The sequence below is a fragment of the Acetobacter estunensis genome (assembly GCF_011516945.1).
GTDB lineage: Bacteria > Pseudomonadota > Alphaproteobacteria > Acetobacterales > Acetobacteraceae > Acetobacter > Acetobacter estunensis.
On the sequence record NZ_WOTH01000001.1, the window covers coordinates 115,344 to 173,014 of the forward strand.

The following is a 57,671-nucleotide window of genomic DNA, read 5'->3' on the forward strand; positions in this document are numbered from 1 at the left end:
CTCGGCGCCCGTCAGCCAGCCCACAACCTGAATGCCGCCCGAGTTGAACAGCATGAAGAGCAGGAGGAAGGCGACGACACCGTAGCTGCCGATGGTGCCGGCGGCTGGGTGCATGGAAAAGCACAGACCCAGCCCCACCAGACTCAGCACGGCACCCGGTCCCATGATGAGCATCAGGCGGCGACGCCCGACGCGGTCCACAACCATGCAGCCGATGAACGTCATGATGCAGTACACAACCGCCAGACCGAGGCTGGCCATGAGCGACCACTCCGGACCGAAGCCCGCATCCGTGAGGAAGGTGGGGGTGTAGTAGATCATCATCTCAAGCCCGCCGGCCTGCGTGAAGAACGCCACACCAAGTGCTGCCACAACGGCCGGGCGCACCCACGCATGCCGCAGCCCTTTCCATCCCTTTTCGGAGGGATCGTTCCCCTTGTTGAGATTGCGGTGAATCTCGTGGGCTTCTTTCTGGAGGCTTTTGCGGTTGGTGCGGATACGGCTGAGCTGTTCGACCGCTTCATGCAGGCCTTCGTTGCGGGCCGTCCAGCGCGGACTCTTGGGTAGAAAGAACATGACGATAAAGACGAAGGCCGCGGGCAGGGCGGCGGCGGCTACCATCGGACGCCACCCCAGCGAATCCTTCATCGCAAGACCGGCTATGTTGGCAAGCAGAATACCGATGCCGATCGCCACGTTGAACATCGTCACCAGATTGCCGCGACGCGCGGGTGGGGCCAGTTCGGAAATGTAGGTCGGCACCACCTGTGTCGAGCCGCCGACGGCAAGCCCAAGGAAGAGGCGGGCAATGATCAGGGTGGTCACGTCCGGCGCAAGAGCGCAGGCAATGGCGCCAACGACGAAAACGGCCGTCACGAAGATGACGGTCGCGCGGCGGCCAAACTTTTCGGACGACCAGCCAAAGCCGATCGAACCTACGGCCGCACCGGCAAGAATGGAGGATGCCACCCATTCCTGTTGAGTGATCGTGAGATGGAAATCGCGGGTGATGAGCAGAAGAGCACCGGAGATGATGCCTGTATCGTAACCGTAGAGGCCGCCACAAATGGCGGCCACGACGGCTGCGATCCACAAGGTCCTGCTGGCAGTAGGAGATATTTCCGCAGCGTCCACGGCGGCTGCGACAATGCGTGGCAGGGGGGGCTTTGTCTTCAAGTTGGCTGATCCTCCATTCTGTTGGCGGGGCGGTCGTTTTTCCGGATGACCCGGAGACGCGCGTCTTCAGGCAGAAAGTTTCCGGGGTGGTGGAACCACGCCCTGTTGCCAGCCTGTAGGGCCGACAGAGGTGGAAAGAGGGTTAGGAAACGCCCCCGGATGATGCCTGAACACGCTCTCTTCTATCACATGTTCATATTTTCGTGAACATGAAAGTTCCACGCAGAAATACGTGTCGATGGACTCTCTGAAAAAGCGGTTGGATGTTGAGACGTTCCGGGTCGTTCGATGCGGTTTTTATCTCCTGAATCCTTCGTGTATTCAGGTGGTGTAGCTCTGTTTTGTCTGACTGTTCTCGTGTCGTGAGCCATTGTTATTGTCGAACCGAGGATAAAATAGTGTGTGCCATAGTCTGTGATTCCAGACACGTAACGACACACATTTCGCGAAGTTGCCTCTCCCACATTTTTGCGTTCACCCCCGGCACGAAAAAACCCGCGTTCCGAAGAGCGCGGGTTTCTGAAACTCAGGATGTAAGGAATAAAGGGCCTACCAGACGCCATAGCCTCCGTAGCCGCCATAGACGGGGGCGACAGGCGCTACCGGATAAGCCGGGACGACATAAGTCGGGGGCGGCGGTGGTGGGGGCGGGGCATACACCATTGCGGGCGGCGGAGAATTGGCGATGGCCATACCCGCGAGCGTGCCTACGGCGAGTCCTCCGATAATACCGCCTGCAACGAGGCCGCCTTCACCGCGTGAATGGTGATGCCGCCATTCGCCCGGTCCCGGGCCACCCCAGCGGGGGCCGCCGCCCCAGCCGGGACCGCCCGGCCCCCCACGCCACGGCTGAGCATGAGCCGTGGCGGGAAGGGCGGCGGTGCCGGCCAGAGCGCCCAGAAGGGCGGGAAGGATGAGAAGGGTGCGAAGATGTCTGTTCATGTCTGTCTGCCTCGGATCAGGTCAAAGGACCGTGTCCTGTTCATGGCGACATGAAAGGCCTGATTCGTGGCGAATTCCGGGCGCTTTCGGTGAAAACGCCGTCATCTTCCGGCCATGCGCCCGCTCCCGGAAGAGCGGGACAACGCGCTTACAACTCGGATGCCGCTTTTTCCACGAGCGCCGCATGTTCGGCAGGTTTGACCTTGCGCCAAATCGCCTTGATGAGGCCGTCTGCGCCGATCAGGAACGAACTGCGCTCCATGCCCCAATATGTGCGGCCATACATGGATTTCTCCACCCATGTGCCATAGCGCTCGGCCAGCGCATGGTCCGCGTCGCTCGCCAGAGGAAAGGCAAGATCGTATTTGTCAGCGAAGCGGTCGATCTTCGTCACCGGGTCGGGACTGACGCCAATGACCGTCAGATCGAGCTTTGCTAGTGAAGGCAACGCCTCCTGAATGCCGCAGGCCTGCGTGGTGCAGCCCGGCGTATCCGCCTTGGGATAGAAATAGAGCAGGTAGGGATGACCTGCGAGGTCCGCGCTCGAGACCGTGCGGCCACGGCTTGCGGGAAGGGAAAAGCTCGGGGCCTTGTCGCCCACTTTCAGGGGTTCGGTGCTCATGCCGTCAGCCTGCCCGAGCCGCCGCACGCGCGCAATATCAAGAGTCAGGCTCCACAGATCCGATCAGCCGCACGAACAGGACGCGCACCGTTTCCGCCAATTGCGTCACATCCGTTGCCAGCACGTCGATGCCCGACACGTTCATGCTCCGGCATAGCAGATCGAGCGTTGCGGGCGGCAGGTCTTGGGCAGGGTCGGTGGGCGGCGTGGGACCGCACAATAGGCGCAGCACACTTTGCAGACTGCGCCAGTATTCATCGGCGGTGATCAGCACCTGCGCGTCGTCTCTGGAAATGACTTTCTCGCGCGCCAGCAGATGAAACGCCTGCGCCGTGACGGGCGAACGGGCTTTCGCCGTTCCCGCCACAAGCTGAAGCGTCTGGGCGATGAACTCGACTTCCATCAGGCCGCCTTCCCGACGCTTGATGTCCCATGGACTGGAGGGCGGCAGATCCCGGGCAAGACGGTGACGCATGGCGGCGGCGTCAGCACGCAGTTTTTCTGGCGGGCTGTCGGACCGCAGGGCGAGAGCCGCATCGAGATCGGTCAGCCACGTCTTTTTCAGCCGTGTCCGCGTTCCCCGTTCGCCCACCTGCGTGATGAACCGGGCCCGCGTCAGCGCCATGCGCTCCCACGTCCACGAATCCTCGGCATGATAGCGGCGGAAGGCGGACAGAGGGACCGCCACAGGTCCGGCGGCGCCGGAGGGACGCAGCCGCATGTCCACGGGGTAGAGCGGTCCCTCCGCATCGGGCGCGGTAAGGGCGGCGATGAAAGCGTGTGAGAGGCGCAGGTAATATTGCGAAACGCTCAGGGATTTTCCGCTTTCCTGCGCTGGCGTGCTCTGCATCACGTCTTCGGGATGATCGAAGACCAGCATGAGATCGAGGTCGGAGCCGGCCATCATTTCCCGCGAGCCGGCCTTGCCCAGCGCCGCCACCGCCATGCCGCCGCCCTTTACATGGCCATAGCGGGTGCGATGTGTCTCGAACACGCAGTCCAGAAGAACGCTCATGACGGCATCGGCCATCGCGGTCCGGTCGTGGGCGGCGGTGTCTTCGTCCACTCGCCCTTCCAGACGCGCGACCGAGAGACGAAATTCTTCCGCCCGTACCACCGGACGCAGCCGCATGACCAATGTTTCCAGATCCGGCTTCTCGTCCGCCAGAAGCTGCACCTGCCGGGGCGCAAGAGCGGGGGCGGAGGAGATGTCTTCATCCTCTTCTTCCTGCACTTCCAGCAACCCTTCGAGGGCCGAAGGCGTATCAGCCAGATGACTGGCGAGAAACGGCGAGGCATCGAAGATGGCGGCGATCCGCTCAAGAAGGGACGGATTGCGCTCCAGAAGGGAGAGAAGCTGCACGCCCGCGCGTTGCCGGGAGAGCAACGTGTCGAAATGGCGCAGGCAGGCGAGCGGATCGCGTCGGGCCATGAAGCTTTTCAGCAGAGCCGGCAACAGGCCGCGCAGGAGTGCGTGGGCACGTTCCGAACGCAGGGCGCGGCGGCTGTTGCCAGCCCAATGCTCCATGATGGACGCCGCCGCCACGCAGTCGGTGTCGGGAAAGCCAAGCTCGCCCAGCCGCGCGGGAAGATCGTCCGCACCCAGATCGAGATCGGCTTCCTCGGCGGCGGTCGCGCGGGTGGGGCTGCTGAAATGATGCTCGAAAATACGCCGCGCCGCGCGCATCTGCGGGAGCAGGTCGAGTGCGAAATCTCCACCGCTGGCATAGCCGAGGAAGATGGCCAGCGCGTCGAACCGCTCCACCGTTGTGGGAAGATCGTGCGTCTGCTGATCGGCGCGCATCTGCACGCGATGTTCCACCTCGCGCAGAAGGCGGTAAGCCCGCGCCAGCACCTGCGCATCCTCGCGCGGCATATGGCCCGAGCGGGTGAGGGTGCGCAGCGCGCCCAATGTGGTGCGGTCGCGCAGGCTGGGCGTGCGACCGCCCCAGACAAGCTGCATGGCCTGCGCCACGAACTCGATCTCGCGAATGCCCCCCTCTCCCAGCTTCACGTTGTGGCCGAGCAGCCACTCCATTCCGGCGTCCGGGTCCAGCAGCGTTGTGTCGGGCATGGCGGCCAGCCCGGTGCGACCGGGTTTGCGGTGACGGTCGATCTTGGCCTTCATCGCGTGGATGTCGTCGATCAGCGCGAAATCCAGATGCCGCCGCCAGATGAAGGGATGGATCGCACGCAGGAATTCGCGCCCGAGCGTGAGGTTGCCCGCGACAGGCCGCGCCTTGGTCATGGCGGCGCGTTCCCATGTCTGGCCAAGACTTTCGTAATAGGCGATGGCGGCAGGCAGGGAGACGGCGAGCGGTGTGGCGGAAGGATCGGGGCGCAGGCGCAGATCGGTGCGAAAGACATAGCCGTTGGCGTCATGCGTCTCCATCAAACGCACGAGATCGCCGGTCAGGCGGATGAACATCTGCCGGGCCGTGTCGGGATCATCGTGCAGTTCGGCGTCGAACAGCACCACGAGGTCGATGTCGGAGGAGAAGTTCAGCTCCCGCGCGCCCAGCTTCCCCATCGCCAGCACGACATATCCGCTCTTCCATGTCGGGCGTCCCGGGTCGCGCAACGACAGACGTCCTGCATCATGGGCGGCACGCAGAAGGTGGCGCACGGCGGCGTCCAGCGTCACTTCGGCCAGACGGCTGAGCGTCTGCGTCACGGTTTCCAGTGGCCAGAACCGACCGATATCGGCCAGTGCGCAGGTCAGGGCGACACGGCTCTTGGCATGGCGCATGGCGGCGCAGAGCGAATCGCGGTCCACGGTGGGCGGCAACGCTTCGACGGCGGCCAGCGTCGCCTCGGCAAAGGCGTCCGGTCCTTCTCTCAGCAGGGTGGCGAAATCGGTGGGCGCACGGAGGATCAGGTCCGCCAGATAGGGGCTGTTACCGCCCACACAGGCAAGCAGCGCTGCGACGTCGGGATGATCGGGCAGGGCAGGGTCGAGACCGGCCTCCTGCCAGCGGGGCAGAAAATCGTCGAGGAAGTTGCGTACCGCCGTCGCGTCGGTCGGCGAGGGCCAGCGGGCCTGAGGCCAGTGCGGCTGATGGCGACGCAGCCGCGCGGTGTGTGCAGAGGTTTCGCCATCCTTTGGGCGCATTGTGCCTTTTCCTGTAGAAGCGCCACGGATGCGGTCGGTGGGGGAGAAAAAAGAGGTGCGTCGCGACATGGGCCTGATCGGTGGAGGTCTTGTACAGGGAAGCCAGCGAGTGAGGTCTGAAGGAGAGAACGTGCCAGCAGGGTGGGGTCGATGAGCGGTTCCGGTCAAGACAGGGACGAACATCCCGCGTCCGGAATCGTGGTGTCCCCCCGTCCCCGCCGACGATGGGGGCGCCGGGTTCTGCTTGCGGCCGGCGCGATGGTCGGTGTACCGCTGCTGGCCGGAGGCGGCGTGCTGCTCGCCATGTTGGCGGGGCCGGTGGATGTCACGCCGCTTGTGCATCTGTTCCTGCCCGTCACGGTGGAAGGGGGCGGGCACGGCCAGCCCCCACGCGGACGGCTGGATGTGGGACACGCGCAACTGCGCTGGAACAGCCTGCGGGACGGGCTGACCTCTCCCGTCCTGCTGGAACTGACGGATGTGCGAATACTGGACGCGCAGAACCGGGTTGCGGACAGTCTTGCCTCCGGCGCCATCGCGTTGGACGCCCTGCCGCTTTTCCGTGGCGGTCTGTCGCTGACCGATTTGCGGGTGACGGGCGCGCAGATCGCGCTGCGACGTGACGCGCAGGGCAATATCGATCTCGATCTTCCGGGAGAGGCTTCCGGCAAGGGCGGTGGTTTTCCTCCCATCGGCATCAAACATCTCCGGCGGCTGGTGCTGGCGCAGACGCATATGGTGCTCAGGGACGATGTGACGGGACAGGTCTGGACCGTGGACCCGGTGGATGCGGACCTTACGCCTGTGGTGGTGAAGCGCCGTCACGGGCTTTCGGGCGCTCTCACCCTGGGCATGACGGGAGCCCCCGCCGATTCCGCGACCTCTGTTCTGCCCGTATCGCTGCATCTAAGTGCAAGGGGCGAACTGTCCGCCGATCAGGCGCTGCACTGGCATGTCACGCTCGATCCGGTGACACCCGCAGGCTTTGTCAGCCTCGCGCCCGAACTGAAGAAAGTGCAGGCGCCCATCGGTCTGGATGCGGATGTGATCCTGCAGGCGGGAAAGCGCGCGTGGTACATGATGCCGCGTGAAGCCGTGGCGCATATCGCGCTCGGCACGGGTGAAATCCGGGCGGCCGGTTCCACGCTCTATCCGCAGAATGGGCAGGCCACTCTGCATATGACGCTGGGTGAGCAGACGAAGGCGGGCTGGCCCGCCCACCTGTCGCTCGATTCCTTTGCGGTGCAGTTGCGGCCGCCCCCACAGCCCGTCGTCGTGCCGGTGGCGCAGGAAGGAAGCGTGCAGTCGGCCACAACGTCTTTTGCCGCATCGGCCTCCACGCCATCATCAAACGAAACGCCCCTTCCGCCCCCGGTGCTGACGGCCACAGGCGCTGTTGACTGGCGCGATCTCGCAGTGCCGGGCGCCATGACAGGCACGCTCGACACCGGCCTTTCGGACGTCCCGTTCGACCGGGTGGCGGATTACTGGCCAGCCAAGGCCGCGAAAGGCGCGCGGCGCTGGGTGTCGCGCAACATCACGGCGGGCACGATCGAGAACGTGCATGTCCGGTTGGGCATCGGCCCTGACCGCACGGGAAAATCTCCCGATGTCGTCAGTGTCTCTGGCGGGCTGGACGGCAAGGGAATGGACGTCCACTGGTTGCGCCCCATCGCGCCGATAAAAGGCTTGGACGCGCATCTGGAATTTGTGGATCTCAAGACCATCCGCATCGATTTCGCCCATGGCTATCAGCCCACCACACGCACGCTGGCCAGTGTGGGCACGACGGGCAGCGGACGTCTGGAGGTGCAGCCGGGCAGCATGATCATCAGCGATCTGGACAAGAAGGATCAGATCGGAACCATCGAGATCGGACTGAACGGAGACCTGCGCGACCATTTCGCGCTTCTGTCCGAGCAGCGGCTGCACATTCTCTCGAAGCACCCACTGCCTTTCGATCATCCCCGTGGCTATGGCGCTGTCCACTTCACGCTCAGCCTGCCGCTGATCGCAAGCGTGACGACCGACCAGATGACGCTGAACGGCCATGCCCATCTCACGCATGTGCATCTCGGCAATGTGGCCCTGCAGCGCAACGTCGATGGCGGAACGCTCGATTCCGATGTCACGATGCACGGCATGACCTTTACCGGCGGCGGCGTGTTCAGCCACATTCCTGCGGATGTGAAAGGCATGATCGACTTCGACCGTGTGGCGCCCGGACAGGCGGTCGATCATATCGTGACGCATCTTCACCTCACGCCCGAGACGGTCGCGGCCGCGGGTATTCCGGTGCAGGATCATGTTTCGGGCCGGGCCGAGCTTCAGGTGGACTATTCCGTCATAAAGCAGGCTCATGACCGGCTCGCTCTCGACCTGAATCTCAAACAGGCCGGCATCCATATTCCCCTGTGGAGCAAGGCGCCCGGACAACCCACCACTGTGCATGCCGACCTCCAGCTTGAAGGGGGCAACATCGTGTCCGCTTCCGGCATCCGCGCGCAGGGGCCGGATCTCGATGTCAACGGTGAGGCACATCTGCGTCCGGGGCGCGTGCCGGAACTCGATGTGCCGGCTTTCCGTGTCGGTCGCTCGACCGGTTCGGCCACGCTGTTCCTGCCGAAGCGAACATGGGAGCCGATCACGGTGCGGATCCGCGCCAATGATCTCGACCTCAGCCCGTTAGTGGAAACCAACACAGCCGCTGAGCCTGCTGGGAAAGCCACCACCCTGCATGTTCCCCAGGCGGCCAGCGGCAAGGTGAGCGGGCCACCGCAGCGTCCGTGGGTGATCGATCTGAAGGCGGACCACATTTATTACGGGCGCGACAAGCGTATCGGTGGCGTGGACGCCTATTTCGACCATAACGGCGTGCGCATCGAGCGTATGCGTTTCGCCATGACCGAACCCTCGGTCGCGCAGGTGGACATCGTCCCCGATGGGAACCGTCGCAAGCTGGTGGCAGACATTCCCGATTTCGGCCAACTGCTCGACCGCATGGGCGTGACCGACATGATGGTCGGCGGCCATGCGGTCTTTCACGGTCATTTCGATGACCAGCAGCCCACCGCGCCTTTCAAGGGAGCGCTCAAACTCTCGCCCTTCACCATCCGTCACGCTCCCGGTGCGCTTCTGGTGGCGCGCAGCCTGTCGATCTATGGCTGGCTCAATTCCCGCGATCACTCGGAGTTCGAGGTCCAGCGGTTTGAAATGCCGGTGAAGTTCGCCGATGGCGTCCTGCATATCCGCGACGGTCGCGCCGGTAACGGCGCGCTGGGCGCCACGCTGGAAGGGCCGGTCGATCTGGACAAAGGCACGATGCAGCTCTCGGGCACCATCGTGCCGGCTTTTGCGATCAACGAGATTCCCGGCGAGATTCCCGGCGTCGGGCACCTTCTCGCACCCGAGAAAGGGGGTGGGTTGCTGGCGGTGAAGTTCGCGCTCGACGGACGCATCGACAAACCCGCGTTCTCCGTCGAACCGCTGACGATCTTTCTTCCCGGCATCCTGCGCAACATGTTCTGACGCGGCCTCCCTTTGCCGGGTGGGGAGGGCGTGCCTATATGTCCGTCACAATGAATGTGGCCTGCCCGGGCCACTTGCCAGAGGAAAAGGAGAACGCCATGTCGGGAACGCAGGACGCGACCGCAAAGCAGCTTGTGCCGGTAACGGTGCTGACGGGTTTTCTCGGCGCGGGCAAGACCACGCTGCTCAACCACATCCTCACGGCCGAACACGGCAGGAAATACGCTGTCGTCATCAACGAATTCGGTGAACTCGGCGTGGACAACGACCTCGTGGTCGATGCCGACGAGGAAGTGTTCGAGATGAACAACGGTTGCATCTGCTGCACCGTGCGCGGCGATCTGATCCGCATTCTCGGCAGCCTGATGAAGCGGCGCACGAAGTTCGACGGCATCATCGTGGAGACCACCGGTCTGGCCGATCCGGCTCCCGTGGCGCAGACTTTCTTCGTGGACGAGGATGTGCGCGGCAAGACACGACTGGATGCCGTCGTCACGGTGGTGGACGCCTACAACGTGCTGGCCACGCTTGATGAAAGCCCCGAGGCCGTGCATCAGGTCGCGTTCGCGGATGTCATCATCCTCAACAAGACCGACCTCGTGGACGAGGCGAAGCTTGAGGAGATCGAGAAACGTCTGCGTCAGATCAACGCCCATGTGCGTATTCATCGGGCTGTGCGCGGCGATGTTCCGTTGACGGATGTGCTCGATCAGGGCGGCTTCGATCTTCAGCGCGCGCTGGCCTATGAGCCGGACTTTCTCGAAAACACCGAACATTCTCACGAGGAGGGCGTCACCAGCATTTCCCTCTCCGTGAAGGAACCTCTGGACGAGGGGCGTTTCCATGCGTGGATCAGCGCGCTGCTTCAGGAGCAGGGCGGCGACATCCTGCGCACCAAGGGTATCCTCGATTTCAAGGGGCGTGACGAACGGTTTGCCTTTCAGGCCGTGCACATGATGGCGGATGGGGATTTCATCGGCCCGTGGAAGGCGGGGGAGCCGCGTGAGTCACGACTGGTGCTGATCGGGCGCAACCTCAACCGTCCGCGTTTGCGTCGTGGTCTTGAAAGCTGCCGGGCCTGAATGACGGTTTTTGAAAACACACCGCAAGGAGAGTGGACATGAGCGAGACGGGAGCGGGCTTCCCTTCTGTGGTGGAGAGTCGCGGCGCGGAGTGCACGATCGAAGGGCATGTGACGGCTTGCTGCGCGGCCCGCGACAATCGCAGCTTCGCTTTCGCGACCGGTGAGGGCGATCTGCTGATCGCGCCGCGCGAAACCCTGCGTGACACGGCCACATGGAAGAGCGTGCCCGCGCATGACGGTCCTGTCCTCTGCCTTGCGCCCGATGTGGCAGAAGCGACTTTTCTCACCGGAGGGGAGGACGGCCGCTTGGTTCGTTCCACTCCGGACGGGAAGGTGGAAGAACTGGCGAAGGCGCGCCGCTGGGTCGAGCATGTCGCGAGTTGGAGCGATGGCCGGAAAGGCCAGATTGCCTGTGTCGTGGGCAAGGACGTGCAACTGCGTGAGGCGGACGGCACCACGTTGATCCGCACGCTTGAGCACCCGTCCACCGTTTCGGGCATCGTCTTCGATGCAAAGGGCAAGCGGCTCGCGGCCTCACACTACAATGGCGCGTCCTTGTGGTTCGTTCATTCGAAGGACGGTTCGGCCCGCACGCTGGAGTGGAAGGGCAGCCATATCGGCATTGCCCTGCACCCGGGCGGAGAGGCGCTGGTGACGGCCATGCAGGAGAACGATCTGCATGGATGGCGCCTGCCGGACGGCCACAACATGCGTATGAGTGGCTATCCCACGAAGGTGGCCTCGCTCGCGTTCACGCGCACCGGAAAATGGCTGGCCACCAGTGGCGCGGATTGTGTGGTGATGTGGCCCTTCTTCGGTGGTGGCCCGATGGGCAAGCCTCCTCAGGAGTTGCCGGGTATTCCGGGGGTGTTGTGCACGCGCGTGGCGACCCATCCCACACAGGATGTCGTTGTGGCGGGTTTCGCGGACGGTCGCGTGCTGATGATCGACCACAATTCCGAACGTGTGCTGCCGGTGTGTGGTCCGGGTGGAGGGGCGGTCACGGCGCTGGCTCTCAGCACGGATGGCTGCACGCTGGGATATGGCACCGAGGAAGGTCGTATCGGGCTTGTGGATCTAGCCGCGTCGGCCTGACGGGAGGAGCAGAGGCCAAGTCGTGCCGCCTGCTCACTATCCCTTGTTCGTCAGTAAAAAGAGTGGGGGGAGCGTGGTTCTGGCCTACGCTTCCACCCGTGTCCGAGTGGCTTTTGCTTTTGAGGGTTTTGCCGTGCCCGCTTCCTTGCGGGCCGCGCGCTTTTTCTTCGGGGAGATGGAAGGCACGGGTGTGCTTTCGTGCGATGGCGAAATGCCCGAAACCTGCTCGATCAGATCTTCGTAGCGGTTGAGGTAGTCGTTCATGCACAGCGTGGCTTCGGCCTCAGACCGGGCGGCTTCACGCAGCGCCTTGGCCTGTTTGCGGTTGTCCAGCAGCGTGAGCACGCTCTCGGCAATCCGCTTCGGCTCGATGAAAGGCGTTAGCAGGCCCGTCTGTCCGTCTTCGATAAATTCGCGCACGGGCGCGGTGTCGCTGCCGACAATGGCGCAGCCCATGGCCATGGCTTCCCGCAACGACCATGACGCCACGAACGGATATGTCAGATAGACATGTGCGTCCGAACGTTGGAGCAGGGCGCGGAAGCCATCGTAAGGCACCTTGCCGAGGAAATGGACGCGGTCGAGATCCAGCCGGTCTCCCACTTCGGAGAGCATCCGTTGTTTCCATGTGCCATGCGGCAGACGCGCGCCATAACTCACGCCATCGCCGCCCACCAGCGCGACCTGTGCCTGCGGGCATTTTTCAAGAATGGTCGGCAGCGCGCGCATGAAGACATGGAAACCACGATAGGGCTCCAGATCACGCGCCACATACGTGATGAGACGGTCTTTGGGCGAAATCGTCACATCCCCGAAAGTGCAGGTTGTGCGGGCTGCTTTCGGATTGGGACGACACAGGTCGAGGTCAACGCCTTCGCGGAGGACCGAGATCCGTGTCTGCGCCCAGTCGGGATAGGTGCTGCGTTGGAAGAGCGTTGGCGTCTGTCCCCAGCCGGGATTGTTGAGCGCCTGCAGATTGATGGCGTTCTTCGCCCGGATGCGCGGCAGCATTTCGGGCAGTAGGGGAAATTCAGGGTCGAAGCCCACGTCGTAATTGTCGGTGTGATAGAAAAATTCGAAATAGCCCAGAACGGGCACACCCGGAAACACGTCCTGCATGTTCAGCAGTTCGCCCCAGCCGTGATGCCCAAGGATGATGTCGGGCACGAATCCCAGATTTTTCAGCGTCATGGCGGCCTGCGCCACACCATCCGCGCGACCCAGACCGATGGCGAAATCCCGGATGCCGGGGTGACTGTTCGGTGGCGGTGTATGGGGGGCGCGGTAAATGACGCGCCGCACACCCGAAATGACGTTCTCGTTGTTCTCGCTGATGAAAACGATTTCGTGCTGTCCGGACCGTGCGAGGTGACGGATCAGGTGCAGGTACTGGCCGGGAAAATTCTGGTGAACGAAGAGGAACTTCACGAGGAATGTCCGTTTCCGAAGGAGGTCCGGCTCGGGGCGGCAGAACGCGCGGGCCGGGCGGGGCAGTTCCCCGTCTGGCGGCCGCGATCCCGCGCGGTCGCCTCATCAGAAGAAACATTTGTGGCGGAAGAGGTTGGGGCCAGTTCCGCCATCATGCGCTTTAGCGACGGGCCTTGCGGCCGCCGCGTGCCGTGGTGGTGGAACGCTGGGCCTTGCCGCGCGGTGCCGTCGTCTTGGGAGCGGCCTTCTTCGGTGTCGGAGCCGCAGCGGCTTTCTTGGTTGCGGGTTTTGTCGCAGCAGCGGCCTTGGTGACGACGCGTGGACGCTTTGCAGCGCCGCGGGGGGCGCGGCGCTCCGCTGCTTCCACAAGATCGGTCACTTCGTCGAGCAGTGCGAGATCGTCCCCAAGTTCCTCCTCGAACTCTTCGGCGGCTTCCAGCGCGGCGGCTCCGTCCCGCGAAACGATTGTCACGCGGAAGGCTTCGAGTGGCGCAAGGCTCTCGGCCTCGGCGGTTTCGTCCTCACCGATCGGGCCAATCGTGGTGCCATCCGTAAAGGTGGCTTCCACCTCACACAGATAATCCTCCGCGGCTTTACCCTTCAGGCGCACGCGCAGGCCGAGGATGGGCAGCGCCATGCCACGGCTGCCGCAATACTGACCGCCTTCGGTCCACGGGGAGAGCCAGCCTTTGCCCAGAACGGCCTGATATTCGATATCGGCTGCGGAAATCGGACCCGTGGGCGCAATGCCGAAGCCCTCGATCCACGCGCGGCTGCCCGGCGTGCCCATCCATTCTCCCAGACGCGCGCCGACATCGCCGCGCCGCTGGATATGAGCCGCCACTTCGGGAAGATTGTTCGGATCGAACTGCGCGGAAGCCTGCGCCGCCTGCTGGCCCGGCTGGGCTGCGGCAAGACGCGCGGCCTGCATCGTTGCGTCGGCTGCGGTGGCCGACTGCGCGGTGGCGTCACTCAGGCGCACGACCTGAAGGCGCGGGGCGTCATGCGGGCTGCCCGGCTCCTGATACACCGTGACCAGAACCTGCGCCGGCCCCTGCGTTACGCGGATGAGGGCGGCGTTGTTGCTGCCACCCAGCCAGCCGGTGTCATCGAAGGTGGAAATGGTGAGGCTGCTGTTGGACAGCGGCGGCTGCGTAAGGCGCACGCCCGGCAGGCCGCGGGGGCTGGGAGGTTCCTGCGCGGGGACGTGAAAGACGCAGAATAATCCTTGGTCCAATGTCATCAGGTGACCTGACACCTTGAGATCGGTGATGCGGTTCTGATTGGGAGTCTGGCCACTCTGGGACATAAAGTTCGTTCCGTAAGTTGCGCGCATCGGGGCACGGAGTGCCCGTTTTGCGTTTCATGAAATGCCGGGAAACCGAAAAAAGAAAGACGCTTAAATCTCCTGTTGCTGACAGGTCGCCTGTCATGCGGATTTCGGGACCGGACGCTGACATAGTGTGGTCAATATCACGTTAAGTCGTTGTAACGATACACCGAGGGGCAGGATGTGTCCTCTTCCCGTGCGGCGTATCCGTTCGGCAACAGCCCCCAGATCGAACGCCGCCACAGGCAGCCCCGCGCGCCACGCAACCCCGAGGGCGAGACACCATGTCTCAGGCCAGACGGAGGGAATGAAGCCGTAATCGGCCTGCTGGGCGCGGATCAGGGCTATCGCTTCATGTTCTTGGTAAGCACCGGTGACATGCACATGGCCGGTCGCCATCAGCGCCGCGTCATCAGGCGTATGGCCGACAATCACATATTCCAACGGCAGGTTACGGGCCTGCGCATCGCGCGCGGCAGCCAGAAGCACATCGTAACCCTTCTCACGCCCAATCGCGCCCACCACGCAGACGCGCGCGCGTCCCGGTGTGCGTGGCAGGCCGATCAGCGGAGCGGAGTGTGGCGTAAGAGCCGCGAACTGCGAGAGATCCAGATCGGGACGGTCATCTTCCAGTTCCGCCACGCGAAACGACAGAGGTGGGAAATGTCGTTTCATGCGTTGGGCCGCATCATTGGACGGAACGATGATGCGGCGCGCGTCCGCCAGTTCCCGTCTGGACCGCGCGACGTAAGCGGCCACGGGAAGATCGTCGTCCACATTGCGACCGAGAGCCGTCACGCAGCGTTCGCATTCCGCAATAGGCGGCTCCCCGCAATAGCGTCCTTCGACGCCCATCAGGGCGATGCGCGGACAGAACCAGATATAATCATGAACATACACATCGTAGGGTACGCCAAGTTCGGCGGCGAGTTCCCGCATGGCCATGTGATGACCGCTGGCATGGTGCCATTCCACGTGACTGACGGGATCGGCCATGAGCAGCCGCAGAAGCGTCGGCCCCTCATCGGGCAGACGAAAACGCAGATTGGGATAGGCACCCGGTGCCGGATCGGCTGTCGTCTTCTGTGAATTTTTTGGGTCGTGCGTATCGGGACGGAGTCCTTCAATTCGGCAGCCCCCTTCCACGGGTCGCACGATGATCGGCCGCAAACCTTCCGCCTCCAGTGTGCGGCAGCGCTCACGCACCACACGCTCGACCCCGCCGCCATGATCGTGCGTGACGAGGATGACGGATTTGCGGACCGTCGCCTTCGCGCGCGATTTTCCGCTGGAAGATTCCTTGCGCCAACGCAGCAGATCGAGCCGTCTCCGGGCCGCAAACAGCGGATCACGGTGGAGATGATCCTGTACCAGTCCGTCATAGCCGGGGTGAAGACGATTGAGCAGCGCGAGATTGCGGGCCAGAAGCGAGTCGCGCGCGGCTCCAAAGGACGCGGACCCGACATGCGCGACATAGGCGCCCGGTGCTGCGACGTTGCGCCAGCCGGACTGCCGGGCGCGCAGGCAGAAATCGTTCTCCTCGCCATAGCCTTGGGCAAAGAGGTCGGCGCGGAACAGGCCCGTCTCGTTCAGGCAGTCATGGCGGATGAACAGGCAGAAGCCATGCCCCGTTGGCAGATCGACCGCCATTGTGCCGTTCGCCGCGCGCGCCAGTGTCATCAGGCGGCGCGTCTGCGCCAATGTCGGTATGGTGTTTCCGGCAACTTCCGGAAAAGACAGGATGGTGGCGTCGTTGGAGAGAGGCGTCACCGTGCCGATATTGGGCGCGGAATACGCCACTGTGCGGAGTTCTTCCAGCCATTCGCCTGTCACCAACGTGTCGCTGTTGAGAAGCACGACATCGCGTGGTGCGGTGGGGCGCTTGTTCGTGCGCTCCGGGAGTGTGCCATCCAGCGCGAAGCGCAGGCCGATATTGGCGGACGCCACGAAGCCCTTGTTGACCGGGTTCGTAAGCAACGTGACGCGCCGATCCTGTGCGACATCGGCCAGAAGGGCCTTCATGCCGATTTCCGGTGAGGCGTCGTTGACGATCAGCACACGCGGACTGCCGCGCGAAAACGCGGGCAGGCTATCGAGCAGGCTGTCGAGACAGGCTCGGGTACGCGCGCCGTCGCCATAGACCGGCACGACAATCAGCGTGTCGGTTTGCGGTTTTGGTGGCGTGCGGGGGCTGTGCCGCATGGGGGCGGTCACGGGCACAGGCAGGAAGGGGGGCGGTGCGTCCGTAACGCCCTGTCTGCCGAGTGATGTTTCCCGTGCGTGATGCAAAGCCCAGCGGGCGGCGCGATCTTCCAGTCCGGCGTCGATCGGGCTGCCGGTCAGGTCGCGGCCGGTGGCGTCCACGACCCGCACCGGGCCGTCCGGTAATGCGCTCCATGGCACGGAAATGGCGCGGAACAGGGCCAGCGGGATGTCGGACCGTACGACCGACGCGGGCTCTTCGGCCGAAAACCGCAGAAGCTCCGTGTCCGTTGCAGCGTCCAGTAACCGGACCAGTGGTGGATGGTCAGGAGTGTTCGGATGCCAGATCCAGCCCGTCAGGCCAGTCTCATCCGGCGCGACGGCGCCTTCCACCCTCATGATGGTTTTGGGATGCAGGGGGGAGCCTGTCAGCGCCGCTCCGTCCAGTTGGACCTGTAGAGTGTGTTCGCTCCAGAAGGCGTCGCCGTCTTTCGATAATCGCGCCAGTGCGCCATCCATCCTGCGCAGCGGGAGCATTGTCCCATCGACCGTGGAAAAGGCAAGGCGGCGGCGTGCCTCGCTGGTAGATGCGAGGGCGATCCCCCCGATCCGCACAGCGCCGCTTTCGTCCACCCCGCACCATCCGGACAACCCGGCGGCGGCCGTGATCCGGTCGGCCAGATTCGCCGTATCGGAATCGCAGGCGTGGCGGGACAACGCATGGGCGAGGGCTGTGATGGCTTCATGGGTGCGTCCGGCAACAAGCCGCGCTCCTGCCAGCAGTGTCCAGACCTGCCGGATGTCATGCTGGCGGCTCAGATCTTCCAGCAGCGTGATAGCTCCCGCCACATGACCGCAGGCCTGTCGCGCCATGGCACGGAACAGCGCCGCGGTCGGGCTTTCGGGCGCCATGCGTCCAGCCCGTTCGAACCATCCCAGTGCGCCAGCCGTATCCCCGTTTTTCCAACAGGATTCACCCTGCCGGAATGAGTCCTGAGCCTGTTCGCTCGCCCATTTCTGCCATGCCACCCGATCCTCGGGCGTGATCAGGCCTGCGGGACGCGGGGCGGTGGATCGCACTTCTGCGGAGAGGGCGTCGGCGGCTTCTTTTCTTGCGCGTGGAGAGGCCCTGCTTCGGGCGACCCTAGCCAACGGACGGTGGTGGTGCAGTGGTGGCCTCTGATGCCTCTTCTGGGGCGCCGGCTTCTTCGTTCGTTTTCTTCTCTGCTGCTTCTTTGAGCGTCTGTTCCAATTGGGCACGTTCGATGACGGCCTGCGTGACGCCCTGTGCCTCGGCCTTGCGATACCAGTCGAGGCCCTGTTCGATGTCGGTATGTCTGGCAAGGCCGCGGCTCAGATAACGCCCGATCATGAGCTGGCCGGTCGCATGGCCCCGCTCAGCAGCCTGTCCGAACCAGTGCTGCGCTTTCGTGCGGTCTTCGGGGATGTCGTGACCGCCACCATACATGGCGCCCAGCGCGAACATGCTGCCGACATTGCCCTGCTCGGCCGACAGTTCGAACAGGCGCAGCGCCTCCGTGTGATCGACAGGACCGCCTTCACCCGAGACGAACAACTGGGCAAGATGGTGGCGCGCTTCGGACATGCCTTCGTCCGCGGCTTTCTGGACCCATGCGCGGCCTTCGGGCTTGTTGGCGGGAACGCCCCGTCCTTCCAGAAGCATGCGGCCATACCAGTACTGCGCGTTGACGACGCCTTCGGCGGCTTTGCGCATCCATTTTACGGCTTCCTGCTCGTCGCGATCCGCGCCCACGCCTTCGGCAAGGCAGACGCCGAAATTGAAGGCCGCGATCAGATCGCCGGAATGAGCGGCTTTTTCATAGAGGGTGCGGGTTGCGAGACGATCCTCGACACTTCCGCCACCCATCAGCAGGAGATTGCCCAGATCGGCTGTGCCGCCCGAGTCTCCATGCTCGGAGGCGAAGCGGAACCATTTTGCCGCTTCTTCTTCGTCCGGCATGACGCCAGAGCCGGTCAGATACAGCAGGCCGAGCGCGCGCGCGGCGGTGGCGTGGCCCCGCTCGGCAGCGAAACGATACCATGTGGCGGCTTCCATGTAGTTGGGGGGGAGATCTCCCCCGCGCGCATGGATGTCTCCCAGCATGGCCGCCGCTTCACGGTCTCCCGCCAGTGCGGCCTTGCGCAGCCACGTCTCGCCACGGACCATGTCCTGCTTGATGCCGCGCCCTTCGATATAGGCGAGTCCGTAGCGGGCCTGTGCGGAGCGGATGTTCTGTTCGGCCGCCTTGCCATAGGAGGCGACGGCGGCGTCCAGATCGGCCGGTACGCCCGCACCGCGCTCATAGGCGATGCCCATGAGATAGAGGGCCGAGCCGATATTGGCGTCGGCTGCGATCTTCAGGTGCCCGATGGCCTCTGCCAGCGCCTCATCCGTCTGGGCGGAATGAAGCCCTGCCAGCCCAAGACCGAGATGACCCTGCGCGCAGTTGGCGTCAGCGGCGCGCTGATACCAAACCAGTGCTTCCTCGGTGTTGCGCAGACCCTCGGGCGCTGCGGTGAGGATATAGCCGTAGAGCGCCTGCGCGTCGGCGGAGCCGGCTTCGGCGGCCATGAGCGCCCAGTGCGCGGCACGCGGATAGTTCGGTTCGCCCGTTGCGGCCTTGTTGACGTCGGAGAGATCGAAGGAGTCGTTCTCGACGGCTTCGGGCAGTCCCACCAGATAGAACGTCGCGAGAACGAACTGGGCTTCCACATGACCGGATTCGGCGGCTCGACGTATCCATCGCCCCCCTTCCACGAGGTCGCGCGGCAGGGCCTCGCCATCCAGATAGAGACGCCCGAGCCGGAATTGCGCTTCCGGCATGCCGGTCTTGGCGACGGCGCTGATTTCGCTCAGCGCGCCGCTGTAGTCTTCCTGTTCGAGAAGCTTGAGGCCGTGTTCCAGTCGCGCGGCGGGAGACCGGCGGGCGATGAGGCGCGAAAGCAGACCCATGGAGCGTTCTCCTCGGACACGGCACATGAGCAGACGACCGCGACCACTCCCGTGCCGGATAAGGAGTCTCGTCGCGCTGTGGAGCGATGAGGGCCGTTGTTACGGAGCTACGGCAGACCGCCCCCCGACCGCCACAGTTTCATTTCTTAAACATGAAACCATGGCGGAAAGAAGCGCACTGAAAGGAAGGCAGACCTCAGGGTTCGCGCATGCCATCCGTGACGAGCGGAATGATGCTGTTGAGCATGAACTGCATGACCGTACGCTTGCCCACCTGAATGTCGGCCGTGACCGGCATGCCCGGATGCGGATGGAAGAAGGACGGGACGCCATGCAGCGTGTAGCGATCGATGCGCAGCCGCACCCGGTAATAGGACTGGGACGCGCCAGCCGGATCGCTGCTCTGTGATGCTTCTCCTCCTGCTCCGGAAGACGGTTTTCCACCCTGGCCGGCGAAGGCGTCCGCGCTGATCTCACGCACCGTGGCTTCCGCGCCGCCATACTGAGCGAAGGGGAAGGTCGCGAATTTCAGTGTCGCCTTGTTGCCGAGTTGCACGAAACCGGCATCTCCGCCGCTCAGATGCGCTTCGACTTCAAGCCCGCTGCCCACAGGGACGAGCGTCATCAGTTCGCTACCGGTCGAGATGACCGAACCCACTGACAGCTTGGCGATGTTGAGGACGATGGCGTCCTCACCCGTGCGAAGGGTGGTCATGCTTTTGCGCAGCTTGGCTTTCTGGTAGCTGCTGCGGGATTCGGACAGGTGACGTTCGGCCTCGCTGAGATCGTGATAGATCTGGGCTTTCCACGTCTCCACGTAGTTCTGCCGCTCGGCGGCGAGAGCACGTAGTTTGCTGCGTGAACTGGCGGCCTGCTGCTGGGCGGAAATCTGGGAGCGCTCGGTTTCCATCAGTTCGCTCTGCGCGCCCAGTGTGGAGAGGCGGCTGCCCACCTGATCCTGCTGAAGACGCATGCGCATGCTGTGGACATCGCGTGCGACCTTGGCTTTGGCGGCATACATGGCGGCGTTGGCCTGATAGCCCTGAAGATCGCTTGTCAGAGAGGCGATCTGCTCCTGATAATTGTTCACCTTGGCGTCGAATTCGGCCTTGCGGCGCAGGAAATTCGCGGCCTGCTGCGTCGAGGACGGGTTCTGCGGATCGGGAATGTAGTCGTGCCCTTCCGCTTCGGCGGTCAGACGATCCACTTCCGCGGAATAGCTGTCGTTCAGCTCTTTCATGTTGGCGATGTCTGCATCGCTGATCGTCGGATCGAGATGTGCGAGAACCTGTCCCTTGTGGACGAAATCGCCCTCATGCACATCGATGCTGCGGATGATCGAGGTTTCCAGCGGCTGCACCACAAGCGTCTGCTGTGTCGAGACGATCCGGCCCGGTGTCGAGACGACACGGTTGAGCGGAAAGACCGTCATGACGATGACCGTGGCAAGCGTGAGCGAACCGATCAGCCAGGTGATGTACTCGGCCGAGGGCGTCGGTGGCATGTTGACCAGTGCCGCACTCGGAGAATGGAACTCCAGCAATTCTGGCGGCAGGTCTCCCGGCGCGAACGGGTCATCGGCTTGCGGAAGAAAATCCCGAGGCTTTTTGGTCTCTTCACCCTCGTTTTCGGAAGCCGGAACGATGTCCTGATTGCTCATGGGTCAGTCTCCTTCCGCGATCAGAGGCGCTGCGTCATTGCGGTCGGCGTCGGCATTCTTGCGGCTTTCGGTATGCCGGTTCTGCTGCATCCACAGCGTCCGGTAGATGGCGCAGCGTTCCAGCAGCACTTCATGCGGCCCGATATCGGCCACTTTGCCCTGTTCCATGACGAGGATCTGGTCACAGTTTACCAGCGAGGACAGGCGGTGAGACACGATGACCATCGTGCGCCCCTTGCCGATCCGTTCGAGGTTGGCGTTCACCAGCGCCTCGCTTTCAGGATCAAGGGCGGAGGTCGCCTCGTCGAGAATCATCAGCTTGGGATCCGAGATCACGGCGCGCGCGATGGCCAGACGCTGACGCTGGCCACCGGAAATGTTGGTGGAGCCCTCTTCAATGAAGGTCTCGTAACCGGCGGGCATGCGCTCGATGAACTCTTCCGCGCCAGCCAGACGCGCGGCGCGTACCACATCGTCAATGGTCAGGCCCGGCCGTCCTGCGGTGATGTTGTCACGGATGGTGCCGCGGAAAAGGAAGTTGTCCTGAAGCACCACGCCGAAGGAACGGCGCAGATGGGTCAGGTTGATTTCACGAAGATCCACACCGTCGAGCTTGAGGTAACCGGTGTAGGAACGGCTCACGCCCTGAAGCAGACGGGTGATGGTGGATTTGCCGGAACCGGAACGCCCGACCAGTCCCAGCATGGTGCCCGCCGGCACTTCAAAGCTGACATCGTTGAGCGCCTTGGTGGTCGAGCCGGGGTAGGAGAAGTTCACGTCGATGAACGACAGCGCACCCTTGATGCGCGGGCGCATGCCGGTGGTCAGCGCCTTTGTTTCCGTCGGCTGGTTGAGCACCGAGGCGGCCTCACCCAGCGATGCCGTGACTTCGTTAAGGTCATCCAGAAGGCGGGCGAGATTCGTCAGAGGGGAGGCCACCCGGCCACCGAGCATCATGAACGCCACGAGCGCACCCGCGCCCACCGAGGAGGCGCCTGTCAGCACCAGATAGGCACCGACAAGGATGATGCCGCGGTTGATGAACATTTCCAGCGGCATGCTCAGTGTGGAAGGCCAGTTGGACATGCGGCCCACGGCCAGCTTGGCCCGGATGACATCCGCCGTCCGCACGTCCCATTCCTGCTTGCGGGTGGGTTCCAGCGCCAGCGTCTTGATGGTGCGGATGCCCGCCACCGTTTCATACATCACGGAGGAGCGCTGCATGTCCGCGCGGATCAGCGCGCCGTACTGACGTCCGACCGGCCCCATGAAGACGACGATCAACAGACCGATCAGGCCTGATGTCGCAACTGTCATCCACGCCATCGTAGAACTGAGATAGAACAGGAAAGGCAGGATGACGACGAGGGTGAACAGGTCGAGGAAGGTGGACATCAGGCGGCCCGTCATGAAGTCGCGGACCTTATAGATGGCCATGACGCGACCGATGACGTTACCGGCCTGCTGACGCTCGAAATATTCCAACGGCAGGGCCAGAAGACGGCTGAACAGATGCAGCGATATCCGGGTGTCGATTCGGGTGGTGAGCACCAGCGTCAACTCACGGCGCCCGTAGGACAGCAGCACTTCGTAGAAGGACAGCACCAGCACGATGGCCGTGATCGAAATCAGGGTGGCCATCGAGTGATTGTTCACCACGCGGTCAATGACCTGCATAACGATCAGCGGCGGGAAAATCTGCAGAATACTGAGGGTCATCGAAGCGATGGCGATGTCGCGGAGCGAGCGTTTCTCGCGCAGCACCATCTTGGCGAGCCAGGAAATGTTGATCGGCGCGTCGGCTTCCGACTGGTCGCGGCGGCGCTTGATCAGCAGGATGTCGCCCGTCCACACCTGCATCAGGCGCATTTCATCCACCGGGACCGGTTGCTGCGCCTCATCGCCCAGCGGATCGCGCAGCCAGACGATGTTGTGACCGGCGTCGGCGTTGACCATGATGGCGGCTGAGCCGTCCTTGAGCATCAGCACGATCGGTGGCGAGTTGCTCATCTTGACGAGATAGCGCCACTTGATCCGCATGCCCTTGGCGACCGCGCCCTGCTCGTTGAGCCAGCGCGCCAATGTGGCCGGGGAGGGGCTTGTCTCGTCGGGGTCCGCCGCAAAATCGCGCACGTCGAGTTCGAGACCATGGAAGTGGGCGGCCGCGATGACCGCCTTCAGGCGAATCATGGCGGGAGCGACACGTTCTGAAGCGCCGGAAGATCCGCCCTGCGAATCGCGGGAGTGCCCATCCGGGCCGGGAAGGCCACGCGCGTTATCGACTGGAGCCACAGATCGTCCTCTACAAAAAACTGCCTGCGTCCCCCGTCGAATGGGAACGCTGTCCGGCCTCTACTACACAAATTGCACGCGGTCGCGACCTTCCGGACGATCTTTCTCATGAAGCGAGACAATCTTTTTGCCGGAAGCGCGCCAGAAATACGCTATGTTCACGTTCCTTTACCGCAAGAAGAATGATTTTTGGTTACGCTGTCGCCTCTACCGTGAGGATATCCTGCAACAGGGGATCGGCTTTTAGTGCCTCGCCCGTTTGAGCAACCTGATCGCGTGGCACGACAAGGACTACGCGCTGAAAAAACGGGCAGGTGCCGCGCGCGCGCGCCTGAAACCGCTCCAGCAGCGTCAGGGTGAGGGCCGGTCGCGCCACGCAGCACACGCAAGCCGGCGCATGGCCACCATTTTCGACGGAAAACGCGGTGGAGCGTGGGCGTCCCGCCCTCTCGGTCCGTGCCGGGAAGGGCAGGGTCTGCTGCCATCCTGTTTCCTTCTGGATGTCGGAGAGTGGACAGGTTTCGATCAGCAGGGATATGGCCCGCAGCCGCATTTCCTGGTCGTCCAGATCATCGGGGGCTGTGACGAAAAGAGGCAGGCAGGGCAGGGCGGACTCTCCGGAACGCAGGGTCGAATGTTCCCTCCCTATATCAGAGACTTAGTCCGTGCCGCCATTATCATGACCAAGGGCGTGGGATGTGTGGCGTTCTGGACAGGCTGGGCGGCCTCTGAAATAAGCGCCTTTCTTCTGTCGCAGTCATGCGCAGTTCTCCCAGCAACAGTCGATGGGGCCACCCGATGACCTCGCCCAAAAGCACCCGCCCCCCGCTTCTCGAAGCCCTGCGCGAACAGGTTCTGCTGTGTGACGGCGGCATGGGATCGCGCGTGCAGGCGCTCGATCTCGATACGGAGCGCGACTACTGGGGGCAGGAGAACTGCACCGAGATCCTCAACCTCTCCCGCCCTGAACTGGTCCGCGAAATCCACCGCGGCTATTTCGAAGTCGGCGCGGATATGGTGGAGACCAACAGCTTCGGCGGTTCTCCCATCACGCTGAGCGAGTTCGACCTTCAGGACCGTGCGCGCGAGATCAACCGCATTGCCGCGACCTTGGCGCGAGAGGCGGCGGACGGCTTCGATGACGACCGGCACCGCTACGTGCTTGGCTCTGTCGGGCCGGGCACCAAGCTGCCCTCCCTTGGAAACATCGATTACGACACGCTCGAAGCCGGTCTGGCCGAGCAGGGACGCGGGCTGATTGAGGGGGGGGTGGACGCCATCCTGATCGAGACCTGTCAGGACACGCTCCAGATCAAAGCCGCCGTCAACGGCATGAAGATCGCCCGTGCCGAACTGGGCACCAACACACCTATCTTTGTGCAGGTCACGGTCGAGACCACCGGCACGCTGCTGGTCGGACCCGATATCGCTGCCGCCGCGACCGTGGTGCAAAGCCTCGATGTCGATCTGATGGGGCTGAACTGCGCCACCGGCCCGCAGGAAATGGCCGAGCATATCAAGTGGCTGGCCGAGCACTGGCCGGGCCTGCTCTCTATGCTGCCCAATGCCGGTCTTCCGGAACTGGTCAACGGTCAGACGCACTACCCGCTCAGCCCCGAGGAAATGGCGCTGTGGATGGAGCGGTTCGTCATTGAAGACGGGCTGAACATCATCGGCGGTTGCTGCGGCACATCCACGCCGCATATCGCAGCACTCGACGCCATGCTTCGCAGCCGCGCACCGTCGGGCAAGCATCGTCCCGCACCCTCGCCCCGCACTCCGAACTGGGAGCCGTCAGTCGCCAGCCTCTACAGTCAGGTGCCGTTGCGGCAGGAGAACGCCTATTTCTCCATTGGCGAGCGGTGCAACGCCAACGGGTCCAAGAAATGGCGTGAGCTTCAGGAAGCGCATGACTGGGATGGTTGCGTGGCCATCGGACGTGAGCAGGTGGCGGAAGGCTCCAACTCGCTTGATGTCTGCACGGCGTTCGTCGGGCGTGACGAGAAAGCGGAAATGGATGAGGTCATCCGTCGCTTCACGTCTTCGGTGAATGCGCCGCTTGTGATCGATTCCACGGAAACGCCCGTGATTGAATCGGCGCTGAAGCTGCACGGTGGCAAGCCCATCATCAACTCGATCAATTTCGAGGATGGTGAGGACATCGCGCATGATCGCATGAAGCTCGCCCGCAAGTTCGGCGCGGCGGTCGTGGCGCTGACCATCGATGAAGTGGGCATGGCCAAGACGCCGGAGGACAAGCTCCGCATCGCGTCGCGTCTGGTCGCGTTCGCGTGCGACCAATATGGCCTGCCGCAGTCCGATCTACTGATCGACCCGTTGACCTTCACCATCGCCACAGGTGTGGAGGACGATCGCAAGCTGGGTCTGTGGACGCTCGAAGGCATCCGCATGATCCGGGAGAAGTTTCCCGACATCCAGATCATTCTCGGCCTATCCAACATCTCCTTCGGTCTGAATCCGGCGGCACGCGCCGTGCTGAACTCGGTCTTCCTCGACCACGCCGTGAAGGCGGGCATGACGGGCGCGATCGTGCATGTGTCCAAGATTCGGCCGCTGCATCTGATTCCCGCCGAGGAAGTGAAGGTCGCGGAGGACCTGATCTTCGACCGCCGCGCAGAGGACTACGATCCTCTCCAGAAATTCCTGTCTCTCTTCGAAGGACGGAAGGCGGCGGATGTCGCCAAAAAGGCAAAAGCCGAGACCGCGCCCGAGCGTCTGAAAGACCGCATCGTGGACGGTGATCGCAAGGGGTTGGAAGCCGACCTCGAGGAGGCGATGCAGGAGATGCCGCCTCTCGACATCATCAACAACGTGCTACTCGATGGCATGAAGGTGGTGGGCGAACTGTTCGGCGCGGGCAAGATGCAGCTTCCTTTCGTTCTTCAGTCTGCCGAGACGATGAAGGCCGCCGTGGCCTATCTCGAACCGCATATGGAGCGTGTCGAAGGGCAGGCGCGCGGGACGATCGTGCTCGCCACCGTGAAGGGTGACGTGCATGACATCGGCAAGAATCTCGTGGACATCATCCTGACCAACAACGGCTACCGCGTGGTCAATCTGGGTATCAAGGTGCCGGTGGCGGACATGATCGCGTCCGCCCGCGCCGAGAAGGCCGATGTTATCGGCATGTCCGGTCTTCTGGTGAAATCCACTGTCATCATGCGGGAAAATCTCGAAGAGATCGATCGGCAGGGTCTCGATCTTCCGGTCATTCTCGGTGGTGCGGCGCTCACTCGCAATTATGTGGAAGAAGACTGCGCTGCCGCTTACGGCACGCATGGGCGCGTGGCTTATGCCCGCGATGCGTTCGATGGTCTTGCGCTGATGGATGTGGTGGCGAAAGGCGGCTTCGATGATTACGCCGCCGCAATCGCCAAGCGTCGCGAGGGAAAAGCGAAACGCAGCGCCCCGCGTACACCGGAGGCTGCAGAGGAGCGTGGCTTCGGGCCAGTGGATGTCGGAGCCGCGCAGATCCGCCGTCGCCGTATCACGAAGGACGAGCCGGTCATTACGCCGCCGTTCTGGGGGCCGCGCACGCTTGAGGCCGAGACGAACGCCGTGCTGCCGTTCCTCAACGAACGCTCGCTCTATCAGTTCCAGTGGGGCTTTCGAAAGCAGGGCCGCTCGCTGGAAGATTTCCTAAGCTGGGCACGTCAGGAACTGCGCCCCGTGCTGCGTCGGATGCTGACGCTGTGCGAGGCGGACGACATTCTCAAGCCGCGTGCGTCCTATGGCTACTGGAAGGCGGCGGGGCAGGGGAACGATCTGATTCTGTTTGCCGAGGATGGCACGACCGAAGTGGCCCGCTTCACAATGCCGCGTCAGCCGCGCGAGGATGGCGAGTGCATTGCAGATTTTGTCCGCGATGTGGATGACGCCGAGCGCGACGTGGTCGGTCTGCAGGTGGTGACGGTCGGTCAGAAGGCGTCCGATATGGCGCGCGACTGGTTCGAGCAGAATCGTTATCAGGACTATCTGTATCTGCACGGCCTGTCAGTGGAAGTCGCAGAAGCGATGGCGGAATACACCCACAAGCGCATCCGCGCCGAGTTGGGTTTTGCGGGAGAAGACGCTCGCGACATGGAGAAGCTGCTGTCGCAGGGTTATCGCGGCTCCCGCTACTCATTTGGATATCCCGCCTGTCCGCGTCTTGAAGATCAGGAACCCATCCTCAAGCTTCTTGATGCGGAGAAGATTGGTGTGTCGCTCTCGGATGGGTATCAGCTTCATCCGGAGCAATCGACATCGGCACTGGTTATTCTCAACCCGAAGGCGAAATACTTTACCGTCTGAATGTTCGGTGGTCAGGAAGAAAAGCGATCAGGCTTTTCTTCCGTCTGCGGAGCAAGACACGGTCATGAGAATATCACCGAACTGTCACGCCGTAATGGAAACCTGCTGAATACAACACGACACCGGAAATCATCCGCTCTTGTCGGGATGGTCATGAATTCTTTTCGGATTTCCGATGTCGTTTCGCATGTTCTGCCGGACGGGGGTGCTGCTGGCACCGGCCCTGACGGTCTTTTTTTCTGCGCCCACTCAGGCGCAGCCGTCTTTATTTGAAGAAAAGAATAAGGACTTTCCGGCTCTCAACCATCGGTTCCGCGAGCCCGTGCGGCCGGATTACTGGTCATCGCATCTGGAAGAGTCGCAGTCATCCTGTGGCGCGGACGCTGTCCGTCGGTCCGGTCATACAGTCACGGCTGCTCTGCGGCTGGCCTATTCTCACAACCAGATATGGAATCCGCAAGAAAACCGTTACGACCCGGTGCGCCTGCGCTCATATGACAGCTGTCTGGCCGCCCCCACCATTGTCGTGTCTCCCGGTGATGATTTGCGGATCAATTTCCGCAACGACCTGCCCGCGGAGCCAGAAACGGAATGCCCGAAACCCCTGAACACGCCAGCATGTTTCAACAGGCAGAACCTGCATCTTCATGGCATGCACGTTTCGCCCGAAGGCCACGCGGACAACGTGATGAACACCGTGATGCCGCAGGGCGGCACATGGAACTACCGTTACGCCATCCCGGCCGATCATCCCGCCGGCACGTTCTGGTACCACGCCCATCAGCACGGCGCGACCTCCATCGGGGTGGCGAGTGGTGAGGAAGGCGCGCTTATCGTGCGGGGACAGCGGCGCTACGCTGACCGCTGGCGCAACGGTGGTGTGACGGACATCGACACTGTTCTGCACGATCGTTCCGGCACACCGATTGCCGATCGCGTCATGCTGTTCGAGCAGATCCCCTATGGATGTTTCGCGGACGCCGATCACAAGACGCTTCTTCAGGACAGCGCGACGGGTGTGTGGACATGCCCGAAAGGTCAGGAAGGCGTTGTCGAAAACTTCCGCAGCCAGTTCATCAGCAGCCGCACGGATGCGTCCGGTGTTTCGCGGGATGCGTGGGAACTGTCACAACGCTACACATTGGTCAATGGTGAGACGCAGCCTGTCATGCGGGCGCGGGTGGGTGCCGTCGAGCGGTGGCGCATGATCGCGGCGGGTGTGCATGACACGCTCAATGTGCAGATCGTTCGCGCCCGTTCGGGAAACGGGAGCCGTCGTCTGCATCTACCGGACTACGCGACATCCTCGAATGTCGGCATGACCTGTGACGGTGAAACCGTTGCACAGTATGAAATCGCGGCCGATGGTCTCACGCGCCACGACATTTCGCGTAAGAGCATCAACTATCTTTACCCGGGTCAGCGGAGCGACACGCTGATCACGTTCCGCAAACCGGGTCTTTATTGCGTCATCGATCAGGGTGGCGATACGCTCAACACGGTCATTCCCTATCGCTTACGCCCACAGGGCAAATCACCTTCCATCATTGCTGTCGTGACGGTGGAGAATGATCATGAAGAGCGTGGTGGAACACAGGACACCGATGCGCGGATACAACGTCTTTTCCGTGAAGGTTCGGAAGGTTTGCCGGCGTTCGTTCGTGCCCGTCTGGAACGGTTCGACCTCAGCGATTTTGCTTATTTCCCCGCTGGTGGCACACCGGGCAGCGACCTGTCGGGATTAAGCGTGACCCATTATCCCACGGCCTTTTTCGGATCCCTGACCATGCCGCTGGCGTCGGGCGTTGCCCTGCCGCCGGGTCAGCCGATGCCTGATGCCAGCATCAACGGCATGATTGGTCTGGTCCAGAACGGACTGGTCTCGGTGGATGGCGTCACGGCGCTGCCGTTCAGCATGGACCCCACCCATTCCTATCATGTGCAGTTGGGGGATGTGGATGAGTGGCGTATCGGCACCCATCTGATGGGACCGGTCGGCACGGCTGCGGGGCAGCACGTGTTTCATGTGCACGTCAATCCGGTGGAGATCATGGACATCATTGACGAAAGCACCGGAGATTCGATCTTCACATCCGATGGACGCTGCAAGGTGAAGTATCGTCTGGCGGATTCCGACGATGCGTCGTCCACCTCCTACAGTCCGGAATTCTGTGATCAACGCCACGTCTTCCGGGATTCCCTGTTCGTCAAACCCGGTTTCCAGACTGTCGTCCGTACCCGTTATGACGATTTCGAGGGCGCGGCCATGCTTCACTGCCATATTCTCGATCACGAGGATCAGGGCATGATGACGTATGTGACGATCGGCAAGGGCGAGATGAGCCACGCGATGTAGGCGGCGGCTCCCGCGCGGACAGGAAAGCGTTGCCTCCCATCCGCGCGGTTCTGTCTATCGCAGCAGGCGTTATTTCGCCTGACGGGCTGCCGCGATCGCTTTCTTCAGGTCGCTCTCGGAGACAGCGCCCGGAATGATGGTCTTCTCACCGATGATGAAGGTCGGTGTGCCGTCCACGCCCACCTTGCGGGCGAGGTCCATGTTGGCGCTGAGCACCGTCATGACGTCGGTGCTCTTCATGTCACGTTCCAGCCGGTCAGCATCGAGGCCGATGCTGGTGGCAATCGCGCGCACGCGCTCGAGCGAGGGTGTCTCGCTGTCGGTCATCAACGCCTTCTGGAACTTCAGATAGGCATTCTGGCGCGCGCTGGCGAGAAGAGCCGCCGCTTCAAGCTGGCTGTTGGGGCCGAGCACGGGAATGACCTTTTCCACGATGCGCACGTCCGGCTCGTCACGGGCAAGCTGATCGATGATCGGCAGCACCTTGCGGCAGTAAGGGCAGCGCGGATCGTAGAATTCGACCACAGTGACGGAGCCATTCGGATTGCCCAGCACAACATCGGTGTTGCTGCGGCCCAGCTTGTCGTTGTTCTGCTGCACGGCCTGAAGGCTGGCAGCCTGTTGCACGGCCTCGCCTTTGGCGCGCATGGCGGCCACGGCATCGGCCAGAATCGTCGGATCCTGCTTGAGCGCCTCGCGCACGATGGAGACGATTTCCTGTCGCTGCGCGGGTGTGAACGACCCATCGGCATGAGCGGGGAGGGAGCCGAGCAGCGGCGTGGCTGCCAGCGCGGAGAGAAGGGCTGCGGCGCGCAGCACCGGGAAGGAAAGACGTGTCATGCTCCAAGCTCTATCCCACGGCGCAGGGGTTGTGAACGCGCGCGCTTCGTTATGGAGCGGGGAGCAGCGTTTCCGTCAGGTCGCCAAGAGGCCGCTGGCCGTGCGCTGCGATGGCGGCGTCACGATCCACCAGACCCCGCAGAGGCGTCAGGCTGAAGCGTCGGTTAAGAAACCGCTGGATCGAAGTGGTGTCGTAGGGCGTGTGTTCGACATGACCCTTTTTCACGAAGGGCGAGATCAGGAGTGCGGGAATGCGCGTCCCCGGTCCCCAGCGGTCCCCTTTCGGGGGCGCCACATGATCCCACAGGCCGCCGTTCTCGTCATAGGTGACGATGACGAACATATGCGGCCATTGCGGGGAGTGTTCGAGATGCTCGATCAGTGTGGCCAGATGCGCGTCGCCTGAGGTGATGTTGGCATATCCCGGATGCTGATCGAGATTGCCCTGGGGTTTGTAGAAGCTGACCTGCGGCAGACGTCCGGCATCGATATCGGCAAGGAACGTCACACCGTCCATGCCGCCATCGCGCAGATGCGCGCTTCGCGCCGCCGTGCCGGGAGCATAGGCGGCGTAATAATTGAAAGGTTGATGGTGCGGCTGGAACTCGGGCGGTGAGGGCTTGAGGCCGCGTTTGAGCGCATCGTTCCACGCTCCGGCATACCACGCCCAGCTTATGCCGGCCTGCGTCAGTTGCTCACCGATGGTGGTGTCTTTCTGGGGTGGAAGAGTCGTGGGTGCAGACGGATCGGAGAAGGCCGCATCCATGCCTTCGGGAGCCGGATTCCAGCTTGGCCGATAGGGCGGCTGCATGGTGTTCACGGCGTACCCATCGGGCGTGAGATTGCCGTCATGGACGAATTTCGGTGGCCCTTCGAGAGCCGAACGTGGGGAATTGGCGGCCAGCGCAAGCGCCTTGCCATCGGGCGTGGTGCGCGCGATCAGGTCTTTCGCAGGGCTGTTGGCGGCATCGGGATAGACCGGCGCGCAGGCGCAGATCAGCCACAGATGATTGAGGAAGGAGCCGCCGAAGGCGCCCATGAAGAAATGATCCGCCAGCGTGTAGCGCCGGGCGATGGACCACATCTTCATCCCTGCGCCAGCCCAGTTGCCCATCGGCATGGCGCCCGCGTTGCCCCATGCGACGAAGCCATCGTTGTTGCCGCCGTCGATCTGCATGCGGTTCTGGTAGAAACGGTGCCACAGATCCCGGGTGCGCAGGCTGTCGGGCACATTGAAGCCCTCGGCGGCGTCCACCTGAAAAGGCGCGTTGGGAAGATGCGCGGTCATATCCTGCGTGACAACCGGTGTGACGCCACGCCCCGTCAGGCCGCCCCAGATGGGTGGCAGTTCGGGCAACAGGCTACCGTCGCGGTCCCGTTGGCGCAGGGTGGAAGCGGGCGCATGATCCAATCCGTCCGCACCGGGAAAGCGTCCGTACAGGCTGTCGAAGGAACGGTTCTCGGCATAGATCACCACGACCGTATCGATCTGCGAGAGGCGTCTGTCAGCGGGTGCGGCTTGGGCGGCGGAAGCCGTGTCCGACAAAGCGGCAAACAACAGAAACGAGAGAGCCGGGAGTGAACGGCGCATGCGGCGGGTCTTCCATGCCATGACGAGAGGAGGCGGACGCGATGCGTCGTGGAGTGCGCAGGTCTTGTTGTAAGGAGCAGGTCTTGTTGTAAGGAAAAGCCGTTTTCGTGCAACCGGACGGAGGGGCCATGAGGGTCTGCGCGTCTGTGTGCGGGTTGGTCGTTCTCCTGACGGTCTTCGACATCTCTCCGCTTGCCGCCCAATCCGTGATGTCGCGCGCCGAGGTGCGGGCGCGAACAGCGGAACTGACGACACTTGGCGCCACGCTGTTCCGCGATCCGCGCCTTTCTGCGTCCGGGCGGGTGTCCTGCGCGTCCTGCCACGATCCGGCACATGGCTTCGGGTCGCCCGATGCGCGTCCGGTGCAGCCGGGTGGTGTGGACATGGCCCGCACCAGTTTCCGCGCTCCACCCTCGCTCACCTACCTTCAGGACGTGCCGGCGTTTTCCGAGCATGAGTTCGAGTCCGAGGATGAACTGGACGAAAGCGCGGACAACGGTCCGACAGGTGGACTGACATGGGACGGGCGTGTGGACCGCACAGCGGCGCAGGCGCGTATTCCGCTGCTCTCGCCCGATGAGATGGCAAATCCTGATGAGATGCCGGTGGAGAAGGCGTTGGCCGCAGCTGGCCACGGCCCGACGCTGGACCGGCTGGCGCTGAAAGGAGAGTCGCGATTCGCTGTCGCGCTGGAGGCGCTGGAAGCCTATCAGCAGGAGGCGAAGACGTTCTATCCCTTCACCAGTCGTTACGATGGCTGGCTGGCGGGAAAGGAAAAACTCACACCGCAGGAGCTTCACGGGCTGGCCCTGTTCGAAGATCCCGCGAAGGGGAACTGCTCGTCCTGCCATGTCAGTGCGCCGGGGCGCGATGGCTCACCACCGCGGTTCACCGATTACGGGTTGATCGCGCTTGCCGTGCCGCGCAACAGGCAGATCGCCGCCAACCACAACCCTGCCTTTCATGACCTCGGGCTGTGCGGCCCGCTCAGGACCGATTTTCGTGACCGGCCGGAGTATTGCGGTTTGTTCCGGACGCCCTCATTGCGCAATGTCGCGCAGCGGAAAGTGTTTTTCCATAACGGCGTTGTGCATGATCTGCGTGAGGCGGTGGCGTTCTATGTCACGCGCGACAGCGATCCGGGGCGATGGTATGCGCGCGGCCCCCACGGGGGAACGCTGTATGACGATCTTCCCCGCCGTTACTGGCCCAACATCAACATGGACCCGCCTTTCGGTCGCAAGACACCGGCACTTTCTGACGATGAGATTGACGCCGTTGTGGCCTTTCTCCGCACGCTCACGGATCGATAGTGACGGCAAGGCCGTGTGCGGCAGGTGGGAACTTCTTTCCCGCCTGCCTGTTTGTGCCCGTGTGCCCGATGGGAAAATGTGGCGCTTCGGCATTTGTTATTTACATAATAAATGAAATTATGAACATTATAAAATGTCGAAGGTCTGCGGCGGGTACCTATAATCCGACGTTCGATCACAAAAAATTGTTCCATGTCATGGACGGCCTGTGAATGGCTGATACATGGGGCACATAAACAGCTGTTTTTTCTAAGGAACCGAGCTGATGTCGTCTGCGACCGCTCTGTTGCTCGCCCGGTGGCAATTCGCCTTCACGGTCGGGTTTCATATCGTTTTTCCCGCCTTCTCCATCGGGCTTGCGGCCTTTCTGGTCGTGCTGGAGGGAAACTGGCTCAGGACCGGCAAGGAGGTGTACCTCTCCCTCTACCGCTACTGGCTGAAGGTCTTCTCCCTCGTCTTTGGCATGGGCGTCGTCTCCGGTCTCGTCATGTCCTACGAGTTCGGCACCAATTGGTCGGTTTTTTCGCGAAAAGCCGGGCCGATCACGGGTGTGCTGCTGTCCTACGAGGTGATGACGGCCTTCTTCCTTGAAGCCGGCTTTCTCGGTGTCATGCTGTTCGGCATGAACCGCGTGGGTAAAGGGCTGCATTTTGCCGCCACCTGCATGGTTTCGTTCGGCACGCTTGTTTCCATGACATGGATTCTTGCCTCCAATTCATGGATGCAGACCCCGCAGGGCTTCAGCATCGAGCCGGGCACGGGACGCTTCCTGCCCGAGAGCTGGACCGCGATCATCTTCAACCCGTCCTTTCCCTATCGTCTGTTGCATATGGGACTGGCGGCGTTCCTGTCGGTGGCCTTTGTGGTGGGTGCGACGGCGGCGTGGCACATGCTGGTCGCGCGCAGACGGGGTGAGAAAGCCAGCGAGCCGGTCCGCGTCATGTTCTCGATGGCGATGTGGATGGCCACCATCGTGGCCCCCGCCCAGCTTGTCGCGGGTGACATGCACGGTCTGAACACGCTGAAATATCAGCCCGCCAAGATCGCGGCGATGGAGGGCGACTGGGAGACGGAGGATCACGCTCCGGAGCTGCTGTTCGGTATTCCCAGCATGGAAGAGGAGCGCACGAATTATGCGGTGAAAGTGCCGCTGCTCGGTTCGCTCATCCTGACCCACAGCCTCGATGGCAAAGTGCCGGGACTGAAGGATTTTCCGAAAGAAGATCGTCCGCCGTCCTATGTCGTTTTCTTCAGCTTTCGCATCATGGTGGCGCTTGGTCTGCTGATGATCGGCGTCGGTCTGTGGTCGCTCTTCGCCCGTCTGCGCGGCAGGCTGTATGACAGTCTGCTGCTGCTGCGCGCGGCGGTGCTGATGGCACCGGCCGGCTTCCTTGCTCTGCTGTGCGGCTGGGTCACCACCGAGGTCGGGCGTCAACCATGGACGGTCTACGGTCAGCTTCGGACCGAACACAGCGTCTCGCCCATCATGCTGCCCAGCATGGCCATCAGCATGACCGCGTTCGTGGTCTGTTACTTCTTTGTCTTCGGCACGGGCCTGATCCTGCTGGTGCGCACCCTGCGTCAGAGTCCGGTTCTGGGTGAGCCTGCGCCCGACGAGACCGGTGATCTCATCGGGCAGAGATCCCACGGCCATGAGGCCGAGGCGATCAGGGGAGGATACTGACATGGATACGGCCGCTTACTGGCTCCCCGTCGTTTGGGGCGTGATTCTTGCCGTCGCCATCACGATCTATGTGGTGCTGGACGGTTTCGATCTCGGCATCGGCATCCTCTTCGGTCTTGAGCGGGACCGGGATCGTCGCGACGTGATGATCAACACCATCGCACCGACCTGGGACGGCAACGAAACGTGGATGGTTCTTGGGGGCGCCGTGCTCTACGGCGTCTTCCCCGGTGCCTATTCCGTGCTGCTGCCTGCGCTTTATCTGCCGATCCTGCTGATGCTCATCGCGCTCATCTTCCGTGGCGTGGCGTTCGAGTTCCGCGTGATCGGCCGTTCCTATGGTTACGGCGCGTTCTGGGATTTCGGCTTCATGGCCGGTTCCTTCATCGCGGCCTTCTGTCAGGGCGCGATCCTTGGAGGCGTCATTCAGGGTGTGAGCGTGACGGAGGATGCGTTCTCTGGGGGACCGTTCGACTGGCTCACGCCATTCAGCATCTTTTGCGGGTTGGCGGTTGCGTGCGGCTATACTCTGCTGGGCGCCTGCTGGCTGATCTGGCGCACGGAAGGGGATCTCCAGCAGAAGTGCCGTCGCTGGGCAAAGAGACTGGCACCGCTGTTCCTGATCTCCATCGGTCTCATCAGTTCCTTCATGTTGCTGATCCACGTCTCCTATCTGCATCGCTGGACGGACATGCCCGACATTCTGTTCGTGGCCCCCGTGCCGGTTCTGACGTTGATCCTCGCCATCGTGTTCTGGCGCAGTCTGTCGCAGCCGGAGGCGCACAAGACGCCGTTTGCGTGTGTGCTGGGCTGGTTTCTGCTGTGCCTATCGGGTTTCGGCATTTCCATCTGGCCGTACGCCGTGCCGCCGAAACTGACGCTGTGGGACGTGTCCTCACCGCCATCGAGCCAGCTCTTTCAGCTTGTGGGAACGGTCATCATCGTTCCGGTTATTCTCGGTTACACGATCTGGTCCTACCGGGTCTTCCGCGGCAAGGTGACGGCTGCGGACAGCCATCACTGAAACCGGCCCCATGACGACGCCCGACGGCCCACAGCCGGGATTTCTCCGGCGTTTTGGCTGGTTCGCCCTGATCTGGGTGGCCAGCACGACAGTTGTCATGGGAGGCGCGGAACTCATTCATATGATGATCCCGCGTTGAAATGCGGCGGCGCTGGAGCAGGGGATCCAGCGCCGCTTTTTTTATTTCTTAATGATCTTCGTGTTTCTGCTGTTCCTTATTTATTCTTTGAGGCGGACACAGACGTGTTTTGCCCGGATATGAAGGCAGATGAACGGACGTAGCCGGCAGTATTTCCAGCATCTGTTTCGGAGTGTCTGGAGCGCTGTCCTTGCGCGGTTTCCCTGCAGTGTCGTGCGGCCTCTGGTGCAGGATTGTAGCGGCGGCATCACGGCTATCGTTGGTTTGAGTCTGGGCGTGCTTCTGATGGCATTCGCCTGCGCCACGACGTTGGGAGAGGCAAACGTCGTCAAGAGCGACCTTCAGAGTGCGGTCGATGCGGCTGTGCTGGCGGGGGCACGCTCCAACGACACCACTACCAAAACGACTCACATGCAGTCCGTTTTCTGGCTCAACTTCGCCCGCAATGGCGCCTCCGGTGGGACCGGGCCGGGGGGAAGCGTGGCGACGATTACGTCACTGGAAGCGTCGGACAAGACGGTCAGCATGACGGCGAGTGCTACGGTCAGCGTCATACCCTACACTCATGCGTTCGATCTGCCGGTCAGAGCGTCTGCGAGCGCGCAGGCGTCCACCACGGGCGTGGAGATGGCGCTGGTGATCGACAACACCGGTTCGCTCGGTCACAGCGGCATGCAGGCCACCCGCGACGGCGCGAAAGCACTGATCGAGGCGGTGTTGCCCGATGACAGCGTGAAAGATACGTGGATTTCCATCGTGCCTTTTGGTGCGGTTGTGAATTTCGGTCCCACTCACACGAACTGGCTGTCTTCCAGTTTCAATGAAGAAGCCTACAGTCCGACAAGTTGGGAAGGCTGCATGATGGCGCGCACCGATGGCGGCCATGACCGTGATGACGCGACGCCCTCCGAAGCCCCCTTCGATGCCTTTATCTATCCCTCCACCTATCCCCAATGGGGACGTTTCGGCTGGACTTACACGTGGGGAGGCAACAGCGTTGTTCTCGCGTCTCCGTCGAAGGGCCAGAAGCCCGGCGATAACAGTTGGGACCGCTCCAATCCGGCGAGTATCAGCGAAACCTATAATTATCCAGAAAGCCCGTCCTATCCCGGCAGTTCGATCTACACGTCGAACGCAAGCAACCCGATCGGCTGGTTTGCCACCGGTCCCAATCTGGGTTGCCCTTATCAGCCCATCATTCCGGAAACCTCCGATCAGGCGACGCTGCTGGCGGCGATCGACAACATGCGGATGGTCTGGCGCGGTGGCACCATGATCAACACCGGCTTGCAGGCCGGCTGGCTGACCATCAGTTCCAACTGGCAAGGGTGGTGGGGGACGCAGACCTCCCGCAGGCTACGGGCAAGACCCAGAAGGTGATTGTTCTGATGACGGACGGCACCAATGGCTGGACATCCGTTTCGGGGCAGGGGCTTTATCCCGATGCCAATGGAGACGGCGACATGACGGCCTATGGGCGTTTGTCAGACAATACTCTCGGTGCGTCCGGCTCCGGCAGCGCTTATGTGCAGTTGAACGCCATCACCAGCGAGTTGTGCACCAACATCAAGGCGCAGGGCATCACGATCTATGTGCTGCTCTTCAACCATTCATCGTCCGTCGATACGACGACGCAAAATCTCATGGAAGGGTGCGCCACCTCCGGCGACACCTATTTCGTCTCACCCGATGCAGAATCGTTGCAGGCGACCTTCAGCCAGATCGGCAGTCAGATCGCCAATGTGATGCTTACGAAATAGGCGCCTCAATCAGTCTGCAAGTGCCGCCAGATCCTGTGGCGACAGGTCGATATCCGCAGGTATGAAACCGAAAATCTCGCCATAAAACGCGAGTTCGAGTTGGAAAGCACGTGTCAGCGTGTCTTCGCTGCGAAAACCATGGCCTTCACCAGGGAACTCGATCAGCGGGCAGCGCACATGATTGCGTCGCAGCGCCTCAACCATTGAGCGGGCCTGCGCGGGAGGCACCACGGTGTCGTCCAGTCCTTGCAGGAACAGGACCGGCGCGTGGATATGTTCCGCCATGAAAAGCGGTGAGCGGGCACGGTAGATGGCTTCCGCCGCAGGCCACGGACCGATCAGACCATCGAGATAGCGGGACTCGAACTTGTGGGTCTCCTGCGCCAGTGCTCGCAGATCCACTACGCCGTACAGGCTGACACCGGCGGCAAACACATCGGATGTGGCAAGGGCTGCCAGCACCGTCATGCCGCCGGCACTCGAACCCCGGATGGCGATGCGCCGTGCATCGACGCGGCCCGATGCGGCGATGTGACGGGTGGCGGCGATGCAATCCGCCACGTCGCGCACACCCCATTGGCCGTCCAATCGCTCTCGCCACGCACGCCCAAAGCCGGTCGAGCCGCTGTAATTCACATCCAGCACGGCGAAACCCCGACTGGTCCACCATTGCACCTTGAACGAGAACGACTCATTGGCGCGGGCCGTCGGACCGCCATGGGCCATGACGATCAGGGGCGGGCGTTCACCCTCGGGCACGCGGTAGCGATGGCTTGTGGGGGAGTAAAAAAAGGCGTGGCCGGTCGCGCCATCGTCGAGTGGGAAATGCACGCTCTCTGGCACGGCGATGTCCTCGCGCCCGAAGGGCAGTTCCGTGGCGCGACGCAACACGTGCGGTGGTTGATCGGGGTGCCCTGTCACGACGGCGGACGCGGCGTCTGCCGGGGCATCGAGCCACGCGAAGGCGGAGTCTTGTCCTGCAAGGGGCACAGGGCATTGATCGGGCTGTCCCAGATCGACCGGCATGGGGAGGAAGGTGCCCTCTTCCCCACGCATCAGGCGCACTGTGCGCGTCTGCCCATCTTTCACGACCAGAGCGAGAAGGGAGCCGTCAGGAAGAAGCGTGTAGCTGCGCTGGCCGAAGACCCAGTGTGGTTGGCCGATTTCGGCCTTCATGGGGCAGAGCGCGGTGGCGGCCGTGCCGTCCAGCGGGAAACGGTAGAGGTTCCACCAGCCGCTGCGGTCCGAAAGGGTAAGAAGAGTGCGCGCGTCCACCCAGTGGGGTTCGGTCACGGATTCGGAGGTGCCGCTTTTTCCCGCCAGCACACGGACAGGTGTGAGGGGCACGGGGCCGCTCAGGGGCGCCACGCACAGGCGTGTCGCCGTCCATGGCATGGCGGGATGGTCCCACTCGATCCACGCCAGATGAGCGCCATCGGGAGAAGGCGTGGGGGAGGAGTAGAAATCCGCTCCGCGTGCGAGGGTGCGGCTGTTGTCGTGTTGAGTGTCGCCATGCAGCGGCAGGGCCACGAGCATGTTGAGCGGTTCGCCTTTGCCGCGATGATCCTCGCACACGGCGAAGACATGTTTGCCGTCCGGTGAGAGGGCAAAATCCGCGTGCCGCAGTCCCGGTTCGCGGATCAGGCAACGCAGCGCGCCTGTGGCGACATCCAGCGCATACACCCCCTCGTCACGACGATTCGCGAACACCACAAACCCGTCGCGGGCGGTGCAAGCGCCCCCGCCATATTCATGGACTTTCGTGGCGACATCCATATCGGGCGGCGTCAGATCGCGCGGAGCAGCTCCTTCGCGCCACAGCACAAGGGCTGTGCGGCCTTTCTCGGCGGGACGACGTTCCAGCCACAGCACGGCGTCTCCCATGGTGGTGACAGCCGAAAGCGTGACGGTTTTTCCTGCAGCGAGTTTGGCTGTGACAGGCGAATGCCAGGTGCCACATGGAGCGGGCTGTCGGGTCATGAAACCTCCGCGGAAACAGGGAAACGGGCGGAAGCCTACAGGGTGTGCAGGCTTGACAGGGAGGTGTCCAGACGGTTCCTGACGAGTTCCGCTCCGCTCTCAGGATGTATCATTCTGCTACATTATCTTGAAACACTGCTCTCGCATTACGGTTACGGCATCATCGGGGTCGTGGTGATGCTCGAGAGCATGGGCTTTCCGTTGCCAGCGGAAAGTCTGCTGATCGGAGCGTCCATTCTCTGCGCCACTACCCATCACCTGAGCATCTACGGTGTGGTGGTGGCCGGTGTGACGGGCGCGATCATGGGCGATAATTTCGGCTACCTGATCGGCCATATTTTCGGATTCAAGTTCCTGCATCGCTATGGAAAATATGTGGGACTGACGGCGGACCGCATTCTTCTGGGACGCTACATTTTTCGTCGCCATGGCGGTGTGGTGGTATTTTTCGGTCGGTTCATTGCGGTGCTGCGGGTGTTCGTAGCGCTTCTGGCAGGGGCGAACCGCATGCCCTGGCACACGTTTCTCCTGCACAATGCGTTGGGCGGACTCTGCTGGGCCGGTGGCTACAGCATGGGAGCCTATTTTCTTGGACAGGCCGCGACCAAGCTCTCCGGTCCCATTGCGTGGGGCGTGGGCGCGGTGGCGGTCATCATCGGCATATGGGTGCTGATTTTTCTCCGCAGTAACGAGAGTCGTCTCATCGCGCAGGCCATGGAAGCGGCGAAGCACGACAAGGATCTGATCAGCGGGATCGAATCGGAGGTAACGAACGGATGACAGCAGCAATGGCGGCGACGGATTTTCTTGCATCTCTTGAACGGCAGGAGGGCCGCGTGGCGGTCGTCACCGGCGCGAACAGCGGGCTTGGGTTCGAGACGGCGTGTGGATTGGCCGCTCTCGGCGCGCACGTGATCCTTGCCGCCCGGAACGAGGAGCGCAACGCGAGCGCGCTGCAAGCGCTGCTGAAGCGCGTGCCCGGTGCAAAAGCGGAAACAGCGCGACTGGATCTGGCGTCTCTTGAATCGGTTGCCGCTTTTGCCGAGGGCCTGCATGCGCGTCTTCCGGCCCTCGACATTCTGGTCAACAACGCGGGCGTGATGGCACCTCCCCTGCGACAGGAGACGGTGGACGGCTTCGAGATACAGTTCGGGGTCAATCATCTGGGGCATTTCGCCCTGACCGGACGGCTCAAGTCTCTGCTGGAAGCCGGACGCGGCATTGTCATTCCGGTGGCGAGCCTTGCGGCCGTGCATGCACATATCCAGTTCGACGATCTTCAGTGGCGCGCGCGTTACAGTCCGTTCGGAGCCTACAGGCAGAGTAAGCTGGCGAATCTTCTGTTCGGGCTGGAACTGGCGCGTCGGGCCAAGAAAGAGGGGTGGAACCTGCACGCACGTATCGCGCATCCGGGTTGGGCGCGAACCAGCCTCGTCAGCAACGGTATGGCGAAGGGCGTGAGTGCCTTGCGGGCATGGATCATCGATCATGGCTCGGCGCAGGCTTTCCGCTGGTTCGGTCAGTCGGCACAGGCGGGCGCGGAGCCGATCCTGTATGCCATCGCGTCCCGCCGGGCACGGGACAGTGTTTATTACGGACCGGATGGCGCGGGTGAGCGCAAGGGGCCGCCGGGCTGCGCGATCATTCCACCATCCGCGCACGATCCGTCCGTGGCGCGGCGGTTGTGGGAAGTGTCGGAGCGTCTGACGGGTGTGGCGTTCTGACCTTTCGGGCCTGGCCCTGTGTCGATACATCGTAAAAGTTGGATGACATAAAAAAAGCCCCGGATTTTCCGGGGCTTTTTCTTTGGGCGATCAGTTGTTCATCGCTTCGAAGAAGTCGTGGTTGGTCTTGCTGTATTTCAGCTTGTCCAACAGGAACTCCATCGCGTCCATCGTGCCCATGGGGGCGAGGATGCGGCGCAGAACCCACATCTTCGACAGGGTAGCGCGATCGACCAGCAACTCTTCCTTACGGGTGCCGCTCTTGGTGATGTCGATGGCCGGGAACACGCGCTTGTCCGCCAGCTTGCGGTCAAGGATCAGTTCGGAGTTGCCGGTGCCCTTGAACTCTTCGAAGATCACCTCGTCCATGCGCGATCCGGTGTCGATCAGCGCTGTGGCGATGATGGTCAGCGAACCGCCTTCCTCGATGTTACGGGCCGCACCGAAGAAGCGCTTGGGGCGCTGAAGCGCGTTGGCGTCCACACCGCCGGTCAGCACCTTGCCCGATGAAGGGACGACGGTGTTGTAGGCGCGGGCCAGACGGGTGATGGAGTCGAGCAGGATCACCACGTCACGCTTGTGCTCGACAAGCCGCTTGGCTTTTTCCAACACCATCTCCGTGACCTGCACGTGACGCTGCGCCGGTTCATCGAAGGTGGAGGCCACGACTTCACCACGCACGGAGCGGGCCATGTCGGTCACTTCCTCGGGGCGCTCATCGATCAGCAGAACGATCAGGAACACTTCGGGGTGGTTGGCCGAGATCGAGCTGGCGATGCTCTGGAGCATCACGGTCTTGCCGGTGCGTGGCGGGGCGACGATCAGTGCGCGCTGGCCCATGCCGATGGGGGAGACGAGATCGATGACGCGGGACGTCAGATCGCGTGTCTGCCCCTTCTTGCCCTTGGCGGGAGGCTCAAGATCGACCGCCTGATTCTCGACTTCCATCTGGAGCCGGCGCTCTGGGTAGAGCGGCGTCAGATTGTCGAAGTTGATGCGGTGACGGACGGCTTCGGGCGGCTCGAAATTGATCGTGTTGATCTTGAGCAGGGAGAAGTAACGCTCGCCATCGCGCGGGGCACGGATCTGGCCCTCGACCGTGTCGCCGGTGCGCAGGCCGAAGCGGCGCACCTGTACGGGAGAGATATAGATGTCGTCGGGGCCGGGGAGATAGTTGGCTTCGGGAGAGCGGAGGTAACCGAAGCCATCGGGAAGGATCTCGAGAGTGCCATCGCCGTAGATCGCCTGGTCGTTGTCGGCCAGTGTCTTGAGGATGGTGAACATCAGCTCCTGCTTGCGCAGGGAGGAGGCGTTCTCGATGCCGAGGCTTTCGGCATAGGTCAGGAGATCGGCCGGAGACTTGGCCTTGAGTTCTGCAAGATGCATCGTGAGGAAATGCCCTGATTTCAGGCTATCGGGGAGGGCCAGGTCTCTTGCGGGTCCGTATCCGGAGCGTGCCAGCCGGAAGGCCGGCAGGGAACGACCGAGGGTCGTGGCAAAAGACTGGATCTGAGGAACGCACCCGCCGGACAAGGCCCGGCTGATGGTGAGTGTCGCATTACTGTCCGTGAGAGGGTCTTGTCAAGCGAGTGGGGACGTCTCCGGCGATGAAGCGATTATTCGCCCCATTTCAGCCAGCCACGCTTCCAGAACCAGATCAGCGGCAGAATGACGGACAGCGCCATCAGCACCAGAGAATACCAGTAGCCCCATGCCCAGTTCAGCTCGGGAATGTTCTTGAAGTTCATGCCGTAAATGCCGGCGATCAGCGTAGGCGCCACGCCGATGAAGCTGACGACTGTGAGCACCTTCATGCTGTCGTTCTGCTCGATACTGATGAAGCCAAGCGCCGCATCGAGCAGGAATTCGACTTTCCCGGACAACTGGGAGACGAAATCGGTCAGGGAGGAAACGTCACGATTGACCGTGGCGAGGCGTGCTTCCAGCCCCTTGGCCAGTTCGCGCTTGCGGTTCTCACTGATGTAGATGGCGATGCGGTCCAGTCCCAGAAGACTGTCGCGCACGAGGGAGGCGAAATCCTCGGCGTGACCGACCCGTCGCATGATGGTGCGTTGCCACGATGCGACGCGCTGGTCGCGCTTGGGATTGTAGCCCGAGAACACATCGCGGGAGAGTTGGTTCAGGTTCAACCCCACCTGTTCGAGCACATCGGCCAGACGGTCCACGATGCATTCGAGGATGACCACCAGAGCTTCATCGCTGCTGATGGCGTGAGTGGTATCGGAGACCTGACGTGCCGCGGTATTGAAAGAATTGTAGTCCGAAAAGCGGATGGTCACGAGGTAGTTCCGGGTGAGGACGAAACCGATGGGGGTGGAATCGAGTTCCGTGTCCGTGCGCCGCACAAGAGGTGTGGAGACATAGACCGCGTTTTCCTCCGTATGGAGGCGGGACGAACTTTCGATTTCCTCAAGGTCGTTGCGCTGCGGAATGCTTTCGCCGCAGATGCGTGCCGCCAGCGCCCGCTCATTGTCGGTCGGATCAACCAGATCGAGCCAGACTGCGCCTGTCGCGTCTGTTTCCGTCTCCACGGCGCGGGCGGGCTGTCCGGTCCGATGAGCCAGAAACATGCGGTCACTCCTGCAGGGCTGCCAGACGCGGGGCGCCAGTGTTTAATGAAGGTGTGTTGTCGCAGAATACGCCAAATGTATCAAATGATGGCTGGATGACGGGCAAAGAGGTGGCATCCCGGTCTAGGGGGTGCTGTAAATGGAGTTTGTGCTGCATTCGATGCGATTGAAGCGAGGAGAGTGCAACATGATGTGCACGGCTCGCGCGGACATAAGGGGCTTCTGTCCGAAGCAATCGACCTCAATGCAAGAAGGCCACTTCGTCTGTATGTGAGGATTTGGTCAGACCTACCGCGCCGGATACGCGGAAGGACCGGAGCCACGAAGCCCCGGTCCTAAGCCGCTCAGGCGGGCTTGTTCTCGAACACCGTGGTCACCGTGCGGGCCACGCTTTCGCGCCATTGCGGCATCTTCACACCGAACACCTGCGCCAGCTTACCGTTGTCCATGCGCGAATCGGCCGGACGCTTGGCGGGCGTGGGCCAGTCTTCGGTGCGGATGGCCGCGACCTCGGGCATTTTCTGTCCGTGCTTCGCCGCTTCTTCCAGCGCCGCAACGGCCAGTTCATGCCATGTCGCCTCACCCGTGCCGCAGGCGTGGTAAATGCCCGCGAACTCGTCTTTCCATCCATTGCGCTCAATGAGGCCAAGGATGTCCAGAATCGCCTGTGCCAGATCGTCCGAGCAGGTCGGGTTGCCGCGCTGATCGCCCACGACCTTGAGGGCCGGGTTCTTCGCACCCGCGTTGATCATGGTGCGCACGAAGTTCTTGCCGTGCGCGGAATAGACCCATGACGTGCGCAGGATGATGGCCTTGGGATCGGCCGCCAGCACTTTCTGCTCACCTTCGGCCTTGGTGCGGCCATAGACCGTCTCGGGAGAGACGGGGTCCGTCTCCACATACGGCGCGCCCTTGTCGCCCGAGAACACATAGTCCGTGGAAACATGCACGAACGGAATGTTGCGCTTGGCGCAGGCTGCGGCCAGCAGAGCGGGACCTGTGCAGTTGGCGGCATCCGCTCCCGCCACTTCGGTCTCGGCCAGATCGACGGCGGTCCACGCGGCGGCGTTCACCACGGCGGAGGGATTGTACTTCGCCAGCGTGGCCTTGATGGTCTCGGGACGTTCGAAGTCGAACTCCGGACGACCGACGCGCACGACACGCGCTCCCCCAAGATTGGCGAGCGATGTGGCGAGCTGCCCGTTACCGCCAGTGACGAGGATGGGGCCTGTGGCTGTGCTGCTCATGAGTAGTGGAACCATCCCTTGGCGGCGGAGAACTCAGGGGCTTCCAGATCTTTCTCGGACAGCACCGCTTCTTCCGGCTTGATGGGCCAGTCGATGGCGAGTTCCTTGCTGTTCCAGATCACCGCGCGCTCGGAAGCCTTGTCGTAGAGGCCCGTGCATTTGTACTGCACCTCGGCATTTTCGGTCAGGGTGCAGAAACCGTGCAGGAAGCCGGGCGGAATCCACAGTTGCGACCAGTTGTCCTCGGACAGTTCAGCGGCCACCCACTTGCCATAGGTGGGCGAGCCGGTGCGGGCGTCGATGGCCACGTCCCAGATCGCGCCCTTGGTGCAACGCACGAGTTTGCCCTGCGCGTGCGGGTCGAGTTGGCAGTGCAGGCCGCGCACTACGCCTTTCTGGCGCGACAGGCTCTGGTTGTCCTGCACGAAAGGCTGCGTGATGCCCGCATCCTTCATGCGCTGGATGTTGTAGGTTTCAGAGAAGAACCCGCGATTATCCGCGAATTTCGGGGGGGTGACGAGGATGACGTCAGGAATCGCCAGACGTTCGACCTTCATGATTCAGCTCCACGAAATGAGGACATCGCCGGGATGGAAGTGGGGCGATGTCGGTGCGCCTCGGTTTTTCGAGGCTAAGGGTAAATATGAGAAGGGGCGCGAAAAATCGTCCGCGCCCCCTGTTCCTCACATCTGATCGGCGTGATCGGCCACTTCCCGCAGCATGCGGCCAAGTTCGGTCTTGCCCATCTTGGCCGCATGGGTGCGCAACTGCTGAGCGTCGATATAGCCCATGCGGAAGGCGACTTCGGCGGGGGAGCCGACGAGCATACCCTGACGCGCCTGAATGGTGTGGACGAACTGGCCCGCCTGCATCAGGCTTTCCGGCAGTCCGGCGTCCAGCCACGCGCAGCCGCGGCCCAGACGATCGACCTGAAGCGAGCCTTCTTCCAGATAGAAGCGGTTGAGATCGGTGATCTCCAACTCGCCGCGCGGGGAGGGCTTCACCTGACGGGCGAAGTCATAGACGCGCTCATCGTAGAAATAGAGTCCGGTAATGGCCCAGTTGGACTGCGGCTTGTTGGGCTTTTCCTCGACGGTCAGGGCGGTGCCGTTCTCATCGAAGCTGACCACGCCGTAACGCTCGGGGTCACGCACCTGATAGGCGAAGACGGTCGCGCCCTTCTCGAGGGCGGCGGCCTTCTGGAGCGACTTCGACAGATGATCGGCGAAGATCAGGTTGTCGCCCAGCGCCAGTGCGCAGGGACAGCCCTTGAGCCAGTCGCCCGCAATGATGAAGGCCTGCGCGATGCCATCGGGGCTGGGCTGTTCGCGGTATTCGAAGCGCACGCCGAACTGCGAGCCATCCCCCAGCAGCCGCTTGAACTGCGGCAGATCGGCGGGGGTGGAGATGATCATGATGTCCTTGATGCCCGCCAGCATGAGCGTGGTGAGCGGGTAATAGACCATCGGCTTGTCATAGACGGGCAGGAGCTGCTTGCTCGCGGCCAGCGTCATCGGGTACAGGCGCGTGCCCGATCCACCGGCGAGCAGAATGCCCTTCATGTTCGTTTCGACTTTGGGAGTCTGGGTCATGGATCAGTGCTTTCCCGAGTTCTGCTGCGTGGCCTGTCCCAGACGCTCGCCCGTGTAGCGACGGGCCCGGATGGACTCCCACCACGTGCGGTTGTCGAGATACCACTGGACGGTTCGACGGATGCCGGATTCGAAATCGTGCTTCGCTTTCCAGCCGAGGGCCTTCTCGGCGTGCGAAGGATCGATCTCGTATTTGAAATCATGGCCGGGACGGTCGGTCACGAAACGGATCAGGCGCTCGCGCGGACCGGCGGGATCGGGGCGCAGCTCATCGAGCACGGCACAGATCGTCTTGACGACTTCAAGGTTGGTGCGCGGCTGACGGGCGCCGATGGCGTAGGTCTCGCCCGGTTCACCCACCTCGACGGCGCGTACCAGAGCTTCGGCATGGTCTTCCACGAACAGCCAGTCGCGGATGTTCTCGCCCTTGCCGTACACAGGCAGTTCCTTGCCCTCGATCGCATTGATCGTGACCAGCGGGATCAGCTTCTCGGGGAAATGCCAGATGCCGTAATTGTTGGTGGTGTTGGTCACGAAGGTCGGCAGACCGTAGGTGTGGAACCACGCGCGAACCAGATGGTCGGACGACGCCTTGGACGCGGAATACGGGCTGCGGGGGTCATACGGCGTCGTCTCGGTGAACGGCGGATCGTCCAGACCGAGGGCACCGAACACTTCGTCGGTGGAGATGTGGTGGAAACGGAACGCCTTGCGGGCGGCTTCATCCAGCGTCTGCCAATAGCCGCGCGCGGCTTCGAGCAGGGTGTAGGTGCCGACCACGTTGGTCTGGATGAACACGCCCGGACCGTCGATGGAGCGGTCCACATGGCTCTCGGCAGCCAGATGCATCACGGCGTCGGGACGGAAGCTCTCGAACAGCTTCGCCAGCGCGGGACCGTCGGTGATGTTCACCTGCGCGAACTGGTAGCGGTCCGAAGACGCGACGCTTGCCACGGTTTCGGGCGAGGCGGCATAGGTCATGCAGTCCACATTGAGGACCGAGTGATCGGTCGCGCCGATAATGTGGCGCACCACGGCGGAGCCAATGAAGCCGCAACCGCCTGTTAAAAGAATACGCATCAGAACATCCCGTTTCGAGTGCCCGGCAAAGGCTTAACCTGTTGTCTAATAACCAACACAGCGTCTCATCACCAGCGCGTGTGCATGGATTATCACCTGTCATTTGACTGTAACATGGACATGTTCATGTCACTTTGACGATGCTTGTGGCACACATGATGTCCTTTTGACGGCAAACGGAAGCGCAGATGCTGGCAGACCCTCCCGTGATGGCACGGTCGTGTATTCCCGCACGCCCCGATCTGCAGGTCGTGGCCGAAGGACGCAGGCTACGCCTCCTTCCCGACGGGGAGGCGCCTTTCCGTGTCATGATGGACGGCACGCTCGGCCTGTCGGGAAACTTCACCGCCAAGCGTCTGACAACCAATCAGGTGGGGATTTTGCGCCATGCTCTGGAGCTTGCCGCTCTCGTGGAGGGAAGTGGCGGGCTTCTCGCGCCCTGTCTGCGCGCAAGTTTCGCCGCCGCGCGAACGGCTGCCCTGTTCCGGGCGCTGGATGGGGAGACGGACGACATCCCGGACTGGTCGCGGGAAATGGGAGGCCGGACGCCGCTCTCCGCTTCGCGTGTGGCCGCTCTCTGGCCGGTTCTGAGGCCGTTTCTCTCTTTTCCTGCCGGTGTTCTGCCCGTTTCGTTGGATCGGGAGACCGCTCTGGCTGTTTCGAAGTGGCTGGAGCGGACGTGGAACCTGATCGGTCCAGCCGAAACTCTGATGGCGGCAGGGGGAGACGCCCGCCTCGAACTCGATCCGCACACCGGCCTCAATCATTACGGCTGTTCTCACAGACCTCGGCCATGGGCTGTCACCTTTTCGTCCTCGACCGCGTCGTCCGTCTCGGAGAGAGGCTTTGCGGGCGCGGAGCAGGCGCGGCTGCGTCTTCAGAGGGCGCTGCTGCATGATGAGGGGCAGAAAACACTCGCCGCGATGGCGCGCGAAATACGGTCGTTTCTTGCCCGACATTTCGATCTGCCGAATGGCGAGCACGTCATCCTCGCACCGTCCGGCACGGATTGCGAACTGGCGGCGCTGGTGCTCTCGGAGCGGAATCCGGCGCATCGTCCTGTCACCAATATCCTGATCGCCCCCGAAGAAACCGGAAGCGGTGTGCCGCTGGCGGCCGCAGGGCGGCACTTTGCCAGTGACACGGCGCGTGTCCCGCATGTGGAGCGTGGCGCGATCATTCCGGGCTTTTGCAAGGCCGGGGCGGTTGAGGTTGAGGTGGTGCCTCTCCGATGTTCCAGTGGCGAGGAAGTGCCTGCCGCCGAACTAGTGCAGCGATGTCGAAATCTCGTGCAAACGGCCGCACGGCACGGTCGTCATGTGCTGCTGCATCAGCTTGACCTGTCCAAGACCGGCCTCCTTGCTCCTGATGAGAGGGAGCTTTCGGCACTGGCCGAAGAATCCGGCGCTGCACTGGATGTCGTGGTCGATGCCTGTCAGGCGCGTCTCATGCCCGAACGTGTGGGGGGATGGGTCCGCGCCGGGCGTGCGGTCATGGTGACGGGCTCGAAATTCGTCACCGGCCCACCGTTCTGCGGCGCGTTGCTGCTGCCCGAAGCGTGGCGGGCGCGGCTGGAGGCTGCCGATGACCTGCCTGCGGGCCTGAAGGATTATGCAGGACAAGGGGAGTGGCCCGCCTGTGCTGCGACGCGCGAGTTGTCAGCGGTCTCCAATCACGGGCTGATTTTGCGTTGGCAGGCGGCCATTGCCGAGATGAAAGCGCTTGAAGCGGTGCCAACCCCCGAAATCGGACGCAGGCTCGATGTCTTTCTCGGTGCCGTGCGTGCTGCCATGGAACAGGCCAATGACATCCGGTTGCTGACAACGCCCTCGCCGATTCGCCCACATCTTGCGCAGGAATGGGACGACAGGAGCACCATCCTGTGTTTTCTCGTGCGCGCGGTCGATGGCGTTGAGGATGACGCGACGTTCCGGCCGATGAATCTGGAGGACGCGCGGCGCCTGTATCGCTGGCTGAATGCCGATCTGCGTCCCGCTTTCTCTCCCAATGAGACAGCCTATCATGACCCGAATGCCGGTCTTCTGTGCCATGTCGGGCAGCCGGTTGCGGTTCCGAGTGCGGAACTCGCGGGTGAGATGGCGGGTGCTCTGCGGATTTCGGCGGGTGCGCGGCTCGTCTCGGGCGAGCCGTCGCACGAGGGTCTGGACACGGATGTCCGGCTGGCCCGCGAGATTGGGGACGCGCGAAGGATTCTCGCCAAGGTGGCGTTGATCCGTCGGCATTGGGCGCGGATCGCCCGTCACGATCCTCAGCCGACCTATGCGCCGGTGATGTGCGATGAAGACGATATGACAGGCTGGACTGGAAAACGATAATGGCAGACGGGACGATGAACGCGACGACGGTGGATCAGCGTAATCACGGGCATTTTCTCGATGCGCCCAAACTGGAGCCCGGCATCACCCGTTTTTGGCTGATCCGTCATGCGCTGGTGGAGCAGAACGCCCGCACGATGATGTACGGCACTATGGACGTTCCGCTGTGCCCCGACAGTCTCGTCGCGCAGCAGCCGATGTATGAGGCGCTGGCCCGTCGTCTGCCGCGTGAGGCGCGGTGGTTCATCACGCCGCTGTCACGCACGCGGCGTACCGCCCAGACCATCCAGAATGCCGGCTATGGCGCGCGTGGCCTGACGGTGGAACCCGGGCTTGTCGAGCAGGATCTGGGAGAATGGCAGGGGCTTTCCCATGACGAGTTTCCTGATCGTCTGGAAGAGGCACCGCATTGTTTCTGGCCAATTTCCGCCAGCGAGACGCCACCGGGCGGGGAAAGCATGGAGACTGTCTGTAGTCGCGTGGGGCGTACACTCGACCATCTGGCCCAGACACACGTCAAGGAGGACATGATTGTCGTCAGCCACGGAGGCGCGATCCGGGCTGCTATTGCCCATGCCCTGAAAATCGATGCGGATACGACGCTGCATTTTTCCATCCAGAACCTGTCTCTGACGATTCTGGAGCGCCTCAATGGTTCGTGGCGTGTGGTGACGGTGAACGAGTTGCCCGGAATCTGAGCGATTTTTCCCAAGTGGGCGGGCTGTCTTGGCATGAGTGAAATTTTTCTTTCGCAAATGGCATTTTGTGGGTTGTGTCCACCGAGAGCCTGATCTAGATAACCCCTCGTCGCAGACGATGCGGGCGTAGCTCAGGGGTAGAGCACAACCTTGCCAAGGTTGGGGTCGAGGGTTCGAATCCCTTCGCCCGCTCCATCTTTTCCAAGGAAAGATGGAGCGAAACTGGAAACGGCCTACGGGCCGTTTTTTTGTGTCTGCACGCTGGTGTTCCAGCCATGGCGGGTGCCGTGAGCGCCTTTTCCCAATCTGCTTCCCAGAAGACATCTCGTTGTTCGCATGGGGCGTCTGGCCTATGTGCGAGGGCGGGAGCGAACAATGGCGAAAGACAATAATAGTGTGGCGACAGCGGAAACTCTCCTGCCGCGTGTGCTCGTTCTCGCAACGGGCGGCACCATTTCCGGGACATCGGATGAACGCTCCGCCATTGGATACGATGCCGGTGGCGTCATGGGGGCCGAACTTGTGGCGGGGGTGCAGGATCTCGACGATCTGGCGCGGTTGCAGGTGGAGCAGATCGCCAATATCGCTTCCCAGAATATGAACGCATCTGTCTGGTTCCAACTGGCGGAGCGTATCCGTCAGGCGTGGTCAGAGGACGAAGCCGATGCCGTGGTCATCATTCATGGCACGGACACTCTCGAAGAGACAGCGTTCTTTCTCGACACCATTTTGCCCTATGGTCGTCCTGTCGTGCTGACGGGGGCGATGCCGCCCGCGACTGCTCTCGGTGCCGATGGGCCGGCCAATCTGTATGAAGCGGTGAAAGTGGCAGCCAGTCCGCTGGCGCATAATCGCGGTGTGCTGGCGGTATTGAATGGGGACATCCATGCCGCACGCCGTGTGAGCAAGACGCACACGACGGCTTTGCAGACATTCCGTTCCCTCAACGGTGGTCCGGTGGGGTTTGTGGACGCGGAGACGGTCCGCTTCGTGTCGCAGGTGACACAACAAGGAAAGCCGGCCTTTCTGACGCTTCCCGCCCGTCCGGTGCTACCCTCTGTGGAGATCGTCTTCGCTCATGCGGGCATGGAGGCCCATCCGATCGACAGAGCCGTGGCGGATGGCGTGCGAGGCCTCGTTGTGGCGGGCATGGGCGACGGAAACGTGTCCGAGGCAGCGCTGGGCGGTCTGGACCGTGCTGTGGCGGGCGGTGTTATGGTTGTGCGGGCCAGTCGGGTGACTGAGGGGTTCGTCAACCGCAATGTCGAGATCGCGGATGACCGGCACGGGTTGGTGGCGTCTCTGGACCTGAATCCGCAGAAAGCGCGGATTCTGCTTCAGCTTCTGCTGGCCAATGATGTGACGGCACCGAAAGATGTGCAACGGATGTTCCTCGCCTCCGCTGGAGGCGCATTCTCGGACAGCGACTGAAGACCCCAGCGCGATCGCATAAAAAAACCGGCCTTCCCTGAGGAGGACCGGTTCTTCGTTCTGCGCGAGCAGGAGGCGGGCTTAGAAGCCTTCGCGCTCCAGACGCTTGCGCTCCATCTTGCGGGCGCGACGGACAGCCTCGGCGGCCTCACGGGCGCGACGCTCGGACGGCTTCTCGTAGTGACGGCGCAGCTTCATCTCGCGAAAGAGACCTTCGCGCTGCATCTTCTTCTTGAGTGCTTTGAGAGCCTGATCGACATTGTTGTCGCGAACGAGAACCTGCACTGGCTAGTCTTCTCCTGAGCGAACCCACCGGCTCGGTAAGCCGCGACAGGTTCGTGAGCTGATGTGAATGGACGAAGCCCCTTGAGGACTCGTCTGAATGAACTGGCCGGCTGCTTACCACAGGCTCGAGGCAAAAGACAATTCGAATCGGTGCCCGTTTCGGTGAGGCTCGAAGGGGGGTATCCTGCTCGCAAATGGTGGAAGTGAGGACGGCATGACGGTGCTGGGAATTGCGCGGATGGGCCAGCCGGTCCTGACACAGCGCGCGGAAGACGTGGAGGATGTGACGGATCCCTCCATTCAGACGCTGATCGACGACATGATCGAGACCATGTGGGATGCGGGAGGCGTCGGACTCGCTGCCCCGCAAGTTCACGTTTTGAAAAGGATTTTCGTCTGTCGCGTGCCGGAATCCCGTCGTCATGAAGGGGAAGAGCCGTTGGAGGGCGTGCAGGTTCTGGTCAATCCTGTCCTTCGTCCTGTGGGAGAGGCGATCGCCATGCGCCCTGAGGGGTGCCTGTCCATTCCGGGTCTGCGGGGTTGGGTGCCTCGTTACGTGCAGATCAGCTATGAAGGCATGGACCGCACAGGCCAGCGCGTAAGTGGGGTGGCCGGTGGATTCCACGCAAACGTGATGCAGCACGAGGCCGATCATCTCGACGGCATCCTCTACCCGATGCGCATGCCCGATCTAAGCCTGCTTGGATTCGAGGAGGAAGCTGAGCGTTTCCTGACAGCCGAAGCCGTGGCGGAAAGGCTGGCGCGATGAGTCTCAAGGAAAAGGCGCTCCATTTCGCAATGGGGGCGGGGTATTCGCTCATGCAGACGATGACGCCTCCCACGCTGGACCATGACCCAGAGCGCGAGGAGGCTTTGTGGAAACTTGCAGCGCAGGCAGGTGAGAAAGGGTGGACGCTCGCCGCGCTGAGAGAGGTGGCGGGCGGCGACGCGGATCTGCTCTTTCCCGGCGGACCGGCCGAAATGGTCGAGGCATGGGCCGATCTGGTGGATCGGGAGATGGTCCGGCGTGCTCAGCAGGCATTCGATGTGGGAGCTTATCCGCGGCTATCGGAGCGCGTGCGGCATTGCGTTCTGGAACGTCTGGATATTCTGGAGCCTTTTCGTGCGGCGGAACGTCGGGCCTGCGGGATTGCTCTGTCACCCTGTTCGGGCACGGCGTCGGGGCGGATGCTGGCGCGGACGGTCGATGCCATCTGGCGCGCGGCGGAGGACACATCGGGCGGCATCACATGGGTGACCAAGCGTGTCAGTCTGGCGACGGTGTATGTGCCGACGTTCCTCGCCTGGCTCGGTGGCAGCGACCGACGGGTGGTGGAACAGGTGCTCGATGCCGGTCTGGCGCGGGCGCGGGCCGTGGGCATGGTGCGCAAGCGTATGGAGAAATTTTCACCCTTTCATCGTGCGGCATGAACGGATTCGCGGGTGGACAGGGCGACATCGGGGCGGGGGCGGATGTTCTCTTCCTGCGTGAACAGGAGATCCGTCGCGCCCAGCAGCTCATGGTGCTGGCGTGGCTCGATCTTGGTCGCACCATTGCCCCGCTTCTTGAGGAAACGGAACTGGGCGCGGCCCAATACCGCGCCTTGCAGATGCTGGCGCTTCTGCCCGGTCTGACGGTGGGGGAGTTGCAGTCCGTGCTGGGCGTGGCGAAGCAGAGTCTGGCGCGCACCTTGAACGAACTGCATGCCCGCGGGCTGGTGGCGTCCGAGCCGGGGCGGCAGGATCGACGGCAGCGTTTTCTCAGTCTGACCGAGACAGGACAGGCCATGGAGGCGCGGTTGTTCGCGGCTCAACGTGAACTGATGGTCGGAGCGTATCGTGAGGCCGGAAGTGGCGCTGTGCGCGGGTTCCGGCAGGTCTTGCGGGGTATGCTGTCGGAGCCCAGTCGTGATCTTCTGGCCCGGAATGCGGAGATGCGTACGCAGGCGGGGCCAAAACAGGCGGCCCAGAAACAGGCGGGAAGGAGAATGCGTGATGGCCGGTGATACGGTGGAGAGTGTGGGCCGTCCTGCTGCGGGCGATGAGGGCATGGGAAGCGCGCATGTGCTCGTGGTTGACGACGATCCCCGTCTGCGCAGGCTCTTGCAGCGTTATCTGCTGGAGCATGGTTTCCGCGTGACGGTGGCCGCGTCTGCGGCGGATGCCCGACAGGCGCTTGGCTTCATGCTGCCCGATGCCGTGGTGCTGGATGTGACCATGCCCGGTGAGGACGGTCTGACGCTGACGCGTTCCCTGCGCGCGGAAGGGCTGGATATTCCCATTCTGCTGCTGACGGCCCGAGGGGAACCTGAGGACCGGATCACGGGGCTGGAGGCGGGAGCCGATGATTATCTGGGCAAGCCGTTCGAGCCGCGTGAACTCCTTCTGCGGCTCAAGGCGCATCTGCGGCGTTTCGCGCCTCCAGCTCCCACGGGCGAATTGCGCATCGTCAGGCTCGGAAGTCTGGAGTTCGATCCCGCGCGCGGGATGCTGACGGGCGAGAGCGGAACGGTGCACCTGACGGGCGGCGAATCGGCGCTCCTGAGCGTGCTGTCGCGTCACCCTAACGAGGTGCTCTCACGCGAAGATATTGCGGCGGCGCTGGACATGACCGAGATCGGGGAGCGGGCTGTGGATGTGCAGGTGACGCGCCTGCGCCGCCGGATCGAGGCCGATCCCAAGGAGCCGCGCTATCTGCATACGATTCGCGGTAAGGGCTACGTCCTCAAGCCGGGCGTGTAAGGCAGCGTGCGCGGTTTCCGCACGTTCTGGAGCGACGAACAGTTCGAACGTTCTGTCCGGCGCGTCCTGCCGCGCTCGTTTCTTGCGCGCGCGCTGCTGATCGTCCTGATCCCGATGCTGGTGACGGAGGGCATTGCGCTCGAACTGTTCTACGGCACTTATCTGCGCGTGATGTCGCGCCGCATGTCCGACAGTGTCGTGGCGGATATCGCTCTCTCGCTCGATCTGATGGAACGCTATCGCGGAGGTGGCGATCGGGCGTGGCTGGCGCGGCAGATGCTGGCGCGCACCCAGCTCGACATGCAGTGGCGGCAGGGTTCACGCTTGCTGCGTACCGGCTCCACCCATGTGATCGGGCCGATGGACGAAGATCTGGCCCACGCGCTTCAGGCGGCCATTGCCCGTCCGTTCTTTGTGGACTGGCTGACGGACGAACATCGTGTGTACATCCGCATCCAGCTTCCCGATGGCGTGCTCAGCGTGGACACGCCCCGCAAACGGCTGGATGTGGGGCAGTTGTGGCTGTTCGTGCTGTGGGCCATCGGCAGTTCGCTGCTGCTGTTCGCCATTGCCGCCCTGTTCATGCGCAATCAGGTCCGTGCCATTCGCAGGCTGGGCAAGGCGGCGGAGCAGTTTGGGCTGGGGCGGGATGTGGAGCCGATCCGCCCGGAAGGCGCGCGTGAAGTGCGGCGGGCGGCGGTGGCCTTTAACCGTATGCGTGACCGGATCTCGCGTTTCGTCATGCAGCGCACGGCGGTTTTGGCGGGCGTGTCGCACGATCTGCGCACACCGCTTACCCGCCTGCGTCTCTCTCTGGCCATGCTGCCGCAGTCGGGCGTCGTGGATGCCGCGACGCTCCGTGAGGACGTGGTCGATATGGTGGCGGACGTGACGGAAATGGAGCGGATGATCGAGGGATATCTGTCGTTTGCGCGTGGCGAAGGTGCGGAGACGCCGGTGGAACTCGATATCGGCGCTCTGCTGGATGACGTGGCGATGGCGGCACGTCGGGGCGGTGCCCGGATAAGAGGCGTCAGTCATGATGCCGATCTGATGCTGGAAGCGCGTCCCGACGCCATGCGACGGATGCTGATGAATGTGGTCGAGAACGCACGCAGGCTTGATGCGGGTATCTGGATCAGCGGTCGGGCGGAAGGCCGGAACGTGGTCATTGAGGTTGACGATGACGGTCCTGGTATTCCGGCCGTTCAGCGCGAGGAGGTTTTTCGCGCTTTTGCCAGTGGGGCGCAGGGTGGGACCGGGCTGGGCCTGACCATTGTGCGCGATATCGTGCGCGCTCACGGCGGAGAAGTGCGGCTGGCCAAGAGTGAACACGGTGGGCTGAATGTGCGGATCACGCTTCCGCGCTGACGCCTCGAACGGGCATCAGATCAGGTAGAGGCTGTGATTACGGAAGGCTGTTGCCCGCGCCACCATGACCGGGACCGTTGTTGCCCATCATTCCGCCCGCGCCACTGAACGAATTGCTGTTGTTGTTC

43 protein-coding genes and 1 tRNA gene (2 of these 44 cut by a window edge) are annotated in these 57,671 nt (G+C 62.6%); 22 read left to right on the plus strand and 22 right to left on the minus strand.

Going from position 1 to position 57,671, the window contains the following annotated elements; genetic code table 11:
* From GOB87_RS00505 to GOB87_RS00520, 4 genes are all read right to left on the minus strand, one after another.
* Positions 1-1,176: the 5' portion of a sugar porter family MFS transporter gene (locus GOB87_RS00505; RefSeq protein ID WP_242006066.1), read on the minus strand. Its footprint begins 285 nt before the window's first position; the window shows 1,176 of its 1,461 coding nt (coding positions 1-1,176); the start codon lies at positions 1,174-1,176; its stop codon lies off the left edge, out of view.
* A gap of 549 nt (positions 1,177-1,725) precedes the next feature.
* The gene (locus GOB87_RS00510) at positions 1,726-2,118 is read right to left on the minus strand and encodes a hypothetical protein (RefSeq protein ID WP_166312586.1); all 393 of its coding nucleotides are present in this window, start codon (positions 2,116-2,118) and stop codon (positions 1,726-1,728) included.
* Positions 2,119-2,266: 148 nt separating this feature from the next.
* Positions 2,267-2,740, minus strand: coding sequence for a thioredoxin-dependent thiol peroxidase (gene bcp / locus GOB87_RS00515; protein ID WP_166312587.1), 474 nt, complete (start codon positions 2,738-2,740; stop codon positions 2,267-2,269).
* A 37-nt stretch (positions 2,741-2,777) separates the two neighbouring features.
* Positions 2,778-5,852: a bifunctional [glutamine synthetase] adenylyltransferase/[glutamine synthetase]-adenylyl-L-tyrosine phosphorylase gene (locus GOB87_RS00520; RefSeq protein ID WP_166312588.1), complete on the minus strand. Its 3,075-nt coding sequence runs from the start codon at positions 5,850-5,852 to the stop codon at positions 2,778-2,780.
* 150 nt (positions 5,853-6,002) lie between these two features.
* Between GOB87_RS00520 and GOB87_RS00525 the strand changes: the two genes are divergently transcribed.
* From GOB87_RS00525 to GOB87_RS00535, 3 genes are all read left to right on the plus strand, one after another.
* A complete protein-coding gene (locus GOB87_RS00525) occupies positions 6,003-9,380 on the plus strand; it encodes an AsmA-like C-terminal region-containing protein (protein ID WP_166312589.1) in 3,378 nt (1,125 codons plus the stop codon).
* 98 nt (positions 9,381-9,478) lie between these two features.
* A complete protein-coding gene (locus GOB87_RS00530) occupies positions 9,479-10,462 on the plus strand; it encodes a CobW family GTP-binding protein (protein ID WP_166312590.1) in 984 nt (327 codons plus the stop codon).
* Between the two features lie 38 nt (positions 10,463-10,500).
* Complete coding sequence (locus GOB87_RS00535; protein ID WP_166312591.1) at positions 10,501-11,559, plus strand: WD40 repeat domain-containing protein; 1,059 nt, start codon at positions 10,501-10,503, stop codon at positions 11,557-11,559.
* Between the two features lie 84 nt (positions 11,560-11,643).
* On the opposite strand, the gene GOB87_RS00540 is transcribed toward GOB87_RS00535, so the two are convergent.
* The 7 genes from GOB87_RS00540 to GOB87_RS00570 all read right to left on the minus strand — a co-directional run bounded on the left by GOB87_RS00540 (position 11,644) and on the right by GOB87_RS00570 (position 23,998).
* Positions 11,644-12,987: a glycosyltransferase family 4 protein gene (locus GOB87_RS00540; RefSeq protein ID WP_166312592.1), complete on the minus strand. Its 1,344-nt coding sequence runs from the start codon at positions 12,985-12,987 to the stop codon at positions 11,644-11,646.
* A gap of 160 nt (positions 12,988-13,147) precedes the next feature.
* The gene (locus GOB87_RS00545) at positions 13,148-14,296 is read right to left on the minus strand and encodes a hypothetical protein (RefSeq protein ID WP_166312593.1); all 1,149 of its coding nucleotides are present in this window, start codon (positions 14,294-14,296) and stop codon (positions 13,148-13,150) included.
* Between the two features lie 120 nt (positions 14,297-14,416).
* On the minus strand, positions 14,417-17,599 hold the full coding sequence (locus GOB87_RS00550) for a glycosyltransferase (protein WP_264806181.1): 3,183 nt from the start codon (positions 17,597-17,599) through the stop codon (positions 14,417-14,419).
* A gap of 64 nt (positions 17,600-17,663) precedes the next feature.
* A complete protein-coding gene (locus tag GOB87_RS00555) occupies positions 17,664-19,493 on the minus strand; it encodes a tetratricopeptide repeat protein (RefSeq protein WP_166312595.1) in 1,830 nt (609 codons plus the stop codon).
* A gap of 196 nt (positions 19,494-19,689) precedes the next feature.
* Positions 19,690-21,153: an HlyD family type I secretion periplasmic adaptor subunit gene (locus GOB87_RS00560; protein WP_166312596.1), complete on the minus strand. Its 1,464-nt coding sequence runs from the start codon at positions 21,151-21,153 to the stop codon at positions 19,690-19,692.
* 3 nt (positions 21,154-21,156) lie between these two features.
* Positions 21,157-23,343, minus strand: a complete 2,187-nt coding sequence (locus GOB87_RS00565) for a peptidase domain-containing ABC transporter (protein WP_166312706.1) — start codon at positions 23,341-23,343, stop codon at positions 21,157-21,159.
* A 295-nt stretch (positions 23,344-23,638) separates the two neighbouring features.
* Entirely contained in the window at positions 23,639-23,998 is a 360-nt protein-coding gene (locus GOB87_RS00570; RefSeq protein WP_166312597.1) for a hypothetical protein, read from the minus strand.
* Positions 23,999-24,243: 245 nt separating this feature from the next.
* Here GOB87_RS00570 and metH point away from each other — a divergent pair, with 245 nt between their 5' ends.
* Both metH and GOB87_RS00580 read left to right on the plus strand, forming a co-directional pair.
* Positions 24,244-27,759: a methionine synthase gene (metH, locus tag GOB87_RS00575; protein WP_166312598.1), complete on the plus strand. Its 3,516-nt coding sequence runs from the start codon at positions 24,244-24,246 to the stop codon at positions 27,757-27,759.
* A gap of 175 nt (positions 27,760-27,934) precedes the next feature.
* Positions 27,935-30,115: a multicopper oxidase domain-containing protein gene (locus GOB87_RS00580; protein WP_242006067.1), complete on the plus strand. Its 2,181-nt coding sequence runs from the start codon at positions 27,935-27,937 to the stop codon at positions 30,113-30,115.
* Between the two features lie 69 nt (positions 30,116-30,184).
* On the opposite strand, the gene GOB87_RS00585 is transcribed toward GOB87_RS00580, so the two are convergent.
* Both GOB87_RS00585 and acpA read right to left on the minus strand, forming a co-directional pair.
* Positions 30,185-30,955 carry a DsbA family protein gene (locus GOB87_RS00585; RefSeq protein WP_166312599.1) on the minus strand — a complete coding sequence of 257 codons (771 nt, stop codon included), beginning with the start codon at positions 30,953-30,955 and terminating at the stop codon, positions 30,185-30,187.
* Between the two features lie 49 nt (positions 30,956-31,004).
* Positions 31,005-32,546 carry an acid phosphatase gene (acpA, locus tag GOB87_RS00590; RefSeq protein WP_242006068.1) on the minus strand — a complete coding sequence of 514 codons (1,542 nt, stop codon included), beginning with the start codon at positions 32,544-32,546 and terminating at the stop codon, positions 31,005-31,007.
* A gap of 128 nt (positions 32,547-32,674) precedes the next feature.
* On the opposite strand from acpA, the gene GOB87_RS00595 reads away from it, so the two are divergent.
* The 6 genes from GOB87_RS00595 to GOB87_RS00620 all read left to right on the plus strand — a co-directional run bounded on the left by GOB87_RS00595 (position 32,675) and on the right by GOB87_RS00620 (position 38,466).
* Positions 32,675-33,859 (plus strand): cytochrome-c peroxidase, encoded by a 1,185-nt coding sequence (locus tag GOB87_RS00595; RefSeq protein WP_166312601.1) that lies wholly within the window; start codon positions 32,675-32,677, stop codon positions 33,857-33,859.
* A 265-nt stretch (positions 33,860-34,124) separates the two neighbouring features.
* Positions 34,125-35,543, plus strand: a complete 1,419-nt coding sequence (locus tag GOB87_RS00600; RefSeq protein WP_166312602.1) for a cytochrome ubiquinol oxidase subunit I — start codon at positions 34,125-34,127, stop codon at positions 35,541-35,543.
* Position 35,544: 1 nt separating this feature from the next.
* Positions 35,545-36,567, plus strand: a complete 1,023-nt coding sequence (cydB, locus tag GOB87_RS00605; protein ID WP_166312603.1) for a cytochrome d ubiquinol oxidase subunit II — start codon at positions 35,545-35,547, stop codon at positions 36,565-36,567.
* Between the two features lie 10 nt (positions 36,568-36,577).
* Positions 36,578-36,706 carry a DUF2474 domain-containing protein gene (locus GOB87_RS00610; RefSeq protein WP_166312604.1) on the plus strand — a complete coding sequence of 43 codons (129 nt, stop codon included), beginning with the start codon at positions 36,578-36,580 and terminating at the stop codon, positions 36,704-36,706.
* A gap of 129 nt (positions 36,707-36,835) precedes the next feature.
* Complete coding sequence (locus GOB87_RS00615; RefSeq protein WP_166312605.1) at positions 36,836-38,086, plus strand: TadE/TadG family type IV pilus assembly protein; 1,251 nt, start codon at positions 36,836-36,838, stop codon at positions 38,084-38,086.
* 8 nt (positions 38,087-38,094) lie between these two features.
* Entirely contained in the window at positions 38,095-38,466 is a 372-nt protein-coding gene (locus GOB87_RS00620; RefSeq protein ID WP_166312606.1) for a hypothetical protein, read from the plus strand.
* Between the two features lie 9 nt (positions 38,467-38,475).
* Here GOB87_RS00620 and GOB87_RS00625 read toward each other — a convergent pair whose 3' ends face one another.
* Positions 38,476-40,446, minus strand: coding sequence for a S9 family peptidase (locus tag GOB87_RS00625; RefSeq protein WP_166312607.1), 1,971 nt, complete (start codon positions 40,444-40,446; stop codon positions 38,476-38,478).
* Between the two features lie 177 nt (positions 40,447-40,623).
* Between GOB87_RS00625 and GOB87_RS00630 the strand changes: the two genes are divergently transcribed.
* Both GOB87_RS00630 and GOB87_RS00635 read left to right on the plus strand, forming a co-directional pair.
* On the plus strand, positions 40,624-41,226 hold the full coding sequence (locus GOB87_RS00630; RefSeq protein WP_194303151.1) for a DedA family protein: 603 nt from the start codon (positions 40,624-40,626) through the stop codon (positions 41,224-41,226).
* Positions 41,223-42,170 carry an SDR family oxidoreductase gene (locus tag GOB87_RS00635; protein ID WP_166312609.1) on the plus strand — a complete coding sequence of 316 codons (948 nt, stop codon included), beginning with the start codon at positions 41,223-41,225 and terminating at the stop codon, positions 42,168-42,170. Before GOB87_RS00630 ends, GOB87_RS00635 begins: the two co-directional genes overlap by 4 nt.
* Before the next feature lie 90 nt (positions 42,171-42,260).
* Here the strand turns inward: GOB87_RS00635 and rho are convergent, their stop codons facing one another.
* The 6 genes from rho to rfbB all read right to left on the minus strand — a co-directional run bounded on the left by rho (position 42,261) and on the right by rfbB (position 48,680).
* A complete protein-coding gene (rho, locus tag GOB87_RS00640) occupies positions 42,261-43,556 on the minus strand; it encodes a transcription termination factor Rho (RefSeq protein WP_166312610.1) in 1,296 nt (431 codons plus the stop codon).
* 230 nt (positions 43,557-43,786) lie between these two features.
* Positions 43,787-44,761, minus strand: coding sequence for a magnesium/cobalt transporter CorA (gene corA, locus GOB87_RS00645; protein ID WP_166312611.1), 975 nt, complete (start codon positions 44,759-44,761; stop codon positions 43,787-43,789).
* Between the two features lie 344 nt (positions 44,762-45,105).
* On the minus strand, positions 45,106-46,008 hold the full coding sequence (gene rfbD / locus GOB87_RS00650) for a dTDP-4-dehydrorhamnose reductase (protein ID WP_194303144.1): 903 nt from the start codon (positions 46,006-46,008) through the stop codon (positions 45,106-45,108).
* On the minus strand, positions 46,005-46,565 hold the full coding sequence (rfbC, locus tag GOB87_RS00655; RefSeq protein WP_166312613.1) for a dTDP-4-dehydrorhamnose 3,5-epimerase: 561 nt from the start codon (positions 46,563-46,565) through the stop codon (positions 46,005-46,007). Before rfbC ends, rfbD begins: the two co-directional genes overlap by 4 nt.
* A gap of 126 nt (positions 46,566-46,691) precedes the next feature.
* Positions 46,692-47,570 (minus strand): glucose-1-phosphate thymidylyltransferase RfbA, encoded by an 879-nt coding sequence (rfbA, locus tag GOB87_RS00660; RefSeq protein ID WP_194303152.1) that lies wholly within the window; start codon positions 47,568-47,570, stop codon positions 46,692-46,694.
* 33 nt (positions 47,571-47,603) lie between these two features.
* Positions 47,604-48,680, minus strand: a complete 1,077-nt coding sequence (rfbB, locus tag GOB87_RS00665) for a dTDP-glucose 4,6-dehydratase (RefSeq protein ID WP_166312615.1) — start codon at positions 48,678-48,680, stop codon at positions 47,604-47,606.
* 188 nt (positions 48,681-48,868) lie between these two features.
* On the opposite strand from rfbB, the gene GOB87_RS00670 reads away from it, so the two are divergent.
* From GOB87_RS00670 to GOB87_RS00685, 4 genes are all read left to right on the plus strand, one after another.
* On the plus strand, positions 48,869-51,016 hold the full coding sequence (locus GOB87_RS00670; protein ID WP_166312616.1) for a hypothetical protein: 2,148 nt from the start codon (positions 48,869-48,871) through the stop codon (positions 51,014-51,016).
* Positions 51,016-51,714, plus strand: coding sequence for a histidine phosphatase family protein (locus tag GOB87_RS00675; protein ID WP_242006069.1), 699 nt, complete (start codon positions 51,016-51,018; stop codon positions 51,712-51,714). Before GOB87_RS00670 ends, GOB87_RS00675 begins: the two co-directional genes overlap by 1 nt.
* A gap of 120 nt (positions 51,715-51,834) precedes the next feature.
* Positions 51,835-51,909: transfer RNA gene (locus tag GOB87_RS00680), tRNA-Gly, on the plus strand.
* A 180-nt stretch (positions 51,910-52,089) separates the two neighbouring features.
* Complete coding sequence (locus GOB87_RS00685) at positions 52,090-53,145, plus strand: asparaginase (RefSeq protein ID WP_242006070.1); 1,056 nt, start codon at positions 52,090-52,092, stop codon at positions 53,143-53,145.
* 81 nt (positions 53,146-53,226) lie between these two features.
* Here the strand turns inward: GOB87_RS00685 and rpsU are convergent, their stop codons facing one another.
* Complete coding sequence (gene rpsU / locus GOB87_RS00690) at positions 53,227-53,430, minus strand: 30S ribosomal protein S21 (RefSeq protein ID WP_146887076.1); 204 nt, start codon at positions 53,428-53,430, stop codon at positions 53,227-53,229.
* Between the two features lie 214 nt (positions 53,431-53,644).
* Here rpsU and def point away from each other — a divergent pair, with 214 nt between their 5' ends.
* From def to GOB87_RS00715, 5 genes are read left to right on the plus strand one after another with little or no spacing between them, the layout of a single operon-like run.
* A complete protein-coding gene (gene def / locus GOB87_RS00695; RefSeq protein ID WP_166312618.1) occupies positions 53,645-54,199 on the plus strand; it encodes a peptide deformylase in 555 nt (184 codons plus the stop codon).
* Positions 54,196-54,861: a ubiquinone biosynthesis protein COQ9 gene (locus GOB87_RS00700; protein WP_166312619.1), complete on the plus strand. Its 666-nt coding sequence runs from the start codon at positions 54,196-54,198 to the stop codon at positions 54,859-54,861. Before def ends, GOB87_RS00700 begins: the two co-directional genes overlap by 4 nt.
* On the plus strand, positions 54,858-55,436 hold the full coding sequence (locus GOB87_RS00705; RefSeq protein ID WP_166312620.1) for a MarR family winged helix-turn-helix transcriptional regulator: 579 nt from the start codon (positions 54,858-54,860) through the stop codon (positions 55,434-55,436). The genes GOB87_RS00700 and GOB87_RS00705 overlap by 4 nt, the downstream gene beginning before the upstream one ends.
* A 43-nt stretch (positions 55,437-55,479) precedes the next feature.
* Complete coding sequence (locus GOB87_RS00710; RefSeq protein WP_166312709.1) at positions 55,480-56,172, plus strand: response regulator; 693 nt, start codon at positions 55,480-55,482, stop codon at positions 56,170-56,172.
* Positions 56,173-56,178: 6 nt separating this feature from the next.
* Positions 56,179-57,543 carry an ATP-binding protein gene (locus GOB87_RS00715; protein WP_166312621.1) on the plus strand — a complete coding sequence of 455 codons (1,365 nt, stop codon included), beginning with the start codon at positions 56,179-56,181 and terminating at the stop codon, positions 57,541-57,543.
* 37 nt (positions 57,544-57,580) lie between these two features.
* Here the strand turns inward: GOB87_RS00715 and GOB87_RS00720 are convergent, their stop codons facing one another.
* Positions 57,581-57,671: the final stretch of an outer membrane protein assembly factor BamE gene (locus GOB87_RS00720; protein ID WP_166312622.1), read on the minus strand. Its footprint extends 509 nt past the window's final position; only the last 91 of its 600 coding nucleotides appear in the window; its start codon lies off the right edge, out of view; the stop codon is at positions 57,581-57,583.

What these genes read in the sequence shown, in the direction of transcription:
- GOB87_RS00510 (WP_166312586.1), bottom strand. Translation starts at nt 2,118, where the DNA reads ATGAACAGACATCTTCGCACCCTTCTCATCCTTCCCGCCCTTCTGGGC.
- bcp (WP_166312587.1), bottom strand. Translation starts at nt 2,740, where the DNA reads ATGAGCACCGAACCCCTGAAAGTGGGCGACAAGGCCCCGAGCTTTTCC.
- GOB87_RS00520 (WP_166312588.1), bottom strand. Translation starts at nt 5,852, where the DNA reads ATGCGCCCAAAGGATGGCGAAACCTCTGCACACACCGCGCGGCTGCGT.
- GOB87_RS00525 (WP_166312589.1), top strand. Translation starts at nt 6,003, where the DNA reads ATGAGCGGTTCCGGTCAAGACAGGGACGAACATCCCGCGTCCGGAATC.
- GOB87_RS00530 (WP_166312590.1), top strand. Translation starts at nt 9,479, where the DNA reads ATGTCGGGAACGCAGGACGCGACCGCAAAGCAGCTTGTGCCGGTAACG.
- GOB87_RS00535 (WP_166312591.1), top strand. Translation starts at nt 10,501, where the DNA reads ATGAGCGAGACGGGAGCGGGCTTCCCTTCTGTGGTGGAGAGTCGCGGC.
- GOB87_RS00545 (WP_166312593.1), bottom strand. Translation starts at nt 14,296, where the DNA reads ATGTCCCAGAGTGGCCAGACTCCCAATCAGAACCGCATCACCGATCTC.
- GOB87_RS00555 (WP_166312595.1), bottom strand. Translation starts at nt 19,493, where the DNA reads ATGGGTCTGCTTTCGCGCCTCATCGCCCGCCGGTCTCCCGCCGCGCGA.
- GOB87_RS00560 (WP_166312596.1), bottom strand. Translation starts at nt 21,153, where the DNA reads ATGAGCAATCAGGACATCGTTCCGGCTTCCGAAAACGAGGGTGAAGAG.
- GOB87_RS00565 (WP_166312706.1), bottom strand. Translation starts at nt 23,343, where the DNA reads ATGATTCGCCTGAAGGCGGTCATCGCGGCCGCCCACTTCCATGGTCTC.
- GOB87_RS00570 (WP_166312597.1), bottom strand. Translation starts at nt 23,998, where the DNA reads ATGCGGCTGCGGGCCATATCCCTGCTGATCGAAACCTGTCCACTCTCC.
- metH (WP_166312598.1), top strand. Translation starts at nt 24,244, where the DNA reads ATGACCTCGCCCAAAAGCACCCGCCCCCCGCTTCTCGAAGCCCTGCGC.
- GOB87_RS00580 (WP_242006067.1), top strand. Translation starts at nt 27,935, where the DNA reads ATGTCGTTTCGCATGTTCTGCCGGACGGGGGTGCTGCTGGCACCGGCC.
- GOB87_RS00585 (WP_166312599.1), bottom strand. Translation starts at nt 30,955, where the DNA reads ATGACACGTCTTTCCTTCCCGGTGCTGCGCGCCGCAGCCCTTCTCTCC.
- acpA (WP_242006068.1), bottom strand. Translation starts at nt 32,546, where the DNA reads ATGCGCCGTTCACTCCCGGCTCTCTCGTTTCTGTTGTTTGCCGCTTTG.
- GOB87_RS00595 (WP_166312601.1), top strand. Translation starts at nt 32,675, where the DNA reads ATGAGGGTCTGCGCGTCTGTGTGCGGGTTGGTCGTTCTCCTGACGGTC.
- GOB87_RS00600 (WP_166312602.1), top strand. Translation starts at nt 34,125, where the DNA reads ATGTCGTCTGCGACCGCTCTGTTGCTCGCCCGGTGGCAATTCGCCTTC.
- cydB (WP_166312603.1), top strand. Translation starts at nt 35,545, where the DNA reads ATGGATACGGCCGCTTACTGGCTCCCCGTCGTTTGGGGCGTGATTCTT.
- GOB87_RS00610 (WP_166312604.1), top strand. Translation starts at nt 36,578, where the DNA reads ATGACGACGCCCGACGGCCCACAGCCGGGATTTCTCCGGCGTTTTGGC.
- GOB87_RS00615 (WP_166312605.1), top strand. Translation starts at nt 36,836, where the DNA reads ATGAACGGACGTAGCCGGCAGTATTTCCAGCATCTGTTTCGGAGTGTC.
- GOB87_RS00620 (WP_166312606.1), top strand. Translation starts at nt 38,095, where the DNA reads ATGACGGACGGCACCAATGGCTGGACATCCGTTTCGGGGCAGGGGCTT.
- GOB87_RS00625 (WP_166312607.1), bottom strand. Translation starts at nt 40,446, where the DNA reads ATGACCCGACAGCCCGCTCCATGTGGCACCTGGCATTCGCCTGTCACA.
- GOB87_RS00630 (WP_194303151.1), top strand. Translation starts at nt 40,624, where the DNA reads ATGCTCGAGAGCATGGGCTTTCCGTTGCCAGCGGAAAGTCTGCTGATC.
- GOB87_RS00635 (WP_166312609.1), top strand. Translation starts at nt 41,223, where the DNA reads ATGACAGCAGCAATGGCGGCGACGGATTTTCTTGCATCTCTTGAACGG.
- rho (WP_166312610.1), bottom strand. Translation starts at nt 43,556, where the DNA reads ATGCATCTTGCAGAACTCAAGGCCAAGTCTCCGGCCGATCTCCTGACC.
- corA (WP_166312611.1), bottom strand. Translation starts at nt 44,761, where the DNA reads ATGTTTCTGGCTCATCGGACCGGACAGCCCGCCCGCGCCGTGGAGACG.
- rfbD (WP_194303144.1), bottom strand. Translation starts at nt 46,008, where the DNA reads ATGAGCAGCACAGCCACAGGCCCCATCCTCGTCACTGGCGGTAACGGG.
- rfbC (WP_166312613.1), bottom strand. Translation starts at nt 46,565, where the DNA reads ATGAAGGTCGAACGTCTGGCGATTCCTGACGTCATCCTCGTCACCCCC.
- rfbA (WP_194303152.1), bottom strand. Translation starts at nt 47,570, where the DNA reads ATGAAGGGCATTCTGCTCGCCGGTGGATCGGGCACGCGCCTGTACCCG.
- rfbB (WP_166312615.1), bottom strand. Translation starts at nt 48,680, where the DNA reads ATGCGTATTCTTTTAACAGGCGGTTGCGGCTTCATTGGCTCCGCCGTG.
- GOB87_RS00670 (WP_166312616.1), top strand. Translation starts at nt 48,869, where the DNA reads ATGCTGGCAGACCCTCCCGTGATGGCACGGTCGTGTATTCCCGCACGC.
- GOB87_RS00675 (WP_242006069.1), top strand. Translation starts at nt 51,016, where the DNA reads ATGGCAGACGGGACGATGAACGCGACGACGGTGGATCAGCGTAATCAC.
- GOB87_RS00685 (WP_242006070.1), top strand. Translation starts at nt 52,090, where the DNA reads ATGGCGAAAGACAATAATAGTGTGGCGACAGCGGAAACTCTCCTGCCG.
- def (WP_166312618.1), top strand. Translation starts at nt 53,645, where the DNA reads ATGACGGTGCTGGGAATTGCGCGGATGGGCCAGCCGGTCCTGACACAG.
- GOB87_RS00700 (WP_166312619.1), top strand. Translation starts at nt 54,196, where the DNA reads ATGAGTCTCAAGGAAAAGGCGCTCCATTTCGCAATGGGGGCGGGGTAT.
- GOB87_RS00705 (WP_166312620.1), top strand. Translation starts at nt 54,858, where the DNA reads ATGAACGGATTCGCGGGTGGACAGGGCGACATCGGGGCGGGGGCGGAT.
- GOB87_RS00710 (WP_166312709.1), top strand. Translation starts at nt 55,480, where the DNA reads ATGGGAAGCGCGCATGTGCTCGTGGTTGACGACGATCCCCGTCTGCGC.